The sequence below is a fragment of the Sinorhizobium sojae CCBAU 05684 genome (assembly GCF_002288525.1).
GTDB classification, from domain to species: domain Bacteria; phylum Pseudomonadota; class Alphaproteobacteria; order Rhizobiales; family Rhizobiaceae; genus Sinorhizobium; species Sinorhizobium sojae.
In genome coordinates this window covers 1-57,671 of sequence record NZ_CP023069.1, presented here as the reverse complement: position 1 = coordinate 57,671, position 57,671 = coordinate 1, and the positions used below count along the sequence as shown (strand labels likewise).

The 57,671-nt window shown below is 59.3% G+C and carries 43 protein-coding genes and 12 pseudogenes (1 of these 55 running past the window's edge); 32 read left to right on the top strand and 23 right to left on the bottom strand.

The genetic code is table 11. The annotated features are described in order from the left end of the window. Positions 1-3,872, top strand: a pseudogene (locus SJ05684_RS27415) (helicase-like domain-containing protein) (its annotated part extends 194 nt beyond the left edge of the window); the annotation flags it as partial. 34 nt (positions 3,873-3,906) lie between these two features. Beyond that, a pseudogene (locus SJ05684_RS27410) lies at positions 3,907-4,622 on the top strand (IS6 family transposase). 16 nt (positions 4,623-4,638) lie between these two features. Here the strand turns inward: SJ05684_RS27410 and SJ05684_RS27405 are convergent. Together SJ05684_RS27405 and SJ05684_RS30745 are read right to left on the bottom strand one after the other, a co-directional pair. Next, the gene (locus SJ05684_RS27405) at positions 4,639-5,163 is read right to left on the bottom strand and encodes a hypothetical protein (RefSeq protein WP_014330952.1); all 525 of its coding nucleotides are present in this window, start codon (positions 5,161-5,163) and stop codon (positions 4,639-4,641) included. 166 nt (positions 5,164-5,329) lie between these two features. Beyond that, positions 5,330-5,584 (bottom strand): annotated as a pseudogene (locus SJ05684_RS30745) (IS110 family transposase); the annotation flags it as partial. Positions 5,585-5,971: 387 nt separating this feature from the next. Here SJ05684_RS30745 and SJ05684_RS27395 point away from each other — a divergent pair. Both SJ05684_RS27395 and SJ05684_RS31120 read left to right on the top strand, forming a co-directional pair. Continuing rightward, positions 5,972-6,322 (top strand): transposase, encoded by a 351-nt coding sequence (locus tag SJ05684_RS27395; protein ID WP_014857518.1) that lies wholly within the window; start codon positions 5,972-5,974, stop codon positions 6,320-6,322. Then, positions 6,322-6,444: pseudogene (locus SJ05684_RS31120) on the top strand (IS3 family transposase); the annotation flags it as partial. The gene SJ05684_RS27395 and the pseudogene SJ05684_RS31120, both read left to right, overlap by 1 nt. Positions 6,445-6,817: 373 nt before the next feature. On the opposite strand, the gene ltrA (SJ05684_RS27385) reads toward SJ05684_RS31120, so the two are convergent. Beyond that, on the bottom strand, positions 6,818-8,143 hold the full coding sequence (gene ltrA / locus SJ05684_RS27385; protein ID WP_034859668.1) for a group II intron reverse transcriptase/maturase: 1,326 nt from the start codon (positions 8,141-8,143) through the stop codon (positions 6,818-6,820). Positions 8,144-8,714: 571 nt separating this feature from the next. After that, positions 8,715-10,191: pseudogene (ltrA, locus tag SJ05684_RS27375) on the bottom strand (group II intron reverse transcriptase/maturase). 381 nt (positions 10,192-10,572) lie between these two features. Between ltrA (SJ05684_RS27375) and SJ05684_RS27370 the strand changes: the two are divergent. Then, a pseudogene (locus SJ05684_RS27370) lies at positions 10,573-11,121 on the top strand (Tn3 family transposase); the annotation flags it as partial. Between the two features lie 247 nt (positions 11,122-11,368). Here the strand turns inward: SJ05684_RS27370 and SJ05684_RS27365 are convergent. Beyond that, positions 11,369-12,226 carry a hypothetical protein gene (locus SJ05684_RS27365; protein WP_034859666.1) on the bottom strand — a complete coding sequence of 286 codons (858 nt, stop codon included), beginning with the start codon at positions 12,224-12,226 and terminating at the stop codon, positions 11,369-11,371. A gap of 452 nt (positions 12,227-12,678) precedes the next feature. On the opposite strand from SJ05684_RS27365, the pseudogene SJ05684_RS27355 reads away from it, so the two are divergent. The 3 genes and pseudogenes from SJ05684_RS27355 to SJ05684_RS27345 all read left to right on the top strand — a co-directional run bounded on the left by SJ05684_RS27355 (position 12,679) and on the right by SJ05684_RS27345 (position 14,376). After that, positions 12,679-13,394, top strand: a pseudogene (locus tag SJ05684_RS27355) (IS6 family transposase). A 113-nt stretch (positions 13,395-13,507) separates the two neighbouring features. Further along, entirely contained in the window at positions 13,508-13,939 is a 432-nt protein-coding gene (locus SJ05684_RS27350) for a YeeE/YedE family protein (protein WP_014329692.1), read from the top strand. Beyond that, complete coding sequence (locus tag SJ05684_RS27345; protein ID WP_034859614.1) at positions 13,936-14,376, top strand: DUF6691 family protein; 441 nt, start codon at positions 13,936-13,938, stop codon at positions 14,374-14,376. The genes SJ05684_RS27350 and SJ05684_RS27345 overlap by 4 nt, the downstream gene beginning before the upstream one ends. Positions 14,377-14,708: 332 nt before the next feature. Here the strand turns inward: SJ05684_RS27345 and SJ05684_RS27340 are convergent, their stop codons facing one another. Genes SJ05684_RS27340 through SJ05684_RS27330 form a run of 3 tightly spaced genes read right to left on the bottom strand, consistent with a single transcriptional unit; the run spans position 14,709 to position 17,833 of the window. Further along, positions 14,709-14,921 carry a hypothetical protein gene (locus SJ05684_RS27340; RefSeq protein WP_034859612.1) on the bottom strand — a complete coding sequence of 71 codons (213 nt, stop codon included), beginning with the start codon at positions 14,919-14,921 and terminating at the stop codon, positions 14,709-14,711. A gap of 5 nt (positions 14,922-14,926) precedes the next feature. Then, the gene (locus tag SJ05684_RS27335; protein ID WP_034859609.1) at positions 14,927-17,428 is read right to left on the bottom strand and encodes a coiled-coil domain-containing protein; all 2,502 of its coding nucleotides are present in this window, start codon (positions 17,426-17,428) and stop codon (positions 14,927-14,929) included. 3 nt (positions 17,429-17,431) lie between these two features. Beyond that, a complete protein-coding gene (locus SJ05684_RS27330) occupies positions 17,432-17,833 on the bottom strand; it encodes a DUF6290 family protein (RefSeq protein WP_034859608.1) in 402 nt (133 codons plus the stop codon). 644 nt (positions 17,834-18,477) lie between these two features. Between SJ05684_RS27330 and SJ05684_RS27325 the strand changes: the two genes are divergently transcribed. Both SJ05684_RS27325 and SJ05684_RS30740 read left to right on the top strand, forming a co-directional pair. Then, positions 18,478-19,191 (top strand): ParA family protein, encoded by a 714-nt coding sequence (locus tag SJ05684_RS27325; RefSeq protein WP_034859607.1) that lies wholly within the window; start codon positions 18,478-18,480, stop codon positions 19,189-19,191. Continuing rightward, entirely contained in the window at positions 19,184-19,624 is a 441-nt protein-coding gene (locus SJ05684_RS30740; RefSeq protein WP_015633371.1) for a hypothetical protein, read from the top strand. Before SJ05684_RS27325 ends, SJ05684_RS30740 begins: the two co-directional genes overlap by 8 nt. A 237-nt stretch (positions 19,625-19,861) precedes the next feature. On the opposite strand, the gene SJ05684_RS29845 is transcribed toward SJ05684_RS30740, so the two are convergent. Continuing rightward, positions 19,862-20,122, bottom strand: coding sequence for a hypothetical protein (locus SJ05684_RS29845; protein WP_153458762.1), 261 nt, complete (start codon positions 20,120-20,122; stop codon positions 19,862-19,864). A 138-nt stretch (positions 20,123-20,260) separates the two neighbouring features. On the opposite strand from SJ05684_RS29845, the gene SJ05684_RS27310 reads away from it, so the two are divergent. After that, on the top strand, positions 20,261-20,734 hold the full coding sequence (locus SJ05684_RS27310) for a helix-turn-helix transcriptional regulator (protein WP_034859617.1): 474 nt from the start codon (positions 20,261-20,263) through the stop codon (positions 20,732-20,734). A 301-nt stretch (positions 20,735-21,035) separates the two neighbouring features. Then, entirely contained in the window at positions 21,036-21,287 is a 252-nt protein-coding gene (locus SJ05684_RS27305; RefSeq protein ID WP_015633368.1) for a WGR domain-containing protein, read from the top strand. Between the two features lie 248 nt (positions 21,288-21,535). Here the strand turns inward: SJ05684_RS27305 and SJ05684_RS27295 are convergent, their stop codons facing one another. Genes SJ05684_RS27295 through SJ05684_RS27285 form a run of 3 tightly spaced genes read right to left on the bottom strand, consistent with a single transcriptional unit; the run spans position 21,536 to position 23,057 of the window. Further along, a complete protein-coding gene (locus tag SJ05684_RS27295; RefSeq protein ID WP_014858088.1) occupies positions 21,536-22,210 on the bottom strand; it encodes a response regulator in 675 nt (224 codons plus the stop codon). A 14-nt stretch (positions 22,211-22,224) separates the two neighbouring features. Further along, complete coding sequence (locus SJ05684_RS27290; RefSeq protein WP_014858087.1) at positions 22,225-22,785, bottom strand: cytochrome b/b6 domain-containing protein; 561 nt, start codon at positions 22,783-22,785, stop codon at positions 22,225-22,227. After that, the gene (locus SJ05684_RS27285; RefSeq protein ID WP_015633367.1) at positions 22,785-23,057 is read right to left on the bottom strand and encodes a PepSY domain-containing protein; all 273 of its coding nucleotides are present in this window, start codon (positions 23,055-23,057) and stop codon (positions 22,785-22,787) included. The genes SJ05684_RS27290 and SJ05684_RS27285 overlap by 1 nt, the downstream gene beginning before the upstream one ends. Before the next feature lie 286 nt (positions 23,058-23,343). Between SJ05684_RS27285 and SJ05684_RS27280 the strand changes: the two genes are divergently transcribed. The 4 genes and pseudogenes from SJ05684_RS27280 to SJ05684_RS27265 all read left to right on the top strand — a co-directional run. Further along, positions 23,344-25,041, top strand: a complete 1,698-nt coding sequence (locus SJ05684_RS27280) for a phosphoethanolamine transferase (protein WP_034859615.1) — start codon at positions 23,344-23,346, stop codon at positions 25,039-25,041. A gap of 527 nt (positions 25,042-25,568) precedes the next feature. Beyond that, positions 25,569-26,417, top strand: a pseudogene (locus SJ05684_RS27275) (IS630 family transposase); the annotation flags it as partial. 71 nt (positions 26,418-26,488) lie between these two features. After that, a protein-coding gene (locus SJ05684_RS27270) for an IS630 family transposase (RefSeq protein ID WP_085939171.1) occupies positions 26,489-27,549 on the top strand; the annotation gives its coding sequence in 2 pieces (ribosomal slippage) (positions 26,489-26,981 and positions 26,981-27,549; 1,062 coding nt in all). 18 nt (positions 27,550-27,567) lie between these two features. Continuing rightward, positions 27,568-27,810, top strand: a pseudogene (locus SJ05684_RS27265) (IS630 family transposase); the annotation flags it as partial. A gap of 112 nt (positions 27,811-27,922) precedes the next feature. Here SJ05684_RS27265 and SJ05684_RS27260 read toward each other — a convergent pair. Together SJ05684_RS27260 and SJ05684_RS27255 are read right to left on the bottom strand one after the other, a co-directional pair. Then, a complete protein-coding gene (locus tag SJ05684_RS27260) occupies positions 27,923-28,495 on the bottom strand; it encodes a hypothetical protein (protein WP_034859931.1) in 573 nt (190 codons plus the stop codon). Between the two features lie 315 nt (positions 28,496-28,810). After that, complete coding sequence (locus tag SJ05684_RS27255) at positions 28,811-29,890, bottom strand: IS630 family transposase (protein WP_037446536.1); 1,080 nt, start codon at positions 29,888-29,890, stop codon at positions 28,811-28,813. Between the two features lie 172 nt (positions 29,891-30,062). On the opposite strand from SJ05684_RS27255, the gene SJ05684_RS27250 reads away from it, so the two are divergent. Next, positions 30,063-33,515, top strand: a complete 3,453-nt coding sequence (locus SJ05684_RS27250) for an NACHT domain-containing protein (protein WP_144051999.1) — start codon at positions 30,063-30,065, stop codon at positions 33,513-33,515. A gap of 133 nt (positions 33,516-33,648) precedes the next feature. Here SJ05684_RS27250 and SJ05684_RS27245 read toward each other — a convergent pair whose 3' ends face one another. Further along, on the bottom strand, positions 33,649-34,176 hold the full coding sequence (locus tag SJ05684_RS27245) for a hypothetical protein (protein WP_015633601.1): 528 nt from the start codon (positions 34,174-34,176) through the stop codon (positions 33,649-33,651). Positions 34,177-34,430: 254 nt separating this feature from the next. Between SJ05684_RS27245 and SJ05684_RS30125 the strand changes: the two genes are divergently transcribed. The 10 genes from SJ05684_RS30125 to SJ05684_RS27200 all read left to right on the top strand — a co-directional run bounded on the left by SJ05684_RS30125 (position 34,431) and on the right by SJ05684_RS27200 (position 43,513). Then, positions 34,431-34,583 (top strand): hypothetical protein, encoded by a 153-nt coding sequence (locus SJ05684_RS30125; protein ID WP_014857766.1) that lies wholly within the window; start codon positions 34,431-34,433, stop codon positions 34,581-34,583. Positions 34,584-34,723: 140 nt separating this feature from the next. Next, entirely contained in the window at positions 34,724-35,917 is a 1,194-nt protein-coding gene (locus SJ05684_RS27240) for a radical SAM/SPASM domain-containing protein (protein WP_015633602.1), read from the top strand. Then, the gene (locus SJ05684_RS27235; RefSeq protein ID WP_255876788.1) at positions 35,918-36,865 is read left to right on the top strand and encodes an agmatinase family protein; all 948 of its coding nucleotides are present in this window, start codon (positions 35,918-35,920) and stop codon (positions 36,863-36,865) included. Between the two features lie 30 nt (positions 36,866-36,895). Then, complete coding sequence (locus SJ05684_RS27230) at positions 36,896-38,500, top strand: hypothetical protein (RefSeq protein ID WP_014857769.1); 1,605 nt, start codon at positions 36,896-36,898, stop codon at positions 38,498-38,500. A gap of 18 nt (positions 38,501-38,518) precedes the next feature. Beyond that, positions 38,519-39,757 carry an ATP-grasp domain-containing protein gene (locus SJ05684_RS27225; protein WP_014857770.1) on the top strand — a complete coding sequence of 413 codons (1,239 nt, stop codon included), beginning with the start codon at positions 38,519-38,521 and terminating at the stop codon, positions 39,755-39,757. 408 nt (positions 39,758-40,165) lie between these two features. Next, complete coding sequence (gene tnpA, locus SJ05684_RS27220) at positions 40,166-40,558, top strand: IS66-like element accessory protein TnpA (RefSeq protein ID WP_014330939.1); 393 nt, start codon at positions 40,166-40,168, stop codon at positions 40,556-40,558. Then, positions 40,555-40,902, top strand: coding sequence for an IS66 family insertion sequence element accessory protein TnpB (tnpB, locus tag SJ05684_RS27215; RefSeq protein WP_014330938.1), 348 nt, complete (start codon positions 40,555-40,557; stop codon positions 40,900-40,902). Before tnpA ends, tnpB begins: the two co-directional genes overlap by 4 nt. A 45-nt stretch (positions 40,903-40,947) precedes the next feature. Further along, positions 40,948-42,585 (top strand): IS66 family transposase, encoded by a 1,638-nt coding sequence (gene tnpC, locus SJ05684_RS27210; RefSeq protein ID WP_014330937.1) that lies wholly within the window; start codon positions 40,948-40,950, stop codon positions 42,583-42,585. Further along, positions 42,582-43,193, top strand: a complete 612-nt coding sequence (locus SJ05684_RS27205) for a plasmid pRiA4b ORF-3 family protein (RefSeq protein ID WP_014857805.1) — start codon at positions 42,582-42,584, stop codon at positions 43,191-43,193. Before tnpC ends, SJ05684_RS27205 begins: the two co-directional genes overlap by 4 nt. 29 nt (positions 43,194-43,222) lie before the next feature. Further along, complete coding sequence (locus SJ05684_RS27200; protein ID WP_014330935.1) at positions 43,223-43,513, top strand: hypothetical protein; 291 nt, start codon at positions 43,223-43,225, stop codon at positions 43,511-43,513. An 8-nt stretch (positions 43,514-43,521) separates the two neighbouring features. Here the strand turns inward: SJ05684_RS27200 and SJ05684_RS27195 are convergent. Continuing rightward, positions 43,522-44,516: pseudogene (locus SJ05684_RS27195) on the bottom strand (IS110 family RNA-guided transposase). A gap of 470 nt (positions 44,517-44,986) precedes the next feature. Here SJ05684_RS27195 and SJ05684_RS27190 point away from each other — a divergent pair. The 4 genes from SJ05684_RS27190 to SJ05684_RS27175 all read left to right on the top strand — a co-directional run bounded on the left by SJ05684_RS27190 (position 44,987) and on the right by SJ05684_RS27175 (position 49,037). Next, the gene (locus SJ05684_RS27190) at positions 44,987-45,583 is read left to right on the top strand and encodes a recombinase family protein (protein WP_014330217.1); all 597 of its coding nucleotides are present in this window, start codon (positions 44,987-44,989) and stop codon (positions 45,581-45,583) included. Then, positions 45,576-47,228, top strand: coding sequence for an IS481 family transposase (locus tag SJ05684_RS27185; RefSeq protein WP_014330218.1), 1,653 nt, complete (start codon positions 45,576-45,578; stop codon positions 47,226-47,228). Before SJ05684_RS27190 ends, SJ05684_RS27185 begins: the two co-directional genes overlap by 8 nt. Next, positions 47,225-48,145 carry an ExeA family protein gene (locus SJ05684_RS27180; protein WP_014858020.1) on the top strand — a complete coding sequence of 307 codons (921 nt, stop codon included), beginning with the start codon at positions 47,225-47,227 and terminating at the stop codon, positions 48,143-48,145. The genes SJ05684_RS27185 and SJ05684_RS27180 overlap by 4 nt, the downstream gene beginning before the upstream one ends. 307 nt (positions 48,146-48,452) lie before the next feature. Continuing rightward, entirely contained in the window at positions 48,453-49,037 is a 585-nt protein-coding gene (locus SJ05684_RS27175) for a hypothetical protein (RefSeq protein ID WP_244426738.1), read from the top strand. Positions 49,038-49,087: 50 nt separating this feature from the next. On the opposite strand, the pseudogene SJ05684_RS31115 reads toward SJ05684_RS27175, so the two are convergent. Continuing rightward, positions 49,088-49,450 (bottom strand): annotated as a pseudogene (locus SJ05684_RS31115) (DUF1612 domain-containing protein); the annotation flags it as partial. 597 nt (positions 49,451-50,047) lie between these two features. On the opposite strand from SJ05684_RS31115, the gene SJ05684_RS27170 reads away from it, so the two are divergent. Then, entirely contained in the window at positions 50,048-50,965 is a 918-nt protein-coding gene (locus SJ05684_RS27170; protein ID WP_015633599.1) for a recombinase family protein, read from the top strand. Positions 50,966-51,112: 147 nt separating this feature from the next. Here the strand turns inward: SJ05684_RS27170 and SJ05684_RS27165 are convergent, their stop codons facing one another. The 6 genes and pseudogenes from SJ05684_RS27165 to repA form a co-directional block, all read right to left on the bottom strand. Continuing rightward, positions 51,113-51,319, bottom strand: a complete 207-nt coding sequence (locus SJ05684_RS27165; RefSeq protein ID WP_034859522.1) for a cold-shock protein — start codon at positions 51,317-51,319, stop codon at positions 51,113-51,115. Beyond that, the gene (locus tag SJ05684_RS31110; RefSeq protein WP_034859523.1) at positions 51,319-51,645 is read right to left on the bottom strand and encodes an OST-HTH/LOTUS domain-containing protein; all 327 of its coding nucleotides are present in this window, start codon (positions 51,643-51,645) and stop codon (positions 51,319-51,321) included. The genes SJ05684_RS27165 and SJ05684_RS31110 overlap by 1 nt, the downstream gene beginning before the upstream one ends. Positions 51,646-52,278: 633 nt before the next feature. Continuing rightward, positions 52,279-52,661, bottom strand: a pseudogene (locus SJ05684_RS30735) (hypothetical protein); the annotation flags it as partial. 1,379 nt (positions 52,662-54,040) lie between these two features. Next, positions 54,041-55,255 (bottom strand): plasmid replication protein RepC, encoded by a 1,215-nt coding sequence (repC, locus tag SJ05684_RS27150; protein ID WP_014858027.1) that lies wholly within the window; start codon positions 55,253-55,255, stop codon positions 54,041-54,043. Between the two features lie 154 nt (positions 55,256-55,409). Next, positions 55,410-56,390 carry a plasmid partitioning protein RepB gene (gene repB / locus SJ05684_RS27145; RefSeq protein WP_014858028.1) on the bottom strand — a complete coding sequence of 327 codons (981 nt, stop codon included), beginning with the start codon at positions 56,388-56,390 and terminating at the stop codon, positions 55,410-55,412. A gap of 57 nt (positions 56,391-56,447) precedes the next feature. Continuing rightward, positions 56,448-57,671, bottom strand: a complete 1,224-nt coding sequence (gene repA / locus SJ05684_RS27140; RefSeq protein WP_014858029.1) for a plasmid partitioning protein RepA — start codon at positions 57,669-57,671, stop codon at positions 56,448-56,450.

The window sequence follows — 57,671 nt, the reverse complement described above, 5'->3', positions numbered from 1 at the left end:
CAACCGGCGCAACTTCTACCTCGACGACGCGGATCGAGGCTTGGCCGTATCCTGGAAGGATCGCGCCCGCGCCAATGTTGCGGCGATCCTGATCGCGAACAACATCGAGAAGCAGGATAGGCCAGCGACCCTGAAGGAGCAGGCACAACTCGTCCGCTTCACCGGCTTCGGGGCCTCGGAGTTGGCGAACACGATGTTCCGCCGCCCCGGTGAGATCGATTTCCGGACCGGGTGGGGCGAGCTCGGCAGCTCGCTCGAAAGTGCCGTCTCAGATGGGGATTACGCGTCGCTCGCCCGCTGCACGCAATATGCCCATTTCACGCCGGAGTTCATCATCCGGGCAATCTGGTCGGGCTTGCAGCGCATGGGCTGGCGTGGCGGCCGCGTGCTCGAGCCCGGTATCGGTACGGGCCTGTTTCCAGCCCTGATGCCGACGGCGTTCCGCGACAGGACCTTCGTCACCGGCGTCGAACTCGATCCCGTCACCGCCCGGATCGTCAAGCTGCTGCAGCCGAAGGCTCGCATCATCAAAGGCGACTTTGCGCGAACCGATCTGGCGCCGATCTACGATCTCGCCATCGGCAATCCGCCCTTCTCCGACCGGACTGTCCGGTCTGACCGGACCTATCGCTCGCTCGGCCTCCGGCTCCATGACTACTTTATCGCCCGGTCGATCGACCTCCTGAAACCCGGCGCGCTCGCCGCCTTCGTCACCAGTTCCGGCACGATGGACAAGGCGGATGCGACAGCGCGCGAACATATCGCCAAGACCGCCGACCTGATCGCTGCGATCCGACTGCCGGAGGGCAGTTTCCGCCGGGACGCCGGCACGGATGTCGTCGTCGACCTTCTCTTCTTCCGCAAGCGTAAGGCCGGCGAAGTCGAGAATGATCTGTCATGGCTCGATCTTCAGGAAGTGCGGCCCGAAAGCCAAGATGACGGCGCAATTCTAGTGAACCGCTGGTTTGAAGAGCATCCCCGTTTCGTCCTCGGCGATCATGCCCTCACCTCCGGGCCCTTTGGCGAAACCTACACCTGCCGGCCGCGCGCCGACGAGGATCTGCAGGCGGCTCTGGAGGAGGCAATCGGGCGCCTTCCCGAAGGCGGCTATGACGGCGAGCCGACCGCGATCGACATCGACCTTGAGGACGAGCTCGGCGAGATCGTCGATCTTCGGCCCGAGAACCGACAGGTCAGGGAAGGAAGTTTTTTCATCGACATCAGCCGCGGTCTCATGCAGATGGTCGACGGATCTCCGCAAGCGGTGAATGTACGAAAAGGGCGATCAGGCGAAGGCCTGTCCGAAAAGCACGTCGGCATCATCAAGAAGCTGATTCCGATCCGCGACGCCGTGCGCGAGGTGCTGAAGGCCCAGGAGCAGGATCGGCCATGGCGCGATCTGCAAGTTCGGCTGCGCATCGCCTGGTCGAGCTTCGTGCGCGACTTCGGTCCGATCAACCACACCACGGTCTCGATCAGCGAGGATGAGGAATCCGGCGAAGTGCGCGAAACGCACCGCCGTCCGAACCTGCAGCCCTTCCTCGGCGATCCCGATTGCTGGCTGGTTGCCTCGATCGAGGATTACGACCTCGACACCGATACGGCGAAACCAGGTCCGATCTTTTCCGAACGGGTCATCGCGCCGCCTGCCCCGCCCGAAATCACCAGTGCTGCGGACGCGCTGGCCGTGGTGCTCAACGAACGCGGCCGCGTCGACATCGAACATATCGCCGAGCTGCTGCACAGACGCGTTGATGCGGTAGTCGACGAACTCGGCGATGCGATCTTCCGGGATCCTGCCGATGGCTCCTGGCAGACGGCGGATGCCTATATCGCCGGTCCGGTCCGCACCAAGCTTGCCGTCGCCGAAGCTGCGGCGGCACTCGATCCAGCCTACGAACGCAACGTCCCCGCGCTTCAGGCGGTTCAGCCGACCGACCTTCGCCCCTCCGACATCACCGCGCGCCTCGGGGCGCCGTGGATCCGGCGAGCGACGTCGTGACCTTCGTGAAGGAGATGATGGGCTCCGACATCAGGATCCACCATATGCCGGAGCTTGGGAGTTGGACCGTGGAGGCCCGGCAGCTTGGGCTTAGTGCTGCAGGAACATCCGAATGGGGCACAAGCCGCCGCGATGCCGGTGAGCTGCTCGCCGATGCGCTGAACAGCCGTGTTCCGCAGATCTTCGACGTCTTCAAGGATGTCAGTGGCGAGCGCCGCGTGCTGAATGTCGTCGATACCGAGGCCGCGCGCGACAAGCTGCAGAAGATCAAACAGGCCTTCCAGACTGGGTTTGGACCGATCCCGATCGCACCGATCGGCTGGCGCGGGTCTATAACGACCGGTTCAACAACCTTGCGCCCAGACGGTTCGACGGCGCTCACCTCAAACTTCCCGGCGCCTCTGGCGCCTTCGTTCTTTATGGGCACCAGAAACGCGGCATCTGGCGGATCATCTCCTCCGGCTCGACCTATCTTGCGCATGCGGTCGGCGCCGGCAAGACGATGACGATGGCGGCGGCGATCATGGAGCAACGGCGGCTGGGCCTGATCGCCAAGGCCATGCTCGTGGTCCCCGGTCATTGCCTGGCACAGGCTGCCCGCGAGTTTCTCGCTCTCTACCCCAATGCCCGCATTCTCGTCGCCGACGAGACGAATTTCACCAAGGACAAGCGCGCCCGCTTCCTGTCGCGCGCGGCGACCGCCACCTGGGATGCGATCATCATAACGCACTCGGCGTTCAAGTTCATCGCCGTGCCGTCGGCCTTCGAACAACAGATGATCCACGATGAGCTGGAACTCTACGAGGATCTGCTGACCAAGGTGGACAGCGAGGACCGCGTCTCGCGCAAGCGCCTCGAGCGGCTGAAGGAAGGCCTGCAGGAACGTCTGGAAGGGCTTGGGACCCGAAAGGACGATCTGCTGACGATCTCCGAGATCGGTGTCGACCAGATCATCGTCGATGAAGCGCAGGAGTTCCGGAAGCTTTCCTTCGCGACCAACATGAGCACGTTGAAGGGCATCGACCCGAACGGCTCGCAGCGCGCCTGGGACCTCTATGTGAAGTCCCGGTTCGTCGAAACGAAGAATCCGGGCCGCGCCCTGGTGCTTGCTTCCGGCACGCCGATCACCAACACACTCGGTGAGATGTTCTCGATCCAGCGCCTGCTCGGCCGCGAGGCTCTCGCCGAGCGCGGCCTGCACGAATTCGATGCCTGGGCGTCCTGCTTCGGCGATACCACGACCGAGCTGGAGATCCAGCCGTCCGGCAAATACAAGCCGGTCAGCCGCTTTGCGAGCTTCGTCAATGTCCCGGAACTGATCGCCATGTTCCGAGCCTTTGCTGATGTCGTCATGCCGGCGGATCTCCGCGAATACGTCAAGGTGCCGGATATCTCCACCGGCCGGCGGCAGATCCTGACCGCCAAGCCCACGCCTGCGTTCAAGTCCTATCAGCAGATCCTTGACACCCGCATCAAGGCGATCGAGATGCGTGAGGGATCGGCGCAGCCCGGCGACGATATCCTGCTCTCGGTCATCACCGACGGCCGGCATGCGGCGATCGATCTTCGCCTCGTCATGCCGGCTAACGACAATGAGGAGGATAACAAGCTCAACCTCCTCGTTCGCAATGCCTTTCATATTTGGAAAGAGACGAGCGGGGCCACGTATCTTCGCCCAGACGGCAGGTCCTATGACCTGCCCGGCGCCGCGCAGATGATCTTCTCCGATCTCGGCACGATCAACGTCGAGAAAACCCGCGGCTTTTCGGCATACCGCTGGATTCGCGATGAGCTCGTCCGGCTCGGCGTTCCCCCGTCCGAAATCGCCTTCATGCAGGACTACAACAAGACCGATGGCACCGTAAAGTTAACCGACGGCTGAGGAAGATGTGCGTACATGGGCCATGTCAGAAGTTGCTCGTGATCCGCTTTATCGTCGCCACCGCTATCCCGCTGAGATCATTGCGCACGCGGTATGGCTCTACTTTCGCTTTCCGCTCAGCCTGCGCATGGTTGAGGACATGCTGGCGTCCCGCGGCATCATCGTCACGCATCAGACCATTCGAAGCTGGGCGGAGAAATTCGGACGGCATTTCGCCCGGGAGATCAAGCGACGGTCAGCCGGCTGCCTGGGCGACAAATGGCATCTCGACGAATGTGTGGTGGCCATCAATGGCAAGAAGCAGTGGCTCTGGCGTGCCGTCGATCAGGACGGCTTCGTCCTCGAAGTGCTGGTGCAAAGCCGCCGAAATGCCAAGGCGGCAAAGCGCCTGATGCGCAAGTTGCTGTGGCTCAAGGGCGGACACCACGGGTCATGATCACCGACAAGCTCCGGTCCTATGATGCCGCCAGGCGCGACCTCATGCCCGGTGTCGAACACCGGTCGCACAAAGGCCTAAATAATCGAGCGGAAAATTCGCACCAGCCGACCCGACGACGCGAAAGGACCATGAAACGCTTCAAGTCGGCACGCCAGCTTCAGCGGTTCGTTTCCATCCATGATCCGATTGCCAACCTGTTCCACTTTCCCCGCAATACGCTGTCATCGGCTCAACATCAAGACCTGCGTAACGCCGCCATGCAAATCTGGAGCAAAATCGCGTGTGTCGCCGCAGCCTGACAGCCGTCCCCGCCAGCTATCGCTGCATCAATCCGCTGATAACTTTACAGTGCCCGCCGACGCTCACCTCCATGAGGTCTTCGGCTCCGCTTCGTTCGAGTTGCCAGGCCAGGAAATGTCTGGCCCCCCACAAGAACGCGTCGATGCTCGCCCAAGCAAGGCCACGCTCCTCGCGAAGCCAGGTTTCGTATTCGTTGCAGATCGCAAGCCGCAGTCGGTCGGCGGCGCAGGTTGCTTTTGGAGCAGGTGGCCACTGATGCTGCACAAGCCGCAGCAGAGCGTGAATACCCGACTGCGGAATTTCGTGCCAGCGCTTGCCGGGATTTCGACCGCGGCGCTTCCGGAATAGCGCGACTGCATCGCACAGATATCGCGCGACCTCGGCTTCGGTCACATCTGCGACCATAATTCCTCGATGCCCTAAGTAATCGAGAAACTCCTGTGCATAGGCGCAGTAATTTCCGATCACCACCGGACTGTAGCGGCGACTGCTCAGTACGGCTTTGAGTTCAGGGATCAGTTCTCGTCCAGATTTCGACATCCACAACTCCTCTGCTGGTCGAATGACCGCAGAGGTTCGCTGGAAAATAATGCAGAGCAACGACGGCGCCGAACAGCGGAAGTGTATGGATTTTCTGCGCCAGTCCCGCGTTCCTTCGCATTATGGCCATCTGACGATTAGTCAAGGAATGAGGAGGTGAGCATTATTTGACGAAAGGTTTGACGTAGGCCGGAGGAATGAGGCGCACATCATGGCCGAGGTTCGCGATCTCACGCGCCCAATTGTGAGCGCCACCGCATGCCTCCATGCCAACCAGACATCGAGGCAGCTTTTCGAAGAAGCGCAGCACCTCGCCTCGACGCAGTTTCCGATTGAACAGGGGCGAGCCTTCGATATCGGCGCCGTGAACCTGGAAAACGAGTTTGGCTAAATCGAGCCCGATGGTGCTAACATGCTTCATGGAACGGTCCCCCCTTTGTGGCGTTCGAACAACGACCACGTTTTAGCACTAGATGCTGTCGGAGCGGGCCGTTCCACCTCATCACATACGGTCGCCGCTTGGAGCGGCTGCACCAATATCCCGCTTGCGGCGGCATGGGCCCAAAAGGCGAGACCCGTCTTTGAATGGCATTCAGCCAGCTGGGATCTCGGTTCGCCTCCTGGATCCGCCAAACTTCACCCCGGCGCCGAAACCAAGAGGCCGGCCACCGAAAAATGGCCATCTCTCCTCGTCATCCGGAGCGGCACAATTGGGGAATTTTACTTCGGCACTTGGAGTGCGCCCCTTGGGGTGGACAGATTGGGATGAGGAATTGACCGGCCTACCGGGTTTTCGGAAAGAAGACCCATGGCAAAGCACCGCAGTCACAGCGTCGAATTCAAACGTCAGGTCGCGCAGGAATTTCTCGCCGGCGAAACGCTGCATGGTCTGGCAAAACGCCACGACGTGTCGCGCAATCTTATCCGCATCTGGGTTCAGAAGTACGAGGAAGGTGCATTTGACGAGGATGCGCAGGCCGTTGACCTCCTCCAGGAATACGAGGCGCGGATCGCGGCGCTGGAGCGGCTAGTCGGCAAGCAGGCTCTGGAACTGGAGTTTCTAAAGGGGCCTCTGAAAAACGCACCGCCGCCGAAAAGCGGGACTACGTCCGTCATCACCGGCCCCGCGGCATCTCCGTCGCGGAAGGATGCCGGCTGATGGGAATCGCGCGCTCCACTTATTATGACCACCCAGAAAGGCCGGCCGACGACACTGCGATCGTCGAAGCGATGTTCGCGATCTGCGACGAGTTCGAGTTCTACGGCTATCGCCGCGTCGGTGCGGCCCTGCGGCAGCAGGGTATTGTCGTGAACCACAAGAAGATTCGCCGCCTCGGGCGGCAAGGCGCAGCGACATCAACCTCCATTATGGCAGCGAGCCCGGTACCAAATTCTACAGCGGGCTTTCCGATCAATATGGCTATTTATAGCGCGGCGATCCTGATTGACGCTGAGTCCCCGTGAGGCATTCGAGAACATCCGAGTGAGGCAACGGCATTATTTTCTGGGAACACTCTTGGATGAGGCAATACGCGTTTCGCGGTAGGGACGCCCATTACTGGACGCCACCGGGTCACCGGAGGCGGTCACCCACCTCCGGTTCCCACAGAACGTGGCGTGCAGATTTCCCGCACCACGCTCTTCGGCAGTTGTTTCACAGCACCGCAAGTGCTCGCAGCGCCCGGTATGGGAGCCGCAGCTTTGGTTGCTGCAGCGGGGTCCGTTCCTTGATCTGCTGGAAGGCGTCCCAGGTGAGGTGGCCACCATCACGGCTGCGGCTGCGCAGCACCTTCAACCAGTACCGCTCCCCAGCCCTATAGACCTTGGTGAGCGACCGGTAATTTCCGGCGACACCGTAATAGGCATAGTGGCCGCGTAGGACAGCGTTAATCGCGCCGACCTGTTTCCTGATCGTATGATGCCGCATTTCCCGCATCAGCGCCTGCAGCGACGAGACGCTCCGTCGAAGTCTCGACTTCTCCGTGCGCATGCCAACCTTGAAGTTACCCTTCAGGTTCCGCGTGCAGTACAGCGTCATGCCCAGAAAATAGAATGTCTCCGGGCGGTTTCTGCCGTGCTTGCCCGCGTGCCGCTGTGCGAACCGGCCAAACTCGACCAGTTTGGTCTTGGTCGGCTCAAGCGTGAGGCCAAATTTCCCCAGCCTGTGGCGCAGGGCCTCCTCGACGCGAAGTGCGTCCGAGCGATATTGGAAGCAGATCACAAAGTCGTCGATGTAGCGCACCAGCCGAGCCTCGCCCCGTAACCGGGTCTTCACGACGCGCTCGAACCAAAGGTCCAGGACATAGTGCAGGTAAACGTTGCTCAGCAGGACGCTGATCGAACCGCCTTGTGTAGTTCCTTCGTCACTCGGGTGGACAGCTCCGTCCTCAAGGACGCCCGCTTTCAACCAGCGTCTGATCAAGCTGATCAGGCGCGGATCCCCGACTCGATGTTCGATAAACCGGAGCATCCACTCATGGGACAAACTCCCGAAGAAATTCTTCAGGTCCGCCTCCAGCACCCAGCCCGTCATACCACCGGAGATCACCTCGTTGAGGGTCGACAGAGCATGGTGGGCGCTGCGCTCTGGCCTGCCCCCGAACGAGCAAGGCAGAAAGTCCTGCTCGTAGATCGCGGACAGCACCTCAGCGGTGCTACGCTGAAGCGCCCGGTCCGATACGGTTGGCACCCCGAGCGGGCGTTTCTCCGTCTTTCCGGGCTTGGGGATATAAACCCGCCGGACTGCCGGCGCGCGATACCCCTGACGGTGAATGGATTGAAGCATCGGCTCGATCCATTCTCCAAAGCTTTCCTTCGCCGCCTCCACCGTCTGCCTATCCACCCCGACCGCCGAACGGTTCGGAACCCTTGTAAGATTCCTCTGCACTCGGTCACGCGTGATGTGATGGGCAAGCGACGTAAAGCGGAGCTTCGGCTCACACCGAGCTTTCGCTTCTATGCGGTCAAGTTCTGTTTCCATGGTCAGCTTTATCTTTCCATTACATGAAAGGCCTCGTCTCCCGTTGGATGGAGCCCATGTTGCCCAAGAACACTTCAACTACCGCTGACCGCTTCCCCATGTGGCCGGCTCTCCCGACCTCGGAGTACTATCAGTCAGTCTGACTTCCACCCGACCATCAGTCCCTTCTCACCTCATCGGCTTGTCAGGTCCTACAAGTTTACGCTTGAGCCGGATGGATCTCCCTTGTTCACGTCAATGCCTTCGGTTGTATGCTGGCGGTACGAACCCCGGGAGTACCTCAGGCCACTCGCGAAGACGCGGCCTTCGATTCCGCCTTCCCCCAACGGGGATGGGGTCGGCTACTCCGATCACGATCGATTTCGGGGCTATCTTCCCGTTCACTGCTGTTCCGGCCTACAACCTCCCTGTCTACGCTTCGCAACGGCCGTTACCGGACGCCACGCAAGACTTGGTACGCGGCTGCTCGCTAGGCTTTGCCGCGGCCGTCATCTCAGACGGCTGACTTCAACGCGCTTGCAAGGCGCAACCCCGCACAGATCCACGCGGGCGGCTTTCCCGCACGTGGCTCCTACCTTGGGTGACTGACGGCGAAGCGGACGCTCGGCCATGGATGAAGGTTGCAAGGCTTGGGAAGGTAGTCGTCGGCTAGCTCTGCGACCCGTTCCCACGTTGCATCGTCCTTCTGGCTACGCCGCCGTAGCGATCGTCGCCAGAGGTCGATCACGCGGTACCTGAACGCCGTGAGCGCCCGGATATTCGTTGGAACCGCAAAGTAGCCGAAGTGTCCTTTTACGAGTTGCTCCAGCCATTTCCCCTGTTTGGGATTGGCCAATGCATGCGCCGCCGTAGCTCCACCTTGATGTCCTTGAGCTTCACCCGCATGCGGTCGCCTCGGGTCTTCCGTCTAAGCTGGAAGCGCCCTTTGCGCGATTTCCCGCAGATAAAGGTAAAGCCCAGGAATGCAAAGGTTTCCGGTTTGCCGAGCCCGCGTCGCTTGCGGTCGACCGCCGCAAAGCGGCCGAACTCAATCAGGCGGGTCTTGTCCGGATGAAGCGACAGCGCAAACTCCTCAAGCCTCGCGCGCATCGCATCGAGGAAGCGACGGACGTCGTCCTCGTGCTCGAAACCAATGATCACATCATCGGCATAACGCACGATGATCATATCGCCGGTGGCCCCACGCTGTCGCCAGCGCTCCGCCCACAGGTCGAAGACGTAGTGCAGGTAGATATTGGCCAGAAGCGGCGAAATCACCGACCCTTGACCCGTTCCCCTGTCATCCACCGTCACAATCCCGTCTTCGAGGATGCCCGCCTTCAGCCATTTCCGGATCAGGCGGATGATGCGCTTGTCGCCGATCCTGTGTTCCAGGAAGCGTGCGAGCCAATCCTGGCTGACGCTCCCGAAAAAGTTCTGGATGTCGGCGTCCAAAATCCAGTTCACCTTCCGCTTATCGATCGCCACGCACAGGGCATCCAACGCATCATGCGGTCCTCGTCCGGGCCGAAACCCGTAGGAGAAACCGCAGAAGTCACCTTCATAGATGGCGTTGAGCACCATGACCGTTGCACCCTGGACGACTTGTCTTCCAGGGCGGCAATCGCCAGCGGCCGCTGCTTTCCATCCGCCTTCGGTATGTACGTCCGGCGAGACGGTTGCGGTCGGTACGCCCCACTGTGGACCCGTTTGTGCAAGTCCCTGAGCCGAGGCTCAAGGTCTGCCTCGTAGTCCTGCCACGTCATGCCATCCACCCCGGGAGCGGCCTTGCGCTTGAGCGCGTAGAACGCCGTCCGAAGCGTGTCGACATTGATATGGTGGAAGAGCGCAGTGAACCGTTCCTTCTTCCTTTGCCTTGCGGCTTTCCGTACGCGGTCCAGCGCCTGGGTCACGCGAGCCCGGTCCTGTGTCCGGTGCGTGCTTTGCTGGCCCACGTTCCCCTTGGTCGCCGGCCTTGGCTCCACCGGCTCCGCCACCGGTTGCCCGGTTTTGTTCGTCGGCTTCACAGCTACTATGCCGGAGTCAGACTTCTCCTGTCCGTTCATCATCGGCTACGGCTCCTCGCCTTCCCGATGCGGACCGGCATGGCGAACGCCACCCGGCCAGACAAGAGATCTCCCAGGTTCCGACGCGTTCCTTTCATGCGTGATGCGGCCCTAGACCCCGGCAGGGCGACGGTGCCTCGCTTATCGGCTCCGCAGATGTTGCCTTCGACGGATGAGAACGTCTCGGCCCCTGCAATCTTATCACTATCGTGGCTCACTCCCACACCCCGCATGATTGCTGCGTACGCTTCGCCGTGGTCGTCACCTCCCACGCCGCAACACTTGCTACCGGGCGGTCGCTACCCCTTACCCGGACCGGACTCGCACCGGCTGGAACGCGCCAGCTTGGCCTGGCGCACCTCACCGTGATTGTCGCCGCGCAGCTATTACAGCATCCTGCCGATCAGCCCTACTGAGAGCGAGGCTGTCTATGTGCTCGATGGCCTGTTTGATCACGATACGATTCTGGAGATCGAGGAGCTGTTCACGGATACCGGGCGCGCGAGCGATCATGTTTTTGCGCTGTTCTGCCTGGTCGGCAAGCGCTTCGCGCCGCGCCTTCGCAACATCAAGGAGCGAAAAATCCGTTCCTTCGAAAAGGCTGATGCCTATCCGACACTGGCAAATCATATCGGCGCACCGATCAACACCGCGCTCATTATGGACCATTGGGACGAACTCCTGCGCCTTGCAGCGTAAATCACGACGCTTACCGTCGCGCCTTCGGCGATCCTCAAGCGGTTGTCCGCCTCATCGAAATACAGCGAACTGGCCAGAGCACTGCGCGGACTCGGCCGCATCGAGCGAACGCTGTTCATGATCGAATGGTATTCCAGTCCGGCGCTGCGCCGGCGTTGTCAGGCCGGTCTCAACAAGGGCGAAGCTGCACATAAGCTCAAGCGCGCCGTGTTCTTCCACGAACGCGGTGAAATCGAAGCCATACGGCTCTCGGCGCCAGACGACCGCCCCTATAGGTCACCGCCAGCCGGGCGCGACGCCCCGGACGGATTTATGCACCAACGTTCACTTATCTCGAACATCGAAACAGTCATCGAAGCGATTGCTTTCGCAATATGCGGAAAGGCGCACCGAGGAGCGCGCTCCCGTTTCGCTATCTCTTCCCTCCCGGCACGCGGGACACGAGACATGATAGTCTTCATGCCGCTCCCTATTGAACCTCTTAGTCGGCCGGTCCTCCGCGGAAATTCAACGCCCGCTCCAAATACCAAGAAGGGTCATCGCTGGACGAATCTGTCTCGACATACCCTTCGTTTTCGTCGCTCCTTCCTTCAACGGGATCCTCGCTCTCGGCTTGGAGATACTGTCGAGGCTTGTCTGCCCGCTGCCATTCACGGTCGCCGTTCAGCGTCCACTTATCGCCATGCCGTTTAGGATCAAGCACGAACTCGTTTCCACCCACGTCAACAAAGCCCATCTGCTCCAGACGGGGCCTCGGGTCATCGTTAGCAGGACGCGACATGATTAAGGGCTTCTTGCCGTCGAGCCGAAGTTGATGTTCGAGCAGAACATCGCCCGCGTTCTCAACGAGCGGATGGGTCACTCGCATAGCCACAACCGATGAGATGTTTTTTCGCTCCGGAAAGTGCTCTTTCTGCCAGTCTTTCCCTTTGATGCGGAATCCTGGATCCACTCTTAGCAGCCCGACGCTCTTGTCGCCCAACTGGTAACTGAAGTACTGCGCACCAGGCTTGTCAGCTACGCTCGCACCAACTCTAGCGACCATTGCGGTGCGCTCGGCTTTCTTGGACACGAAATCCGAGTATTCTAATGGATTATCGGCAATGTGCTTGACATCATCACTATAGAAATTCTTCAGTTCTTTTTCGAACGTCTTTCTGTCCAACTCGTAGATAGGAGGTTCGGAGGTGAGGGAATACAGCCGCGACGCCGACGACGAACCAGACGCCGCCTCTGCGAGCGTTTCCGTAAACGTCTGGTCATCTGCTGCCTGCCCCGATTCATCGGCTTGGCTCGCGCTTGTAGATTGGCTGGCTGATCCAGTGATACTGCTATACATGCGGTTCGCTCCCCAATTGAAATGGTTGCACCGTTGTAATATCGTTCTACTCAAGACCTGTTAGCAGCCTAAGCCAGGGAGCTGACGACGAGCTGACGTACGGAAGAGTGCATGGCAGCAACCCCTACCTCGATCTGATCCCGGCTGGCCACATGGTGAATAGCGCACAACGCCGAGCCGATCGACTACACGCGCGACGCGGTCGAGGCGCTGTTGAAACTTTCATCTGAGAGCCGGCTCCGCAAATCTGAACAGTGCGATAGGTGGAGTCTTTGCCGGACGGCTGGCAAGATTGGGCCGCGAGATCAGCGAGACGAAGAGTAGACGCGCGCGCCGGAACAACACACCGGTTTTTTGAACGTGGCGCTGGCCGCCGTCAAGGGCGATCAACGCTGGCTCAACTGGCACCGTAAAGTTAACCGACGGCTGAGGAAGATGTGCGTACATGGGCCATGTCAGAAGTTGCTCGTGATCCGCTTTATCGTCGCCACCGCTATCCCGCTGAGATCATTGCGCACGCGGTATGGCTCTACTTTCGCTTTCCGCTCAGCCTGCGCATGGTTGAGGACATGCTGGCGTCCCGCGGCATCATCGTCACGCATCAGACCATTCGAAGCTGGGCGGAGAAATTCGGACGGCATTTCGCCCGGGAGATCAAGCGACGGTCAGCCGGCTGCCTGGGCGACAAATGGCATCTCGACGAATGTGTGGTGGCCATCAATAGCAAGAAGCAGTGGCTCTGGCGTGCCGTCGATCAGGACGGCTTCGTCCTCGAAGTGCTGGTGCAAAGCCGCCGAAATGCCAAGGCGGCAAAGCGCCTGATGCGCAAGTTGCTGAAGGCTCAAGGGCGGACACCACGGGTCATGATCACCGACAAGCTCCGGTCCTATGATGCCGCCAGGCGCGACCTCATGCCCGGTGTCGAACACCGGTCGCACAAAGGCCTAAATAATCGAGCGGAAAATTCGCACCAGCCGACCCGACGACGCGAAAGGACCATGAAACGCTTCAAGTCGGCACGCCAGCTTCAGCGGTTCGTTTCCATCCATGATCCGATGCCAACCTGTTCCACTTTCCCCGCAATACGCTGTCATCGGCTCAACATCAAGACCTGCGTAACGCCGCCATGCAAATCTGGAGCAAAATCGCGTGTGTCGCCGCAGCCTGACAGCCGTCCCCGCCAGCTATCGCTGCATCAATCCGCTGATAACTTTACAGTGCCGTTGATTCTACTCCGGCCGAGGAGAACGACGTCCGACCAGAGAACGTAGTGTGAGCGCAATGACTGAAATAGACTATCTCTGGCCCCTGGCAGGCGGCCTCCTGATCGGCCTGTCGGCAGGCCTCTACCTTCTGCTGAACGGAAGGATAGCCGGGATTTCCGGCCTCGCGGCCGCCGCAGCCGGCTTGACCCATGACGGCGACAGCAAGTTGGGACTGGGTTTCCTCGCCGGCATCATCGCAGGCGCTTGGCTGGCGGCAGCCCTCGTCCGCCACCCCGACATCACGCTCACGTCTTCGCCAGCACTGCTGATTGCCGCCGGACTCATCGTTGGCTATGGCACCCGGCTCGGATCGGGCTGCACGAGCGGCCACGGCGTTTGCGGGCTTGCGCGGCTTTCGCCGCGTTCGCTTGCCGCCACAGCAATCTTCATGGCCGTTGCGGGCGCGACGGTCTTCGTCACCCGCCATCTCCTTGGATTCCAGCCATGAGGGCCCAGATGTTAGCAGCGATCGTGTGCGGGCTCATCTTCGGGGCGGGTCTGGTAATCTCCGACATGATCAATCCCGGACGTGTGCTGGCGTTCCTCGATGTCGCGGGTAACTGGGACCCGACGCTGGCCTTTGTCATGGGTGGCGCGCTGATCCCTTCTGCCGTGGCCAACATCATCCGCAGCCGCGGCTCGGCTCCCTTGCTTGACAGCCGCTTCTATGTGCCGACGAATAGATCGATCGATTGGAAACTGGTGACTGGCGCGGCCTTGTTCGGACTCGGCTGGGGACTGGTGGGGTTCTGCCCCGGCCCCGCTATCGCTGCATTGTCGACGGGGCGATGGGAGGCCGTTCTCTTCGTTGCGGCAATGCTGATCGGCATGTTGGTTTACCGCTTATCACACCGCCAGCGTCTTCCGAACTACTCGGCAAATTGAAAGTGTATTCCCTCCGCTTGGGTGAAGCGTGATGTGGAGGCACTTTGTGGATGGGTAAAGCCGGCCGCCGGAGCGAAAAGCAGCAGGTGAGCTGCTCCTGCCCCGCAGTCATTCAACGCAGGGCTCGCTCAGAAACTCTGATGGAGGGCAGCAAACCGACCAGCCATTCATGCAGCTTCCAGGAAGAGGCAGCCAGAACCAAAGTCCGTTTCCCTTGCGCGAACCAGACCTCAGCCGGGGGACGTCCGAGCTTCCGGTCCCCACCCGAAGCAGTCAGGTCCGGCGAAAAGATCGGCGCGATTGACGCCGATCTCGAAAAAAGAACGGGAGCTTCAGAAGGGCCAGAAGTCTGCCACATAGGTCGCGGCGGCGTTCAGCCATATCGTCGTGTCGCGGTACCAGGCCATGACAGATTCATGGACATATCGTGCGACGGCAAGGAACAACACGAACAAAACGACGGCGCCGAAGAATTTGCCGAACCATTCGTCGCCTTTGGAATCATTGCTCTGGATGACGTACTGTTGCCTATTATCGTTCAGCATGTCCTTTAACGGTCCCGGTCGTCGCGGTCGCGTTTCCTCTGTTGCATTTGTTCCCGCTCCAGCTCGTCTAAACGAGGAATATGCTGTTGGGCGGGATCTGTCCGCGTCGTTTCTCCGCTGCGCTGAGCGGCTTCCTTATCCTTATCTAGCCGATCTTGTAGGCGATTTGTAGCATCGACCGTGGACGCTAACTCGTGAGCTTCGCGCGTGTCGTTGTCGATCGGCTGCTGATCAGGCTCCTCGCGAGCTTCGAGCCGCTGGTCGGCAGCAGCAGCATCCACATTCGCCGGCGCCTTGTCCTTTCCTTCGATCGGCCGATCGTCGTCGCGGTTCTTGACGTCTGCACGCTCGTCATCCTGTAGGTCCTGCGCTTCGGCTTGTCTTTCCGCGCGTTCAATGGCCTGTTGCAAATCTTGGTCCTGATCGGCAACCTCTCTGAGGTAGCTGTTTCCTTGGACAGCCAACTGCGCGGCCCTTTCGAGCGCCTGCTGAAGGCCGGGTTGCATCCCGTCTTTGCGGTCGGCCGAAAACTCGCCGGTCTCGATCCGATCAAGTCCCTCTCGGTAGTGCTCGATTTCGATCATGGCCTCGTTGCCGGCCTCAACAAGAGCCTCGCCGTGCTTGGCGACCGCAGCGTCCCACTCGTCATTGGCCGGATCACGCGGCTCGCTGCGAGGCGCTTCGCCACCTTGCTCCGCCAACGCCTCTTTGCGCTGCGCGTAGAGGTCCACCAGCTCACGCTTCTGATTGACGAAATCTCGGGCCAGGCCGGCTATCTCGTCAAAGTCCGCCCGATCGTCTGCCGAGACCGATCGCTCCAACTTGAACAAGGCCGTCTCGACCTTCTTCTCATATGTCTCAAACTCTGCTCGTGACATTTCGCGCAATTCCTGACCCTCCAAAACCATCTCCTGCAATGTAGCCAAATTGATGCGGAAGTCCGATCCAAAATCCGCGCGAATAACACTGCCGCCCATTTCCGCTTGTGCCATCGAAAGCCCGGATTCCAAGTAATCTCGATGCTGTGCGGCATAGGCCACGACTTGACGGTCACCACCCGCCAGGGCGACCTTCTGCCACGATTCCTGCGCCGTTATGATGTACTGCCGGCTCCTGTCACTTTTGGCGACCGTGCGTCGGCCGGCGCGCTTGGCGTCATATCTCGCCTGCGCCGCCTCGCTGGTTCCGACATGCTCCGTGCGACCTTCGCGGCTCACCGGCCGGACCTGGGTGCGCGTGAATGCCGGCGGGCTGGCAAACTCGCGCCGATCAGTCATTTCCATCTCAATGCCGTGCTCCCGTGCCTTCTCTGCCATAACGGATCGCCATTCCCGAAACACGGCAGGCGTCGTCTCGATGCGGTCACAGGAATCCGATTTCATTGCCACGATGGCATGTGCATGCACGTGCGGACGTTTCCCCCCCTCCCCTGCCTCTTTCGGATCGCTGGCCGGATCGTGCATGGCGAAGACATACCGATGCCGGGCAAACTGCTGCGCCAGGAAGTCGCGCACCGCGCCTTCGAATGCGGCCACGTCGGTTCCGGCCCGAGCTGACATGATGACGTGCATAACGTCGCGGCTCTTGCGGCTGTGGAGCTCGCCGCGCCATTCCTTCTGCACCAGGTCGCCGGCGGCCTTCTCGTTCGCTATCGACTGACCGCGATCGTCCCAAACGTCTTCATGCCGCTCGACCAGCCCACGCAAGCGGCTGGCGCCGAACTCGACGCCGTTTCCGTAGCCTTGAAAGGAGAACTTCGCCGCAGCCTCGCCGGCGGCCGCGCTGGCGTCGTATCGGCCCTGGATGATGCCAGCCGCCTTCGCGTCGCTCGTCAGCCGCTCCCCCTGCCCGCTTCGTAATACGACGAGCCCCTGAACGGTCACGGAGCCGCGCTCATTCTTCTCGATCGCATAGGCATAGCGCCGATCGCCAAAGCCGCTCGTCAGGGTGCTCCTCACCTGGTCGTGCAATGCCTCGTCCGATGCAAAGTCGGCCGCCGCGATCTCGACGGAAAAACTCCCGATGTCGCGGCTTTCTGCGCGGTTCTGAAAAAGGTGATCCCAATCGCCACGGATGCGTGCGAGTTCTTCCCGCCCCTCGAGGATCCTGCCGTTCTGGTTCTCCACCTTCAGTTCGCCGCCACGGGACACATAATTCAGCATCGCACCGACCCGAGCACCGCCGCCATATGACGCCATCTTGACGACTGCCGGCTGGCTTCCCTTTGCTATCGCCCCTAGCCGCGCCTCGATCGATCGGGCGACCGTTGTCGCCGACGTCACCTGCGCTTGAGGAGCCCCCCTGCCCTTCGATGCGAATCCACGTCCACCGGAAGCCCCGCCTGCGCCTCCGCCGCCACCTGCAGCGCCGAGTTGAGCCAACTGCTTCAGACGCTTTCGCATCTCTTCCTCGGCCGAAGCGCCGCGCCCGTCGGACGACATTTCGTGTAGCAGCGCTACGCGCCGCTGCTCCCATTCGCTCGTGAATGCGCCGAAGAAGATTTCCAAAGGCTATTTCTCCCCTCGGCGCTGATAACCAGCTCGCCGCGTCAGAGCACGTAGCTCGCTCATCACTGCCGCTTGCACCCGCTGCACGTTCTCAAGGTTGATGTCCAATTCGCTTGGGTGGACCCCGCGGCCGCTGTTGAGCGCCCTGGCAACCTGGTTCAGGTTGATCCCGATCATCCGCATGTCTTCGAGCAGAGCCGCCATGACCAGGCGGTCATCGCCGGTCAACATCGGCTTGACCCCTGCCCCCTCCAAAAGCAGCGACCGGAAAAAGCTGGACACCGTCATGCCGGCACTCTCGGCGGCCTTCTCGATCGCCGCATGTTCGTCGGCCGTGACGCGGACATGCACAGTGCGATCTTTCTTCGTCGGCTCGAGAAGAGCGTTGAATTTCCCGTCATCCATTTGGCCGTTGGCCCCCTACTGGCGCTTGCGTCAGATGATCGAGGGCTCGTCCCACGATTGCAGGAAAATGGCGTAGCACATTTTTCCGTATCCTGCCCCTCTAAATTGTAAGGGGAATTCAACTAAACAATTTAGAGCTGTCGCCCCACTGCTCGACCGTTTGCCTTTACGGGCCGGCCTCCGGCCCGTCCGCTTATCGAGGGAACGCTCCCCCAGGGTTCACCTCCGGAAGCCGCCTTTGAGGCCTTTGTCCGCAGCAAGGGACGCTTCGCTCTTCGCCCCTTGCTGCTTCCGGCTGAGCGTGAAAGCCGGCCCCACGCGGTTCCGGGGTTCACTGAACTAGCGGCACGTTTGGATGACGCCGCACCCGATCCGCAAAGGAGGCTAGGCATCGCACGCGTCAATCACATTCCGGTGTCGTGTTGAAACTTCACACGAGTTTGTAGCACGTAGTTTTACCACCATGTGGTCATGGGGCGCTGGTTTCATATCGTGGGGAAGATTGCTCACACGATGTGGATGTATGTTAGTTTTGGTCCGATTGACCACACCGTAAGGTAGTGGCATGTTTCGCACGCACAATGTGAAGATGCCGCGAAACCTCACGGCCTGCTCTCGCAGACTTGCGAAGGGAGTTGCGACATATGCCACTTTGTATATCTGCCGTGAGCGGCAAGGGTGGGGCAGGAAAGACAACCGCGGTCATTTTAATCGCCGGCGAATATGCCCTTCAGGGAAAGCGGGTCCTCCTCATTGACGCAGACGGCCGCCAAAACCTTCAGGAATGGTGGAAGCGCTGTGAGGCGAAAGACAACCTGCCTGATAACATTGAGCTTATCACCGCGGCACGGCAGACGACCGTTCAACAGCTCCTCGAAAACGACGCGAACAAGTTCGACGTCGTCTTGATGGACTCGCCCGGCCAGGACACTGTTCTGAGGGACACGATCATTGCGGGGTCGCATATCGTGCTGACCCCGATTCAGCCAAACCAGGACGAAATCAAGGCGGCAGGACAGGCGGCCGCAGACACGGCCGACATCTCCGACAAAGTGGGGAGGGTTATCCCCCATGCAAACTTCGTCACCAGGATCACGATGCCAGCGAAATATTTGGAAGCCTATCGCCTGGTCAGACCGTTCGTGCAGAACCTGCAAGAGGGCGGTTACGACTCTTATTTGCTCGCTACGGAGCTCATGGAACGCAACTGCTATCGCGAAATTCGAAATGGCTATGGCACGCTGCAAATGCTCGATCTCACAGACTCGGTGAAAAAGGGGCGAGCGGAAGTGATGAATCTGGTGGGCGACATCGAGGCACTTTTGGCGGATGAAGAAACGGGGGTAGCAAATGGCTAAAGGGCAAACGACGGTTTCGGACTTTGCAGTCGCGCCGCGTCGCAGCCGTCCCGCGGATCAGGCGGCGACACAGGAAGGTTCAGCAACAAAGGCGCCTGAGGTCCAGAAAGAGAAGCCCCTGGCTGAACATCAGCCAAAACGGCCTGAACCACCCAGTGCTGAGGCTGAAAAGCCCGTAAGCCGCCTGATCGCACCGACGGACGAAGCGCGACGCGAAAGGGCTGTGACGAAAGCGCTGCAGCGTGAGGATTCGAGAGTTCGCTTGCGTGATCTGAAGAGGGCCCGCGATCGGGAATCCAAGCACTACGTCAACTGCCCGCTGGATTACGACACGAAGATGCGGCTTCAAAAGGCCGCCCTCGACAACGATGTGAAGATGACGGTCATCATGAAGGCTTCGATCGATCAGTTCCTTAAAGATAACGGCTACTGATCGATGCTAGGCCGCGGATTCTTGCTTGGCGCAGCCGGCGGCTGCGTTCTCGGCGTTTGTCTTGCTCCTCATCTTGGAAGTCAGCAGGTCGAGGTGAGCAAGCTTTCCGAAACCATTGCGCCTCAAGCGAATATGGCGCGGGCCGTACCCTAAGAGCGTACGTGGCCGACGGACGATCAAGCCAAGATCCAGCTCTTCGAGTTAGCCGAATGGGATCTAAGCAAGCATGGCAATGGATCAGAGGTGAGGGTCGAGCGCTGCATTCGAATCGCTGACACCGAGCTGGCTTGCGAATTGACTGCGAAGCTCAGTTGGGTCGAAGGTAAGACGCAAATCGAGGCTGTTTTTCAAGCGAAGTCTGATGGTTGGAAGATTATAGCGGTCAAGAATCGCTAATTGCTTTTTCCCGCTCCACGATTTTTGAGGCTTCAACTTGCGGGTACACGCTTTGCCACTTGCCGAAGCATTTCGCTTCAGTGCATTACGAGAGTTTGCCATCGGAATTCCCCCCAATTAGGGAGGGAAAACCGCTGTACTTCACCAGAGAGGCACGTGCCAAGCTGCTTCAATGGTGCATAATATCCGCTGAGGGGCGGTTCATAAAAGGTAAGGTCGGTGATTGATTTTAACAGCTTAATGAGCTCGCGGGGCTTGGTTGAAACTACCGATCCGGAACTTGAGAGGCCGGTTTATCGCCAACCCGGCTTCGACGGCATTCTTACCGCAAAGGAGATGGACGAAAAAATCTCGGCTTGGCTCAAGAAGGCCCGCGAGAAAAAAGGCATCAGCCGCGCCGACGCAGCGCAATTATTGGGGTTATCCGTATCCGTCTACGGGCGGTACGAACGGTCAGAATCTCGAATGACCGTCCCCCGCCTGATTCACCTCTGTGAGATCACGGGCTTCACGCCTCTCGACATGATCTTTGAGGTAGGTCCCCACCTGTGGGGCAAGACGCCGGAAGAAGCAGAGGACCGCAGGACGCTGACGAAGCTCGTTGAATCTCTGCCGCATGACACCATTCGCGATTTAATCCGGCTGATGAAACGCATGACGCCGGGCGAGCCATCGGCCGGCTCTGTCGTCACTAGCAACGGCGAAAGCCGCTAAACTGGCGCGCTCCGCCTTTGCACGTCATGGCTATCTCGCAGTGAAAAACGGCAGCCGCCCCGCTCCCGTTTACCACAGGCTCCGGCCTTCTCTTCGGCGCAATGGCGTAGCGCGTTCAGGCCTCCGCCTGCTTCGCTCCGCCAAAGGCGGAGTGGAAAACGGGAACGGACCGGGACTTTTGTTTTTGGGATCCTTGTCGCTGACACTCCAAAGGTCGACATCAACATCTTGAATCGGTCAGGGATGATCGATTCAAAAATGTCGTTGGACGTCTGCGCATAGTCCGGCCAATCTTGGATCCATGACGCAACATTGGTTCCACCTTTATGTTCAGCGCACCGACGCCAGCAGCAATATGGCGCGCTTTTACCAATTGTCTGTCGAGCCGGATCTCTTCGGCGGCGCTGCACTCATTCGGCGCTGGGGACGCATCGGCACGCGCGGCCAGGAACGCATCCATCTGTTTGACAATGACCGCCAAGCGATTAGCCGCTTCCTTGTCCTGGCGCGCCAGAAGCGAGCGCGCGGATATCGGCCACAATCGTGCTATTAAAAGGGATAGCGTCGGAATGTCGGAAACCGACTTTCCTTGCTGATCAAACCGCAGCTAGCGTTCCTGCGAGCTCTCCGCTCCGGGCCGCGTCCACCGAAGGCAACTGCCGGCCCCGTCGTCGTGCTGTCAATCGGCGTGCAAAATTCACCCCTTATCGGCGTCCAAAATTTGCATGCCGAAACACACAAGCAGCGAGAAGGCGATGATCCGCCACGCCACGATGCCGATCAGCGACGGATTGCGTTTTCTCATGCGGCGGCCCGCAGCAGATAGCCGATGCCGCGTACGGTTTCGATCTGTACGCCTGTGTCCAGCGGCTGCAATCGCTTCCGAACTCTGGAAACGGCAAGCTCCAGCGCATTGGAACTGAGCTCCTGCCCATATTCCGAGAGGGCGATCTCCAGCCGGCGTTTCGGAACGACGCGCCCGACCTCGCGCATCAATATCTCGATCAGCGAGCGTTCGCGCGGTGGAAGCGCGACGATGACCCCATCACAGGTCAGCTCTGCGGTGGCTGGATCGAAGCGCAACGCCCCGGCCTCGAGCACTGGCTGTATGGCGTGCGGATTGCGCCTCAGCATGGCCCGGCATCGGGAAAGCAATTCGCGATGGTGGAAAGGCTTCACCAGATAATCGTCAGCCCCGGCATCGAGCCCCTGGACGCGTTCGTCGACGGAGCCGCGGGCGGTGATAACCAGGACAGGTAACCCGGCGTGCTGCTGCCTTATCCATTTCAGAAGATCGAGGCCGTCGCCATCCGGCAGGCCCAGGTCGAGAAGGACGAGATCGTGCTCCCGCCCGCCGATCGCCGCCTCGGCTTCGTTGACACTCGAGACCGCGTCGAGCCGCCAGCCCGCATCACGCATGGTCTCGCCAACAAGCTCGATGAGGCGGGGACTGTCTTCGACGAGCAGCAGGCGCATGCGTTTTCCTGAACTCAACCCTTCTTACGGCCGGTGACCATCGACCATATGAGGTTTTCCTTGAGGTGCCAACTTTCAACGACCGCCGCCGATGCGTGCAACCCAGCTACGATCATCAGCGAATTTGCCAGCAACTCGTGAGTTTCCCCGAGCGCCTTGTTGCCCCAGAAGGCATCGAGCGTCGTCAGCCAGCCGGAGGTGCCGACGGCCGCCAGCAAAACCATCAGCAGGATCATCACCCAGCCTGCGGCGGGGTTGTGTCCCACATGGCGCTCCGCTCTGCCTGCGGCAAAGGCGAACAGGTAGCTCGCAACGGCCGAGGGGCCGCGAACGAAATCGGCAAAGCGCGCATGTCTCGTGCCGACGAATCCCCAGACGAAGCGCAATGCGATCAGCGCCATTGCAGCATAGCCGACATAGCGGTGCACGCTCTTGCCCGGTGGCAGCAGAAAGAGGTTGATGACGCAGCAGGCGACCAGGCCCCAGTGGAAAAGCCGGACGACCGGGTCCCAAACCCGAACATCTCCGTTGCGGGAAGCCAACGCCTCCCGCCTTCCAGCCGCTGACTTGGGCATCAGTCTTCCAGCTCCGCTTTGACGATTTCGCCCGTCACGGGGTTCATGTAGACCTCAGCGCGCTCATGCTTGGCCGTGAACGCGTAAATTTCGTAGCACGTGCCGGCCACCTTGACGTTGCGTATGTCCGTATAGCCCGCCTCCTCTAGCTTCGAACCGGCGGCGTCAGGTTTCATCCAGGCTGACTGCGGCTCTTTCGTGCACGACGCGTTGTCATCGTCCGCAAATGCGAAGGTGGGAAGGACGACGGTCGCCAACACACAGATAAGCATCGATTTCACGAGCGGCTCCTTTGGAAACGGGCCGCCACGGCGGCGGCGGGCTCACCTTGGCCCTGCCCTGCTGTCGAGAACCTGTCCGCCTCTCGATGTCACCGACCCCAGTGCACCTGGCCGTCCTCAACCCTTCTCCCGACAGCACTTCGACAGTTTGGCCGCGGTACTGGCGGAAGCGTCGAGACGCGTCGGACTTCCGCCACGTCTCGAAAGAAGCCGATGTCGGCGAGCCCCAACGGACCCGATGAGAGCGATGAGCTCGCATTTTTTTGGAGAGAAGCTTTTGACTGTCTTCAGAATTCGCCGGCCGGAGATCGGCAGCGTCGCATTGAGCGCGATCGCCACCCTTTACCTGCTGATGCTCGCCAACAATTCCTTCTGGAGCCATGCGGTGGTCTATTTCGATCACGCGTGGATCGCCATGCTATCGCTCGGTACGGCACTCGCTCTGACCACCTTTTCGACCCTGACGTCGCTGTCGATGAAATATGTCACGAAGCCGGTGCTGATCCTGCTGATCGCCATCTCGGCGGCCGTCTCTTATTTCACCGATACGTTCGGCGTTGTCATCGACAAGGAGATGATCGGCAATGCCGCCGTCACCACTCAAGCCGAGGCCGGTCATCTGCTGACAGGCGGCCTTGCGCTTCATCTTGCGATCTACGCGCTCATTCCCTCGCTTCTGATCGCCTGGGTGAAAGTCATGCATCGTCGTTTTTTCGCGAAGGCCGCCGTCAATTTCCTCTTCATTGCTCCAGCGCTTGTCTTGAGCGGCGTGCTCATCTACGTCAACTTTGCCGGCATCGCCTATGCGCTGCGGGAGCATCGGGACCTGATGGTCCGGTTCAATCCGGCCGGGCCGATCTCGTCGGCGGTACGCTACGGTCTCTCCACCTATCGCGAACGCAATCTGGTCGTGCAGCCGCTCGGGACCGACGCCAAGGAGGGTTCGCGCATCGCCGCAGCCGGCAAGCCGGTCGTCGTCGTAGTGGTAGCGGGCGAGACGGCGCGGGCGATGAACTTCTCCCTCAATGGTTATGACCGGGAGACAAATCCGGAATTGAAGGCGCTTGGCGTGGTCAACTACCGCGACACGACGAGCTGCGGCACGGCGACAGCCGTCTCGTTGCCCTGCATGTTTTCCGTCTATCCCCGCGCAGAGTACAGCGACTGGAAGGCTCGCTCGACCGAAAACCTGGTCAACGTACTGACGCATGCGGGCGTTTTGGTTACCTGGTGGGACAACAACACGGGCAGCAAGGGAATCGCCGACCTCATCAATTTCGCCAGCATGACGCGTAGGAAGAACGGCCCGCTGTGCAACAATGGCGAATGTCTCGACGAAATCTTCCTCGCCGACCTGGATAAAAAGCTCGGCGCAACGACCAACGATAGCGTCATCGTGCTGCATCAACTCGGCAGCCACGGGCCATCCTATTACCTGCGCTATCCCGAGGCGTTCCGCCGCTTCACGCCGGACTGCCGCACGCCGGAACTGATGAGCTGCACGACGGAGGAAATCGTCAACGCCTATGACAACACGATCCTCTACACGGACCATATCCTGGCGAGCGTCGCGAGACTGCTCGAAAAGCATCAGGACCGCATTGCAGGCGCGATGATCTACATGTCGGATCATGGGGAATCGCTCGGCGAAAACGGCATTTACCTGCACGGCGCGCCCTATGCGATCGCACCCAAGGAACAGACGCAGGTCCCCTTCATCGCCTGGTTTTCGAAACCATATCAGACCGCGATGGGGGTTGACGCCGCCTGTCTCTCCACGGACGCAGACACCCCGAAGTCGCACGACAACCTCTTCCATACGGTGCTCGGCATGATGGACGTGCAAACGGGCGTCTATAAGCGCTCCCTCGACGCTTTCGCGGCCTGCACGCGCCCGGCGGAGCGGGAGAAGCAGGCGCCGGGTTTCCATGCGGCCGAGCGCAGGCTGCGAGCCGGACCGGGCGGAGTTCTTTAGCGGTTTGCCGCCCATATTCCATGAGCGGCGGCGGGTCGCTTCCCTCGGAACTCCTGCCAATCCGCGGCGGCGGCTGGTCCGGTGATCTCTGAAAATGAGCCGATGACTCATTCGCGCGGTTGTGGGCGCATTGGCGAAGGCAACCCATCACCCTCAGTAAGCGCGCTGCGGGATCAATCACACAAGCACGCATCGCCAAGCGTGATGAGCGCCGTGTTATGGGTTGCGGTCGAATTTCGCTGAACTTTTTGCGCGAAACGGATAGCGCGGCGCAATCTGGCTAGAGCGGGATGACTTTAGGCTGAAATCCGCATTGGGATTGGGCCGTCGGTAATCGATCGGTCTCCTGGTCAGGGGTTGGTTCTCAACACCCCAACATCCCATCAGGAGACCGCGCCTCCAAACCCGTCCTCTCCCGCGTCAGCAGGTTAGTTCAATCCCAAGAATTCACACTTCCTAGTGGTATCCGCCTAACATAAGAGTCCGTATGGGATTCCCTTTGGCGAGTGCGTATGCGAGTGTGGCGCATGCGCACAGGAAGAGCCTTCACCGTTTCGCCGACCGATCGCCAACGCCTGAGAGCCCTCATCAGTGATCGCAATGCGCCGCAGAAGCACGTCTGGCGCGCCGAGATCATCCTGCTGAGTGCCGATGGCGTCGGCACCGTCGAGATCATGCGACAGACCGGCAAGTCGAAGACCTGCGTGTGGCGCTGGCAGGAGCGCTTCGCCACGGAAGGCTTCGAGGGTCTCTTGCGCGACAAGACGCGCCCCTCGCGCATTGCGCCGCTCGGGCCGGAGATCGGCGAGCAGGTGGTGGCGCTTTCGCTTGCCGACCCGCCGGGCGAGACGACGCACTGGACTGCCGACATGATGGCGGCCGAGGTGGGCGTCAGCGCCAGCGCGGTGCGCCGCATCTGGAAGGCGCACGGTCTCCAGCCCCACCGCTGGCGGGCCTTCAAGCTCTCCAACGACCCGCAGTTCGTCGCCAAGCTCAAAGACGTTGTCGGCCTCTACGTCGACCCGCCGGCCCATGCCATCGTGCTGTCGGTCGACGAGAAGAGCCAGATCCAGGCGCTCGACCGCACCCAGCCCGGCCTGCCCCTGAAGAAGGGCCGGCTCGGCACCATGACCCACGACTACAAGCGGCATGGCACGACCACGTTGTTTGCCGCCCTCAACGTGCTCGACGGCACCGTCATCGGCAGGAACATGCAGCGTCACAGGCATCAGGAGTTCATCCGTTTTCTCAACGCCATCAACGCCCAAGTGCCGGCCGACAAGGCGATCCACGTCATCCTCGACAACTATGCCGCCCACAAGCATCCCAAGGTGCGCGCCTGGCTCGACCGCCATCAGCGCTTTATACCAACGAGCGCCGTTTCCGACTCTCAGGGATTCCCACGGGGCTTCGAATCTGAATCCATGCAGCAAACGGGAGGTTTGCGATGGGTTCAGCAATTTTGTTGCGTGATGATTTCGATGGGCGTGCTCTTCGACAGCTCGCACGGCAAACGAAGGATGCCAACCAGGCGCGGCGGTTGCTGGCGCTCGCCGAGATTTATGACGGCGGCTCGCGCTCGGATGCGGCACGGATCGGCAGCGTGACGCTGCAGATCGTCCGTGACTGGGTGCTGCGGTTCAATGCGCGCGGCCCCGACGGGCTGGTGAACGGCAAAGCACCCGGCGGCCGAGCGAAGCTGAACGTCGCTCAGCGCCATGCGCTGGCGAAGATCGTCGAAAGCGGCCCGATCCCTGCGATCCACGGTGTCGTCCGCTGGCGGCGCAAGGACCTGGTGCAGTGGATATTCCAGGAATTCCGCATCGCGATGGACGAGACGACTGTCGGCCGTGAGTTGAAGGCGCTCGGCTTCGCCAAGCTGTCGGCCCGCCCGCGCCACTACGCCCAGAACGAGCTGGAGGCAGAAGCTTTTAAAAAGACTTCCCCGCCGCTCTGGCGGAAATCCGAGGCCGGCTCCCGCGCGGCACCGACCTCGAGCTCTGGTGGGCCGACGAAGCGCGCATAGGCCAGAAGAACAAGATCACGCGGCGGTGGGCGCGTCGCGGAACCAGACCCTCCGCACCCTTGGATCAGCGCACCATGTGGGCCTACATCTTCGGGGCCGTCTGCCCGCGGAAGGGAAAGGGTGCGGGCCTTGTCCTGCCCTATTGTGATACCGAAGCCATGCAGCAGCATCTCGCCGAGATCAGCCAGGCCGTCGATGAGGGAGCGCATGCCGTGCTCATCCTCGATCAGGCCGGATGGCACGTCACGCCGAAGCTCAAAGTGCCGGACAACATCACCCTGATGTTCCTGCCGCCTCGTTCGCCGGAACTGAACCCCGTGGAAAACGTCTGGCAGTTCCTGCGCGACAACTGGCTCTCGAACCGCATCTTCAAAGACTACGACGACATCGTCGCCCATTGCTGCGCCGCGTGGAACAAGCTCGTCGACCAGCCGTGGAAGATCATGTCCATCGGACTCCGCGAATGGGCGCATCGGTCATGATCACCGCTCGTTGGTATTACCTTCCACTTCACGCCGACGTCCTGCTCGTGGCTCAACGCCGTCGAGGGCTTCTTCGCCAAACTGTCGAAGCGTCGCCTCAAGCGCGGCGTCTTTCATTCGGTCGTTGACCTCCAGGCCGCCATCAACCGCTTCCTTACAGAGCACAACCAACAACCCAAGCCCTTCACCTGGACCGCCGATCCCGACAAAATCATCGCTGCCGTCAAACGGGGGCACCAAGTGTTAGATTCCATCCACTAGTTGCCACGGTGCGCGCAATTCTCGACCGACTGGCGAAGGCCGCATAACAGGGTATGGATGGTTCTGGCCAAAGAACCGCCACCGAGCTTTCGACATGGCTCCGTCGCTAGACCTAACTCAAGAATTGGTCCGGGAGCGTCTCCACTGTTGCCCATACCTGAAAGGGCATCCACCTTGCCAAGGCAAGCGGCTCGGGAGCCGCGTACCTTGACATGATGTCAGCCATGCGCGCCGGTACGCGCAGGGCAAACCGATCATCTTCTTCGACCATCGGATACAAACCAAGGAATTCCCGCCCACGATATTGGTCGTCTTCGCTACGAACGATTGGAAGGACGCAAACTCGACGTTTCGCGCCGTGGAACCACCCAATCTCCCAGCTCATCCAGCTCGACGTTTCGGCATGTTCTGAATCGATGAACATTAGCCCTCTTGATGCGAGCATCTTGCCCTTGATGTACTCCGCGTCGGCGGGCGTCGTGTTGGCGCGATGTGAAAGCGGGCTCTCCACCCAGTCACAGAATACAGTTAGACCGATATCTTCGGTCAGAATGGAATAAATTCCGAGAATAAGCTCTTCGTCTCGTATGGCCTGCGAGAGAAAGATATCGTACCGTCGATGGCTCTCTCGGGCCTGACGCGCCAACAACTGGCGTGAGGACAAGCCGGCAGCTTTTGTGCTCATTCGAGCACGCTCTCGGACGCGATCTTCAGTAAGCAAACTCACTCGTCCTCCATGTTTCGAGGCGCCACCGTTCGAGCGTGAGACTAACGGTGACGCGAGGTAGTAAATTCCAACTGACCCTCTCATGCACGAAGCTCTGAATAACTCAAAGATGGGTCACAAAGGGCATTCTCAACCCGCCGCCACCAAATTACTTTCCTGATAATCTCGAAGGATCAGGAGTATGTCGTGGTCGAGTATACATATGTGAAGCTTGACCGCCGTCTCGCGGAGATCACCTCGAGCGATCTTGATGAGCAAAACGACTCAATGATGCTAGTGGATGGAATCTAACACTTGGTGCCCCCGTTTGACGGCAGCGATGATTTTGTCGGGATCGGCGGTCCAGGTGAAGGGCTTGGGTTGTTGGTTGTGCTCTGTAAGGAAGCGGTTGATGGCGGCCTGGAGGTCAACGACCGAATGAAAGACGCCGCGCTTGAGGCGACGCTTCGACAGTTTGGCGAAGAAGCCCTCGACGGCGTTGAGCCACGAGCAGGACGTCGGCGTGAAGTGGAAGGTAAAGCGCTGATGGCGGTCGAGCCAGGCGCGCACCTTGGGATGCTTGTGGGCGGCATAGTTGTCGAGGATGACGTGGATCGCCTTGTCGGCCGGCACTTGGGCGTTGATGGCGTTGAGAAAACGGATGAACTCCTGATGCCTGTGACGCTGCATGTTCCTGCCGATGACGGTGCCGTCGAGCACGTTGAGGGCGGCAAACAACGTGGTCGTGCCATGCCGCTTGTAGTCGTGGGTCATGGTGCCGAGCCGGCCCTTCTTCAGGGGCAGGCCGGGCTGGGTGCGGTCGAGCGCCTGGATCTGGCTCTTCTCGTCGACCGACAGCACGATGGCATGGGCCGGCGGGTCGACGTAGAGGCCGACAACGTCTTTGAGCTTGGCGACGAACTGCGGGTCGTTGGAGAGCTTGAAGGCCCGCCAGCGGTGGGGCTGGAGACCGTGCGCCTTCCAGATGCGGCGCACCGCGCTGGCGCTGACGCCCACCTCGGCCGCCATCATGTCGGCAGTCCAGTGCGTCGTCTCGCCCGGCGGGTCGGCAAGCGAAAGCGCCACCACCTGCTCGCCGATCTCCGGCCCGAGCGGCGCAATGCGCGAGGGGCGCGTCTTGTCGCGCAAGAGACCCTCGAAGCCTTCCGTGGCGAAGCGCTCCTGCCAGCGCCACACGCAGGTCTTCGACTTGCCGGTCTGTCGCATGATCTCGACGGTGCCGACGCCATCGGCACTCAGCAGGATGATCTCGGCGCGCCAGACGTGCTTCTGCGGCGCATTGCGATCACTGATGAGGGCTCTCAGGCGTTGGCGATCGGTCGGCGAAACGGTGAAGGCTATTCCTGTGCGCATGCGCCACACTCGCATACGCACTCGCCAAAGGGAATCCCATACGGACTCTTATGTTAGGCGGATACCACTAGCAAACCCTTCACGTGGGAACGAGGGCCAGTCATGGCACGAAGTCGCGACGTTGGACTGCGCGATAGTCCTCGGTTCTGCTGGTGCCGGCAAGACGCGAGAGTTGCTGGAATTGGCAAAGGAGCTACGTTCCGCTGGCACCCCTGCCTTCGTCTTTAGGATTGAGGCACTTTGCCGCCTGTCCGCGGAGGATTCGTTCTCACCGCACGACGAAGCATCTCCGACGGCCTTCGCGAGGTGGAAGGTGAAACGCGGCCCGGCAGTCGCCCTTCTTGATGCACTTGACGAAGCGCGCTTGCCTGATGCTCGCAATACCAGCGCTTTGGCGGATGCTTTGGCGCGTCTCTCACGCGAGGTAGGTTCCGCAGGAAAGGAACTGAGGGTTATCATCAGCTCTAGGGCCAGCGAGTGGCAGGGTGATGGCGATCTGCGGGCGATCGAGACGGCAATCAAGGGCTTTCGCGTCTCGGATCCGAGTCAAGAGGCACAGATTAAAGTAAAGACGCTTCGCCTGCTACCTCTTCGCAAGCCTGATGTGAGGAAAATCGCCAAGCACCGTGGCGTAGATCCCGACCAGTTCGCGGCAGCAATCGACAGAGCTAAAGCCGCCAATCTCGTGTCGCAGCCACTGGACGTGCAGCTTCTCCTCGATCTGTGGTTAGAAGCAGTTGGGGAGGGCAAGGAGCCGCCCAGCATCTTTTCGTCAAGGCTGCAGGTATACGAAGATATCGTCAGATTCAGACTGAGGACCGAGAGCGGACAGGAGCGTCGATCGAACCTTGACCCCCTGCTGGGACGGCAGGCATGTGAAAAGCTTGCCGCGATCTCCGTCCTATCGGACGTTCAGGATTTTACGTCCGAGCCGGACAAACCGATGGCGATCCACGCGCTCTCGGCATTATCGAGCGACGCCGATCGCTGGACGGAGATGGATGTGCGCCAGCTTCTTTCGTATGGGTTGTTTCAGCCGTCCATTTCCGGACGAGTGAGGTTTGCCCATCGGGAGTTGCGTGACTACCTCGCTGCTTGCTTTTTCCGCCGGGCGATCGGCCAAAATGCCGGATCGCTCGACGTAGTTAAGCCTCTCCTTGCAGAAGGCTTGGGATGTACCGAAGTCCCTCAATCGACCGAGCACGTCTTGGGATGGTTGGCGACGATCGATCCGATCGCGAGGAGGATTGTGACCAGGATCCGACCGTCGCTTCTTATTGAGACCGGCGATCCGACACGGCTCACGGTTGACGAGAAGTCACGTGCCATTGCTGCACACGTCGCTGCATACCGGGAGCGGCTTTATCGAGGCGAATGGTTTTACCAGGAGGATGTGCGGGAGTTTGTTACTCCCGATCTGGCACCGGCAATCGGAGAGCAGCTAGCGATCGCAACTTCACCTGAGGTCCGTGAGTTACTCGTCGAGATGATCAGATTTGGCCAGATGACGTCAATGGCCGCGGACCTGCGGACAATCGCCTGCGATCAGACCGAAGGTCTTCGCGTCAGGGCGGAGGCTTGTCTTGCACTGGCGGATTTGAACGATTTTTCATTTGCCCATGATGTACTTGCGGCTGCGCTTCTGTCGACCGCTCCCAAGCACGAGGATACGCAAAGCGCGCCGTCGTGGAACTTGTTCGTGGCCAGTGCTGTGCGATACGTCGTGCCCGCCGGTGTTTCTCTCCTGGATGCAATCGCTCTCGTGGATCGCTTCCGCCGGGAAGCCAAAAATTATGCATCAGCCACCGCAATGTTGCTGGAGGGGCTGGTTGCCGAACTATCATTGGATCAATTGGGGAACTGGCTTCAGATTTTCCTTCGGTTCGCGCGCGCTCCGCGAAAGAGTGACCGGGATATGATGCCGACGATCCAGCCGAGGTTCAGGATGCTTGGCGCCCCCATTTGCCAGGCATTGGACAGGCTGCTGCAGCACGGTGGCGAAGTGTTGCCAAAGGCGGTACGGCTCGAAGCACTCGAATTTGTCTTCGGTCTTAACGGAAGGCAGAGCTATTCGCTGCGCGAGACCAGCTTCGACAAGCTCGCGACGACCATCCGTCCGTTGAACGACCTGAAGATCGACCTAATCTTGATGCGCCTCGCTTTGTTCGAAAATATGCAGAGTGAATGGTACGTGGCGCGCCAGGCAGTCGGCCCGCTCAAGATCGATCGAAGCGATAAGGCAGTCGAGGTATTCAATTCGAAAGATATCGAGCGCCTTGGCGCCCTCATGGCCGAGGAGCAGACTGAAAGGGATCGGGATCTGTATTTCACCTGCGCCCAATTCGTGTTTGACGAGATCCGGGACGCTGAAGAACGCAAACACGCAAACGCCATTCTTAGAAACCTTGCGCGGACCCATGGCAGCAGCGAGTTAAAGCGCGCCTATGGCCACCTAGCGCCGATAAGACGGCTGAAGCATCAGTTTCGTCATAAGGACTGGTACCAGATCAAACACAGGTTTCACGCTAGTGTCGATTCAGTGATCGATGCATGCTGGAAGCTCCGTAACGGAGCAACGTTTCTCAGGGATTTCCGTGGTTTGTCCCAGGGGCGCAGACCTGGTTATCTGGCTTGGGCGGTAAACAAGAGTCCAAATGACCTTGGTCCAGCAGTCATAGAACGCATGCGCGAGCGCCATGGCCAGCTGATTGCGGGATTGTTCGCCTCCGGCTTCAAAAGGTACTGGCGAGAAAACGGGATTACCTACCCCGCACAAAGCGACTATCAGGCCATGATCGGATTGACCGGCCTTGCCCTGCAATCGCTGAGCGAACTGGCGAACCTGTCCGATGACTTGATAGAACGGGCCTTCACCTACGGCTTTTCTAACATGAACGGCTTTCCGGACTGGATGCCGGCTCTTATCACGTTGAAGCCCGGAATTTTCGTGACCGTGGCGACGACCGTTCTCACGCAGGACATTACCTCGAGCAGTGAAGAGAAGTTTTCCTCGGACGGGTTCAGTCGCATAGCCTATTCCACCTCTGCAATCCGTGAGCTTACAGCGGCACCACTGTTCCAACTGCTTCAAACCGCAGGGATCCCCGAGAATCGTCGCGACTTGGAAATGGCTCTCACGATAATTGCCCGGAGTCATGCGGTCTCGGCCTCACAACTATCACCGATTCTCCGCCAGCAATTCGCAGCCCATGTGATAGAGTTTAGGTTCGCCGAAGCGTGGCTCTGGCTTGATGCCTTGTTCGCTATTGATTCGGCAGCTGCCTGGTCTACATGGATCGCGACCTTCGGAGCACTATGGAGCCCGTCCAGCGCAAGCCTGTTCAAGCGCTACATGGGGCGCGAAGAGTTGTCCAACTCACGTGCCGAAGAGCGCGCCGAGGAGCGGGACGCACTTGATGCCGATGCTCAAACACTGTGTCATCTCATCAAGGCCGCTTATCTTGTTTGGCCACCAAGCAATGACCCCGTCCATGAAGACGCCTACTCGCCCGGCATTGACGACAAGGCGACATCCAGACGCGGCTACTATCTAAACGGGCTGGCGGCGCTTGGTAACGAGGATGCGTTGCAAGCCCTCGATAGGTGTAGCCGCTTGCCAACATAACGGCTCGTGCTCGCCAACATCGGCATTTTCTGCTCAGATTATCTGACAATGGAGAACGTGCCCTGCTCACGCTCTTTGCCAACGTGCTCGCCAACATCCGAGGCTGCTCGCAAACGACGGCCACGTGCTCAGATTAATTGCCAGCGAGAGCGTGGGTCAAGCCGGCACGCCTGCCTGACGCAGTTGCTCGGTCAAGGCCGAGTTGATCGACGATGGCGCCACGGGCTGCGAGGCCATTTGGATAAGCGGTCTCTATTGCGGGTTCCGGAAACGGTGTCCGCCATACGCTCAGCCCAGCCGCAGTCGAGGGCAGCGAAGGCAATGGGCGATCCCCGCCGGTGACCGCGGCGCGGGGGAGCCCAAGCTGGTCTGCCAACCGCACCACCTTGTCGAGCCGCTCTTCGGTCCGGCTCTTCTGGTATTTGCGATAGCGAAAGAGGGGAACCGCCCCGCGCGAAGGCTGGAACGGCCCGAGGCGCTTGCCCTCATGCTCGACGAACAGTTCCAGATCGAACAGGCCCCAGAGCAAGGTCACCGTCTCGCCGGCAAGTTCGGGCTCGACCTCATAGGATGCGCCTTCGACCGAAACGGTTGCGTCTCCAGCGACCGTCCGTCGTTCCGGCTCGCGCGCAAAGGCGCAGAACCGCTCCCACGAGCACATGGCTCGCACCCCGTCAGGCGGAAGGTTTCCGCCTATAAGTTTGTAACCCCCAAAAAAAAAGGGATGCTACCCAAAATAGCGCAGTAACAGCGTATACCCGTCAAATTTGAGGATTGCAATTTTTCCTACATTTGGTGCTTATTTTTAGCGTGGTTGGCAGTTGGCTTCTTGCCGGCATATACGGTGGGTGATGCCGCGCAATTGGATGCCTATCACGATCTTTGATTGCAACACTCTAACCAGGAGGAATTTCCATGAGCGATCTAAAGTATGGCAAAGGCGACGAGGCCGAGGCCCTCAAGCTAGCAATTAGGGAACTTAGCGAGGCCCAGAAGATTGTCCATACCGCGCTGATTTCTGAGAAACTTGAGAAGGTCTCCAAGCTGCTCGCCACCGTACAGGTTTAGAGTTGGTTCAAGTATTGGGTCCTTGCAGATTGTGTCGAGGACCCATGCATTCACGGCATCTCCACACGAGTTGGCGCAGGCTCTCGCCGGGTAGTCGAGGCGATTTGTGACGCTATGTCTTTTCAAAACGGGGGGAAATGATGTCCATTGGTAAAGCGAGCACGGCTTACGCTGATCTACCTCATATTGTTGCTGCGCGAGAGCGCATCGAGAACCTTTGGGCTGCCGGCACTGACTATTCCAAGGACATCGTTGACGACGCACGTTCCAATAATCGTATGTTGCACCTCGACCTGGACTTGACCGGCGAGTGCAAGCTCAATTGCTTTTATTGCGACCGGACGCCCGATAGATACAATTCCGTACCCAACCGTGTTGAACTGACAACTGCGGAGCGCCTCGATTTGATCGAGCAGGCCCGCAACCTCGGTGCCACCACTGTCGAATTTCCCGGTGCTGGTGAACCTATGATCGATGTGGGATTTTGGGACATAATTGCTGGTGTTCATGGTCATGGGATGACGCCCGTCATATTCACGAGCGGCTACCATCTTGACCGTTCGGCAGCTGACCGGCTTTTTCAGCTCGGGGCCACTGTTTTTATCAAGCACAACTCAAGCGATACGCATATCCAAGATAAAATGGTTGGCTTGGCCGGCTATGCCGAGAAAGCCAACGCAGGCCTTCATTACCTTCTCGAAAAGGGCTTCAACCAATCGATACCAACGCGTGTAGCAGTTGATATGGTTGTAACGCCACAGTTTAACGAGTCGAAAGATTTCGAAGAGGTCGTCGAACTCCATCGGTGGTGCCGAATCAATAATGTGCACAACTATATTGTGACCCTTATACCGGAAGGCCGCGCCGATAGGGCTGCCATGATTTTAGAGCGCGAGCGCTCTAACAATATGCTCGAGGCTGTACGCAAGGTAGACGAGCAAGAGTTCGGCTTAACCTATAAACCCTCACGCCCAATGTCAGGCGGCTACCGCTGTAGACAAGTCAACGTCGGGCTATTCGTGAATTTATTTGGCGAGGTTTACGACTGCAACGGCCTTGGCCGTTTCTTGGGACACGTTCGCTGCGACAGCTTGGAAACAATCTGGAACTCAAAGTTTGCCAGACATGTTCGTACCCCGGTTCAAGATGGATTTTGCCTGCTGCGGGAACGTGTTTGGGACTCAGTACAGTCATCTGGGATGGAGCGTAAACTTCACCTTTATCGTCGATTCGAGGGCAGGCACGGAGCGGACGAAGTGGTGGAGCGTGGCCTGCATGCCATGCATCAGGGTGAGGAAACCCCGACCGTCGTTCCCAGCGCGGGGTCCGTCTAAGTGCAAGTTACATCTTCTGTACCAATCGTAAACGATCCGACTGTGCGGTGGATCCGGGATTGTTGGGTTACCGCGCAGAGCGCCCCACACGATTCTCCAGCTTTTGGATTCGTTAGCGTGCCGTTCGACTTTGCGGTCAGTCATCGCCCTGGTTGTCGTTTCGGTCCCGAGAAAATTCTTTCGGCACTCAATACGTTAAGCGCATATTGCGTCGACAAGCGGGTGTCGTTGGACAAGACGTCCTTCGTAGAGTGTGGATCGGTCGATGCGCTGCACTCTCTCGAGCAGTCATACTCAAACATTCGAGCTGCCATTGCCGCACTGCCGCGCAGATTATTGCCAATAGTCTTGGGTGGTGACCACTCTATTACCGACCCAGCGATACGGGGTGTTCGTGATAGGCTTTCTGGGGCGCCAATGGGGCTGATTGTTTTTGACGCCCATTTCGATTCGCGCGAACCAATACCAGGCAAGGAGCATTCCGGGCATTGGATGCGGACGCTGTCGGACGTGATTGACTATCGCAAGGTTGTCCAGATGGGAATCAACGCTGCGATTTATTCAGAGGCATACATGCGCGAGGCCGAAGCAGCCGGGGTCCTGGTGATGACACCTTACGACATACGTCGAGTAGGTTGGACTGTCGCTCTGAGAACCGCAATCGAGCATGGGACCGCTGATGGGGCCGGAGTATACATCTCCGTCGACATTGATGGCATCGACCAGGCCTATGCGCCGGGTACGAGCGTTCCCAATTGCGGTGGTCTTCTTGCCCATGAGGTTTTGGATGCGGTGTTCGAGATCGCGGTTAACGCACCAACGCTCGCTCTCGACATCACTGAAGTGAGTCCGCCTTTGGACCGAGATGATATGACCTCGCGACTTGCAGCGCAGATCATCATGAACTTCATGGCGGGTGTTGTCCGACAAACATCAAGTGGGACCTAGTTTCGCTTCAACAATCATTTGAGGTTTCAAATGGAAGAGGATATCGTGTTGGTGGCGCCAAATTGCGGCGCGTTCGCCAAGCGCCAATTTCCAAGCCGGAGATTAATCGCAATTCTAGATGAGGCGCAACTTGACGCTTTCTTGGCTTCATGTCGGGCATCGTCGCTCACCTTCTGTGGCACCTGGCGGCAACTCACCGTGCGCGTTTCTCGCGCCTTGGCGCAGTGGGCGATACAAGAGCCGGAACGAGGCTGCGGTTTCTCCCTCGCCACCAATGTATCACCCCAAATGCGCCCGCGCAGGCCATTAGATGGCAATCGAGTCTACGAGATTATCGACGGGTTTCCTGCGACCGAACATAATGCGGCGGGAAGGCAGGTCATTGATTCGAATTTCGTTATTGGACGTCTATTGGACCCAAACCTACCCGCACCATCAGGCGTTGTGATAACAGGCCACGGTAGCGAATATTGCATACGGCTCGATTCAAGGTGGTTCAGCACATTCAATACGGCTTTTCTTACTGACCCCATCATCCTTCCATCTTTCAAGTTGGGAGACGTGATTTTTCTGAATTGCTGCTCATCTCTAAAACTGGGCGATTCATGTGTTCCCGAATCGTATTCGCTGGCGGCACTTCTCTTCAGTCTCGGCTCTGCGGTGATAGGCAGCTTCCGCAACTTGCATACTTCGCCGCATTACGCGGCGGTTTTTGCACAAGCACTTCTACAAGGAAATAGTCTTGGTGAGATCGTAAACCGTCTCAATGCTGAGTCGAATCGCTTCGAAAGAGGAGTGGCATTTCAATTGCTTGGCGATCCCCTCCATCGCTTGAGCCCTGTCAATATACGGCCTTCGATCGGTCCTCTGCAATCGAGGCCGCCGCAACTGCCTTTGCCTTCTTCCTTAAGGCGTGCGCTCGAGGACAATCTTGGGCTCGAACTTTTAAGCGCTGCTCTGACGCGCTGGATACCGGAAAGTTCCGCCCTAGCTGAAATTCACGCGAACGTCAAAGACCTAACAGAATCTGCCGGAAGTACGGATCATGCTTGGCACATCACGGGGCTTGGTGAGGAAGAAGTAGCGCAGCTCGGTCAATTTTTCGAACATCAACGACACGCTCTGCAGCTTGCATTAATCACAGCTCTCGCTCAATCTATCCAGACGACTGGATGGATCCAGACGCGCTACGCAACCTTCTGTCGCAGATTATCCCCTACCACCCACACCTGCGCGCGATGCGGAGGTGTTTCTAACTGGACACGTTATGAGCCGTTCGCCTCATACTTGCCTACGGTCCATCGCGAAGAATGCGACCATTGTGGCACCACGCAGGAACGGATCGGCGATGGACCGCAGTTGACCATTTTGACTGTCCAACCCGAAGCTTCGTCCGTCGCGATTTCGATACCCACTCCCCCGCAGAGGTCGCAGGGGCTTCTGCTGTTTCATCGCATGCCAAGCTTCGCCCCGATACCTTGGCCGCAAAATGGCGGGAAAGTTCATATCCCCTATACGGCACTGAGTTTCCTCGGCCGGTTAACGCTCGTCGCTGCGGTCCTTTCTCCCAAATGTCTAGCGCTGCAGTACCACACCTTCTTTGTTTGCCCTGATTTACCACACGAAATGGTGTAATAGGCATCAGCAGTCACCATGAAGCGCGAGATCATATTCGTTGAAGCGAGCACCACGGGAGCTGGTAGTCGGGCACAGCAATTGGCCCATGCCGAAGGCCTCAATGTGACACTGCTCACGCGGGACAGAGGCCGTTACGGTGCGGACGTATTGTCCTCTGCAGATAATATTTTCTTCTGTGACACCAACAAGCATGCCGAAGTGGTCAGGATCGTGCGTCAAAGAGGTCTAAATTCCTCTATAGCAGCTGTTACGACCACGGCCGACATGTATGTTCCCCAGGCTGCACTTGCTGCGCAGGAAATGTCCCTCCCTGGTCTAGGCTATGAGGCTGCACTTCGCGCAAGAAACAAACACCTGATGCGACTGGCATTGGCAGAGCGTGCCCCCGAGCACAATGTTCCATTTTTTCTGGCACTTAACCCAGACGAGGCCGTGGCGGCGGCGCAGCAACTGAATTACCCTTTGGTTGTCAAACCCCAAGAAGAGAACGACGGGGTTGGGGTTAGGCTTATTCACAACGAGAGCCAACTCACAGACTATATGGCGACCGCGCGAAGCTTCACGCGCAACTCCGCGGGCCAAGGTTCACCTCCAGGGATCTTAATGGAAGCATATATTGCTGGAACAGAGTTTAGTGTCGAGACGATCCAGTTTTGTGCGGGACCCTGCCAAGTCATAGGAGTGACTACCAAAGAGATGACTGGGCTCAAACGCAACCATTTCATCGAGGCGGGCCATAGCTTTCCCTATGTTGGGCCCGAAGCTGCCGCTCTGGCCGCAGCTACGTGCCGCGTTCTCAACGCCCTCGATATCTGCCATGGAGCTGTGCATACCGAATGTCGCGTGGATGGCGAAGATATCAGGATTATGGAGATCAATCCGCGACTTGCGGGAGGAAAGATCGGCAGCCACCTCATCGAGATGGCAACTGGATTAAGTGCGGTGCAGGCAGTGCTGGATGCTGCACTTGGCAAAACTCTCGAATGGCGTTGTGCCGAGAGCAAGGGGGCGGCCATTCATTTCATCTGGACGGAACGCCCCGGGATTTTTCGTGGGATTAAAAACACTGCGCAATTGCTGGCCATGCCGGGAATTGTATCGGTCGCGCCAATCGCGAAGTTTGGCGCACATGTGCGACCTCCCACCAGTAATGGTGACCACGTTGCGGAAATTCTAGCTGTGGGACAAACAGCCACAACGGCTAACGCACGTGCGAAAGCCGCGCACGCAAGTGCGCGCCTGATTTTGGACTAAAGGCGTGAGCCGTAAATCTGTTGTTGTATGTCGGTTGCGTGATTCATATGTGGACGCCCCCTATGGCAAGGGCTTTTTGTCGGGTGGTTTGATCGGTTGCTTTCATATGTCCGGCCTGTTTGTGCGGTATGAAGTTTGACCGCTGGCCCTGATGGAAATCCGCCGATGAGGACCCTGATCAAGCTGGCGCGCGTTTGAAGCGCATTGAATCAGACGGGTTGGCCTCACCATTGGCTCGATCGTTACACATCATCGACTGCCGTTACCAATCCCGGTTCTCTGGGATTGAACTCAGGCGATCATTTCATGGGCCCGATAGGCTTCCTTGCGGTATCCCCACGGTGACGGCCGTCTTGTGATGTGATGCCGAACATTGGAAGTCCTGGTGGTAGCACTGGGAGTAGTCCTATGACGAAGCAGCATATTGAGGTGATCACGTCGGTCGAGCGTCGCCGGCATTGGTCTCGCGAAGAGAAAGAACGGCTGGTAGCGGCGGCGTTAGAGCCTGGAACCGTTGTTTCGGATGTGGCGCGCTCGGCCGGGATTCATGTCAGTCAGCTATTCCGGTGGCGCAAAGAGCTCTGCCAAATGTCAGCGCCGTCCGTGCCTCCATTCATTCCGATTGAGGTCGTCGCGGCGTTGCCAGCGCCTGATCCTTTGGAGACGACACCGGCACCACGGGCGCGCAAGAAGCCAAGTATCGTGACGATCGAGCTTGGCCGCGGCCGGCGCATTCGAGTGGAGAGTGATGTTGACACCGAAGCTCTGGGCCGCATCCTCGATGTCGTGGAACGGCGATGATCCCGGTTCCGAGCGGCGTAAAGGTCTGGCTGGCGACGGGCTATACGGACATGCGGAGGGGATTTCCTGGCCTGTCGCTGATGGTGCAGGAGACACTGAAGCGTGATCCGCATAGCGGCCATTTGTTCTGCTTCCGCGGCAGGAAGGGCGGCCTAATCAAGGTGATCTGGCACGACGGCCAGGGTGCCTGCCTGTTCACGAAGAAGCTTGAGCGCGGCCGCTTTATCTGGCCGTCAGCGGCCGACGGCACGGTGGTGATCACGCCGGCGCAGCTCGGCTATCTGCTCGAAGGAATCGACTGGCGAATGCCGCAAAAAACCTGGCGTCCGAGCTCTGCTGGATAGTGGAAATGGCTGGAAAGGTCGGAGCGAATATGATTCCATCTCGCCATGACCGATGCGGCCGATCAGCTTCCCGACGACCTTGCCAGCGCGCATGCGATGATCCTCGCCGAGCGCGCGGCACGCCGTGAAGCCGAGGCCGTTGCTGCCCGAGCCCAGGCAGTGAACTCGCATTCGGATGCGCTGATTGCCAGGTTGAGGCTGGAGATCGAGAAGCTCAAGCGCGACATTCATGGCAGCCGCTCGGAGCGCAAGGCGCGGCTTCTTGAGCAGATGGAATTGCAGCTCGAAGAGTTGGAGGCGGACGCCAGCCAGGACGAATTGGCCGCTGAACTGGCGGCACGATCCTCGACGGTTCGGGCCTTCGAGCGCAAGCGTCCATCGCGCAAGCCGTTTCCGGAGCACCTGCCGCGCGAACGCGTCGTCATTGCTCCGCCAACAAGCTGCCCATGCTGCGGCTCGGCCAAGCTGGCGAAACTGGGCGAGGACATTGCCGAGACGCTGGAAGTGATCCCGCGCCAGTGGAAGGTCATCCAGACGGTGCGCGAGAAGTTCTCCTGCCGCGAATGCGAGAAGATCGCCCAGCCACCGGCCCCTTTCCATGTGACGCCGCGCGGTTTTGCAGGGCCAAACCTGCTGGCGATGATCCTGTTTGAGAAGTTCGGCCAGCATCAACCGCTGAACCGGCAAAGTGAACGCTATGCCCGCGAGGGTGTCGACCTCAGCCTCTCGACGCTTGCCGACCAGGTGGGGGCTTGCGCCGCGGTCTTGAAGCCCTTGCACGGATTGATCGAGGCGCATGTGCTGACCGCCGAGCGTCTACATGGCGATGACACGACCGTGCCGATCCTGGCGAAGGGCAAGACCGATACCGGGCGGATTTGGACCTATGTCAGGGACGATCGGCCGTTCAGCGGAACGTCGCCGCCAGCCGCCCTCTACTATGCCTCCCGCGATCGGCGGCAGGAACATCCCGAGCGCCATCTAAAGACCTTCACCGGCATTCTGCAGGCCGACGCCTATGGCGGCTACAACCCGCTCTTCAAAATGGACCGCGATTCTGGTCCGCTGACCCAGGCATTGTGCTGGTCGCATTCGCGTCGCAAGTTCTTCGTGCTTGCCGACATCGCCACCAACGCCAAACGGGGAAAGAACGCCACGCCGATCTCGCCGGTGGCGCTCGAGGCCGTGAAACGGATCGATGCCCTGTTCGATATCGAGCGTGACATCAATCGTCTCGCTGCAAGTGAAAGACTGGCGCGACGCCAGCGGGACAGCCGTCGTCTTGTCGAAGAGCTTGAGGCCTGGATGCGGGCCGAGCGGACAAAGCTGTCGCGCAGCTCTCCGGTCGCCGAGCCGATCGACTACATGCTAAAGCGCTGGGAGGGCTTTACGTCCTTCCTGGGCGACGGTCGGATTTGCCTGACCAACAATGCCGCCGAACGCGCTCTGCGCGGCTTCGCTCTCGGCAGGAAGTCGTGGCTGTTTGCGGGTTCTGATCGTGGTGCTGATCGCGCCGCCTTCATGGCGACGATGATCATGACGGCCAAGCTCAACGACGTCGATCCGCAGGCTTGGCTTGCCGACGTTCTCGCGCGTATCGCTGACACGCCGACAACAAAGCTTGCAGAGCTGCTGCCGTGGAATTGGACAGGTCCGCGGCCTATGATGGCTTTGGCATCATGACCGTCGATCGCATCGCCAGGCTACATATCCAACTCGACGATATCGAGCCTTTGATCTGGCGCAGGGTCGAGGTTCCACTCACGATGAGCTTGAAGGGGCTCCACGATGTCATTCAGGCCGTGATGCTGTTCGAGGATTATCATCTGTTCGAGTTCGAGGCTGGTGGGCGATGTTACGATGTGCCGGATCCAGAAGACCTCTACGAACGCAAAACCTTTGCTGCTCGCAACGTCCGCATAGCGGCACTCATCGAGCGTGGGATCGCGACCTTTAGCTACACCTATGACTTTGGTGATAACTGGCGGCACACTATCACGGTCGAGGCAGTGGAGGATGGAAACCCCAGCATCGAATATCCGCGCTTCATCGATGGTGAGCGCAGAGCGCCGCCGGAAGATGTTGGCAGCACCTCGGGGTTCGAGGAATTCCTGAACGTCATGGCGAAGCCACGGCATGCGCAGCATCGAGAGTTCGTGCGTTGGTATGGTGGCCGCTTCGACCCAGAAGATTTAAGCGTTGATATCATTCAAGACCGTGTCGCTAAAATTGCCCGCCGTCGGACACTTGGAAAAGCTGGATTTGCGAAGAGCCAAAACCAGCAGCACTGACCAAATCTGAAAACACAGAACGAGGCATCATGGGCTACCGCAACTCTGCCCTCTACACCCTGAAATATGTCGCCGCGATGCTTGATGAGGACGAAGACTTCTTGCGAGAATGTTCGATTGAGATGTTCTCTGAAGATGGCTGCTTGTGGGCATATGATGACTATCCGGCCTCGGAGCTCAGCGAGCACATCATCTTGTTCACCCAAGTGGGGATCGAAAACCTTCAACAGATTATCCGCAATCTTCGCGGAATTGGCGACCCGCCATCGAAACCAGTGGCAGAAAGAAATCGCAAAAAGCCTCGGCTACTGCGGTCCTGACCGGATGGTTACTCCTTGCGGGTCAGCACGACCCATGCGATCCGCGCGAGTTTATTGGCGAGGGCAACGGAGACCAGCCTGAACGGCTTTTTCTCCAGGAGCTTTCTGATCCAGTTCGCCAGGGGCGTTGCCTTGTCCTTCGTATGACGGATAACGGCGGTGGCGCCGACGACGAGCAACCTCCGCAAGTATCGGTCTCCCTGCTTGGAGATGCCGCCGAGCTGGGTTTTTCCTCCGGTCGAACACTGCTGCGGCGTCAGGCCGAGCCAGGCGGCAAATTGCCTGCCGGAGCGGAATTGCTCGGGATCGGTGACGGTGGCGGCGACCGCCGTGGCTGTGACTATGCCGAGGCCGGGGATAGCGGAGAGCCGGCGACTGGCCTCGCTGTCGGCATGCCAAGCGAGAAGTTGCTGATCCAGCGCAGCGATCTCATCGGCAAACACCAGGATCTGCCGGATCAGAATGTCCAGCGTGGTCCGGGCATAGGAGGGCAAGCTGCTCTCGCCAGACAGCGCTTGCTGCGCCAACTTTGCCAGATTGGCAATGCCTGGATTGGCGACTAAGCCGAGTTCAGCCAGATGCGCCCGCAACGCATTTGCGACCATGGTGCGTTGGCGAACGAGCAGCGACCTGGCGCGATGCGTCATGAGAATGCTCTGCTGCGCCACCGTCTTCACAGGCACGAACCGCATCGTCGGGCGCTGCACGGCTTCGCAGATTGCCTCGGCATCCAGCGCGTCGCTCTTGCCGCGTTTGACATAGGGCTTCACGTAGGATGGGGAATGAGCCGGACCTCGTGCCCCATGGCGGCGAGCGTCCGAGCCCAATGGTGCGCTGTGCCACACGCTTCCATTCCGATTAGGCAGGGTGGCAGCTTCGAGAAGAACGGCAGCATCTGCTTGCGATGCAGCCGTTTCACCAGCACGGTTGCGCCTGTCTCATCGACACCATGCGCCTGAAACACGCTCTTGGCCAAATCCAATCCAACGGTCGTGATCTGCATTGTCAACGCTCCTCTTTTGCTGCGGGTAACTGGCCGGCATCATAGCGGCAACCGCCGGCGCGGGGGCGTCCACATCATCAAGGGTTGCGAAGAAGGGAGCCTCGAACCGCCGCCACGAACTCGATCGGACATTTCACGCCGCAAGCCTGACAATCTATCCCAACCGCAGGTAGGTTGGTAGGTTTCCGAAACGAAGATGACCTGCCACGGAACTTTCATCCAGCGGCGACTAGAGCCCCGGCGGTTTCCAGTGCTCCTGTTCCCCCCGCCCATAGGCGGAACTATTCGACCGTCAGGCTCACAACCGGGGTTCCTCGGGTGCCTTGTCATAAACGACCGTTTTTGAGTAATCCACAGCGAAAGCCTCCTTCAACCTCAAATGATGTCACAGAGTCTTCTCAAAACTGTTCTGGATACCTCTGTCGCAAAATGCTACGTTCTCGACGACTTTCGAGAACTTTAGGGTGGCTATGCGGGTCGGGTACGCCAGGGTCAGCACGATCGATCAAAATCCGGAGCTTCAACTTGAGGCCCTGAGACGCGCCGGTTGCGAGAAGGTGTTTACCGAGCGTGGATCCGGCGCTGCGGATGACCGCCCGGAACTGGGCAGAATTCTCTCCGACGTGCTTCGCACGGGTGACACGCTCGTTGTCTGGAAACTCGATCGGTTGGCGCGATCGTTGAAGAAGCTCATTGCGACCGCGGAAGAGCTGGAGCGCGCGAAGATCGGGCTCGTGTCGTTGACCGAGAGCATCGATACGACGACGCCGGGCGGCATGCTGACATTCCATGTCTTCGGTGCGATCGCCCAATTTGAACGCGCTCTGATCCGTGAACGCACGACGGCTGGACTGGTCGAGGCGCGGCAACGTGGCCGTAAGGGTGGCCGCCCGCCCGCGATGCGCCCGAGTGATATTGCCGCCGCGCGCGCCCTGATGAAGGAAGGAAGCATACCTGTCCGCAATATTGCTCAGCGCATGGGAGTTTCGGTGGCAACCCTCTATCGCCATATCGGCAAGAAGGGTGGCGTCACCAAAATAGTGGAATCCGAGGAAGCCCATGGCTGAGCGGAGGAAGCGGCCGCCCGGCGAGGCTCTTGTCGATATTCGACGCCGGTTGTCGCTGCTTTCCCCCAGAGATCCAGGCCGCACCGAGATTGTCGCACGCGCTGCCGATGCCTACGGCTTTTCGATCTGGACCATCTATCGGGCGCTGCGCGAATTGAACCGCCCGAAATCCGTACGACGCGCCGATCATGGAACCTCCCGGATCGCCCCGCAGCCGGAGATGGAAACCTATGCCGAGATCATCGCCGCCCTAAAGATCAGGACGGCGAACCGGAAGGGGCGGCACATCTCCACGGCGCGCGCCATAAAGCTGCTTGAGGACGACGGGGTGGAGACGCCCGATGGCCTGGTGCGTGCGCCGCCCGGGCTGCTGAAACGCGCAACGGTCGATCGGCTGCTGCACGTTTGCGGCCTCGACTATAGGCGCGTCACCCGCCCGGTGGCCGCCGTCCGCTTCCAGGCGCGGCGCTCCAACGAACTGTGGCACTTCGACATGAGCCCGTCCGATCTGAAGCAGGTGGAAGCACCGCTTTGGGTCGAGGAAGGGCGCGGCCGGCCAATCCTGATGCTGTTCTCGGTTGTCGATGATCGCTCTGGCGCGAGCTATCAGGAATACCGCTGCGTCTACGGCGAAGACGCGGAGTCTGCCTTGCGGTTCCTCTACAATGCCTTCGCCACCAAGCCCGAACCGGAACTGCCGCTTCAGGGGATCCCAACGACGATCCATATGGATAACGGGCCGGTGAGCCGCTCGCGCGTCTTCCAATCCGTCATGGGCAGTCTCGGTGTCAGGGTTCTCACGCATATGCCCCCGTCGGACAGCGAGCGACGTACGCCAGCGCGTGCCAAAGGCAAGGTCGAACGGCCGTTTCGTACGATCAAGGAAGTGCACGAGACCCTTTATCACTTCCACAAACCGAAGGACGAAGAGGAAGCCAACCTTTGGTTCAGGCGCGCGTTAATCACCTACAACAACGGCGAACACCGCACCGAATCGCATGCACGCATTGAGGATTGGCTGCGGCATCTTTCCCCTGATGGCGTGCGGGCGATGTGCTCCTGGGAACGGTTCTGCGCCTTTGCGCGCGAACCGGAGCGACGGACCGTTGCTGGAGACGCGACCGTATCGGTCGAGGGCGCATCCTATGAGGTCGAGCCCGAACTTGCCGGCGAAACAGTGACTTTGCTCTGGGGCCTGTTCGATCAGGAATTGTTCGTCGAGTATGAGGGCAAACGCTTCGGCCCATTCCAGCCTTCGCGCGGGGCGGTTCCCCTGTTTCGCTATCGCAAATACCAGAAGAGCAAGATCGAAGAGCGGCTCGACAAGGTTGTCCGGCTCGCCGACAAACTGGGGCTCCCCCGCGCCGCGGTCACCGGCGGGGATCGCCCATTGCCCTCGCTGCCCCCGACCGCCGCTGGGCTGAGCGTACGGCGCACACCGTTTCCGGAACCCGCAATAGAGACCGCCTATGGAAGTGGCCTTGCAGCTCGTGGGGCGATTGCCGACCAGCTCGGCCGGCCGATTGGCGCGATGAATCCCAGCGATCGCGCCTTCATCGATGAACTGCTCGGAGAAACACTCGACAAAAAGGCGATCGCAGCCCGTATCCGCGAACGCTTCCAGGCGCGACGAAAGGAAGAATGATGCTCGCTGACGTTCAATCCAGTTACGGCCTCGACCGACCTTTCCAGGGGGCCGGCAACTTCGAGACCGAGCATCAGCGTACCATCATTCGCGAGGTTTGCGCAGCCGTCCAGACCGGCAGGCTTGTCGTAGTCTCCGGCCTGGTCGGTTCGGGAAAAACGCACCTTCTGCGGCGTATCGAGGCCGAACTCACCAAAGCCGGCAAGGTCGCGCTCGCCAAGTCGTTGGCGGTCGACAAGCGACGCACTTCGCTGCCATCGCTCATTGAAGCCTTGTTCTACGATTTGTCGCCCGGCGATCGCGCGCAGGTGAAGATCCCCAAGCAGGCCGAGCGGCGGGAGCGCGACCTGCGCGACATCATGAAAAAGGGCAAACGGCCAGTCGTCCTCGTGGTCGATGAGGCCCATGACTTGCACCACAAGACCCTAACCGGCCTGAAGCGCCTGATGGAGGTGGTTGCCGACGCCGGCGTGCTCCTCTCCGTGCTGCTTGTCGGCCATCCTCGACTTCGCAATGATCTGCGTCGTCCGCAAATGGAGGAGATCGGCTATCGAACCACCATTTTCGACTACGAGGGGATCGGTTCCGCGCGCCGCGACTATGTCGCATGGCTGCTCGGCGCCTGTGCAGCCGAAGGCGTGAAGGTTGGCGAACTCCTCGAGGAAGACGCCATCGACCTCATCGCCGAACGGCTACGCACGCCGCTTCAGATCGAGATGCATCTAACCCTTGCCTTCGAACAGGGCTTTCGCCTCGGCGCCAAGCCGGTCACCGCCGAGATCGTCGAGCAGATCCTGTCTCGCGCCATCGACGATCTCGAACCGACGTTGACCCGAAATGGCTACGATGCGGCGGCATTGGTCACCCACCTGAACGCTCGGCCGTCAGATATCCGCGCCTTCCTCGCTGGCAATTAATCTGAGCACGTGGCCGTCATTTGCGAGCAGCCTCGGATGTTGGCGAGCACGTTGGCAAAGAGCGTGAGCAGGACGCGCTCTCCATTGTCAGATAATCTGAGCAGAAAATGCCGATGTTGGCGAGCACGAGCCGTTATGTTGGCAAGCGGCTACAGATAGGCTTGCTTCCGACCCGTCCTTAAGACAACACCCCGACACGTTCCTGTACCAACGCGACAAGATGGTTCGCGCTTCAGTCCGCCGACCAACCCTGACAATCGCGGACGCGCTCTCTTTTGTTAATCTGTTCACAAAGGCGCCGGCCTCCGTGCCCGAATTTCGTGCATTGGTGAAACGACAGATTGTCGCCCTGCTTGAGAAGCTCCACCATTCTGACGACGACGAGAGTTTCGTGTTTCGAGATGACCGGGCCACGGAAGACGACTTGCGCAACTGGCTATCCGCGCGCATGCGCGAGATCGGCAGTTCGCATTACGAAGTCATCAGAGAGCAGGAGGTCGCGGTGGAAAACCGGCCGGACCTTAGAGTTCACTCAAGAAATCCTGAATTCGGCCTGATCTCCGTGGAAATCAAACTGGCCGACGCGGACCACTGGAACGGGAACACTCTGGTCAACAAGATCGAGACGCAACTCGCTAACCAGTACATGCATGAGAATGGCTCTCATACCGGCTTCTACCTGCTGGCAAATGCTGCAAAGCCGTTGAAGAAGGAAATCGACTCGAAAACCGGCAAAGTGAAGCGCAGGGCCTTCGCAAAAAAGGTTGCTGGAAAGAACGTCAATTTTGCTGGACTGCTTACCCTGTGCGACGCGCGCGCGGCGGCCGTGACCGCTGGGTTAGGCGGTAATAAGCTAATCGATGTTATAGCGGTTGATCTCTCTGAACGTTGACGCATATTCTGGCCCAGGTTTTGAACGAACCAACCCGACCGGGTTAATAGCTGAGCCTTCTGCGGCGTCACCTCGAGGGTTGTTGCGACCATGCCGGCGCCGGCGAACGGTTTGGCGATGACGAGTTCGATCATCGCCCCAGTCGTGAGGAGGCGCGCCGGCCGGCGAGCTTGCGCTCCATCATCTACCGCGACCGCGCCTGCGGTCGTGTTCCTTCGCCAAGCTCGGCGGCCGCGACCAGCCCCTGCGCGATGGCGAGCAACCGGCTGTCGCGGTCGTAATGCAAGCGGCTTAGAAGGGGTGCGTCGGCCGACGAGACGCCGCTTCAGCATCGCCGAGATTTGATCGGGGAGATGTGCCGCGGTTGTTACGCCGGGCTGGCGCAGGATAGAGGCGGCCAGTAGACGGCCAACTCTCCACGCGGTTCCGACCTAGGACAAGTGCCAGCGCAAGGTCGAGTTCACGAAGAGTTAACCATGTGAATTAACTCCAGAAATCACTCAAACGGAAGCTAACAGTAATCATCTTTCCGTCATTCAGACGCCGATTTCCGCGCGCAATCACTATCGATAGGGATCAAGTATCGATAGCGATGGATTTGGCGGTCTGGTTGACCATTGTCAGTCGTCCTGGATCAGTGGATTTGCCTAGGAAACCGGGCTTTTCAGCCGCTTTTCAACCCAGTTCGGCAGACTCATTTGCCGGATCGAATGGAAGGGCCCTCGTCCGAGCGGTAGGCGGCAGAGCTTTCCTCAGTCATTTTTCCATCTCAAAGGCCGCCTGAAACACCAGCGCGATACGTGCTGCCTTCAAAACAACCGAACTCGCGGCATTTCCGCCACAGAAGCCCACTGGCGCGCGTTAGCCTATGTTCATGACCCGACACTCGTCCACTGCGGTATTTTGAATCTGACGGGCTTCCATTCAGACCATAAAACACGCTTGCAAAGGAACGTTTTCTCACACATGTTTCATTTGTACAAACCGCCCCGAAACGGCCGAAAAATCCGATGGCAACGGCTGCAAACCTCAATTCTCCTTCCCTGCAGCAAAGGCTGATCGGATACGCCCGTGTTTCGACCGAGGATCAGCTCAACGACGCTCAGGTCGACGAATTGCGGGCGGCCGGTTGCCACCGCATCCACCAAGAGCACGGATCCGGCGCATCACGCGCGCGGCCGGTGCTTGCGAAGCTTCTTAAAGACCTTGCCACGGGCGATGTCCTCGTCGTCGTTCGCCTCGACCGTCTGGCCCGATCGGTCAGCCACCTGCTCGACGTCATCGAAGACCTCGAGAAGCGCGGCGTGCATTTCCGCTCGCTGCGTGATCCGATCGATACCTCGACGCCGCAGGGAATGTTTTCCTTGCAGGTGCTCGGCGCCGTCGCCCAGCTCGAGCGTGCGCTGATCGCGGAGCGGACCAAGTCCGGTATGCAGGCCGCCAAGGCGCGCGGCCGGCTTGCCGGCAATCCCGGGCTTCGAGAACGCCGGCCGGAAGCCATCCGCGCGGTCTCAGCGGCGCGCGAGCGGGCCTACCTCGATGAACTGATTGTGTCAGCGCAGACCTGGCTGCCGACAGTCCGGCGGCTGCGCCCGCGACACAGTTGGGACAATGTCGTGCGGATCCTCAATCGCGGGGGGCACGACTGGACCGTCGAACGGTTGCGGCGGGCGGTCCACCGGCTGGTGCGCGAAAAGCTCGCGGAACCGGAACTGCTTGCCCGATCGCCGCGCCGGCCGCCCGAGGATCATCTGATGCGGCTGGTTGCCGGGATCGCCATCGCCGATCCCGATCTGTCGCTGCGCGACATTGCCGCCCAGTTGGACCAGATGCAGGAGCGACCGCCACGTGGCGGCCGCAAATGGCAACCGTCTTCCGTCCGAGCACTACTGGACGAGGCGAGCCGCATCGGGCTGGTTCGCTCTTGAGAGGCTGGTTCATGAATTCAAGAGTGTTCACGCGGCGTCGAAAGCTGGGTGCAGCACTGTTTCCGGTCGCCGCATGCTTCCAAATGGAAAAAGACCGAGCAACCCCCGGGCTATTCCAGAAAGCTCGCGTTGTGAGGAAGGGGCGGCCTAGGCCTGCAAATTGTCAGCCGACATCTTGCCGGACTTACGATCCTTTACCAGCTCGTAACTGATCTTCTGCCCATCCTTCAGCTCCCGCAGGCCAGCCCGCTCCACCGCTGAAATGTGGACGAAGACATCGGCGCTCCCGTCGTCCGGCTGAATAAAACCAAAGCCCTTCGTCGCGTTGAACCATTTTACCGTTCCGGTCGCCATCATGCCTTCCTTCGATCATTTGCCGTACCGCCACAGGGCGGGCGAGGCTCGCTTCGTATACGCGCGCACAGATAGACGCTTCTCCGCTCCGGGTAAAGCAGCCCGAACGTTGACGCAACTGCCCAGCCCAAGCAAGCGATCTTCGTCGCCATAGACGCTACTTTTTGCCTCTTTGTTTCAGCCGTGATGCTGACGGGAGCATCCTCGGCTTGCCACACGTCGAACTGATTTGTCGTGCAGATAAGATCACTGAGTTTTCGGAACCCAAGCGTGCACGGGTCGAAGTCCGGCGCCAGGTGAGACCTCCATTTGCCGCAGAGGCTCATCCGAGGCGCGCTTTCCGCAGAGCCCCGCAAGGTTGGCTCTGGCGGCTGAACTCGTCGTCGCGAGTCGTGGGCTAGGTGCCTGAGTCGCCCTCGATGCCGACGCGCGACACGGCGATGCTCGCGCTGACTGCCTTTCTCTAGGCAACGGTGATCGCCGCGCTCACCGGCGCGGTTACGCCGGGCGCGGCCGACCTCGATGCGCTCGTCCTGAACGTATTCGATTGGATGAGGAACCCGTTCGAGGATCATGCTCCCGCGCCACCTGATCTGCCCACGTACAGATCAGTCTGCCCGGCCCGCTGCCCCTTCGAGTACCGCTAGACGCTCGCGGTAAGATGGTTTCTACTGCCGAAGCAGGAAGTCGGCGCGCTCCATCAGCCAGTACAGCGCTTCCTCCGAGACTTCAAAATGGCAAGGGAGCATTTCGACAGGCAACACAGCCGAGCCCAACGGTTGCTTGAGCTTAGCCGTGTGGCAATCTCCCGCGACTGGGACAAACACGCGGCGTTCCTGCCCCCGTGCCGTTGAGGGCGCTTATCCCACTCTGCTACTAACCCTGACGAACCACGGCCCTCCTCTCGCATAGCCTGACGTTCCTGCGCGACTTGGCCGAACACCGGGACAGCGGCTCGTCAAAGCTTGGCCGCGCGAACAGCACCGCCATACCGCGAGCGGGCGCTCTTCGAGTTCGTAGAGCACAATTCCCTCGCGCAGGATATCGACGAAGACGAATTTTCCCTTGGCGAGTTAGTTGTTGATCTTTCTCGCACCGCGCGCGATCAGCCGCGACCGGCGTCGATATGACCGTGTCCCACTTCAACCGGTCGGAGGCCTTGTTCGAGTATTGCGGCTCAGCGAGCTTGCGGTCGCTGACGAGGACGAGAATTCCGAAGTCCGAAAACCGCCCAACGTCGTGTGGGGATCGACTACAGCGTCGCAGGCATAGGAGCCGAACATAATGGTCTTCAGGATCCGCCGCGCTTCTTGAAAGCAGTGGAGCTGCCTTCGAGCGCATCTAATCGTGTGAGCGCGGGAACGTACGGAAAAGCCCGTCGCCGAGGCTGCTCGGGGCACGCTGGCAAGGGGCACGACCCTATTTGTCGTCGAGTTTCGTTGCTTCGCCTGCCTTCGTGGCAGCGTCGTAGCCTGCGTTCCAGTCGCTGTTGTGGGTAGGGATTTTCCTCCTTGCACATCCCGATCTCCGCCGTGGTAAGGCCTTCATGGAATGCCGACAGTACCGTTGCCATCGCTGCCCCCGAACTTCGTTACGGGCCCTCGTCAACCCGCCGGACTGTACCAAATTGGCGAAGCGTAAGCGCGCTGCGTCAATCGAACTCAGGACCCCTTCCCGCCTCTGAACATTTAATTGAGCAGGAACATACGGTAGAACATCGAATAGCGAACGAAGGTCCCAGGGACCACCGCGGCCGGTCAATCAGAGCGTCACACGTTGATGTCTCACCGACCAGGAACAGGTCCGTGCCAACCGACGAAGCCTCCCCTGCCCCACCCTGCGTTTCAATCCGCCTCGACCGCACCAAAACGACGACGAGCGATGATGACGAACATGTGCTCTTGATCTGCCGGCCGGCGATCGCCTTGAAACGCTGGCTCATGGAAGGCCGGAACCAACAGCGCGGTGGTGTTCCGCATCTACCAAATGAAGCAAATATCGACCGGCGAGCGCTACCAGCCGCATGAAATACGCTTGGCCAAGCGATAACTAATGCTCTGTTGGAAGTGTGACAGTCATTCTGGCAGAATGACGAAACGCGCCCTCCTATCTCCTGTCGGCGGTCACCTACGGACTGGCTACAACGACTTTACGACTCGCGTCCTACAAACAGGCGATCAACGCCTCGAAAGTTCGACGGAACCCCTCCCTTCAACAGCAAACGAAGACTGTTTAGAACTAACGCTTTGATTAATTTGCGCAAATTTCCGTTTTTGTCAGCTGACAACTTTTTACAGTCTGTTTTGAGGAAGCAATAGTCATCCCCTTGCTTCGCAACCAACCAAAAATCAAGATCTGGTGTAGCATTTGGCCTTTCACAGCATCGTCCTGGCGCTCAAGCAACATCTCTGGTCTGATGCTCGAATGCCTCCGCCAACTTCTCGGACACCATGCCGAGGGAGCTGCGGACTGGTCGGGCTTGTCCCTGACTTTGGTGTCGTCCATATTGCCATCGAATGTCCCTACCTGCACTGTGAAGTCCTCGTACCGACGCGGACCATTGGAGTTGCTCCCCCTACTGAGACCACCATAAACGACAGCGTCATAACTTCTCCTAGTCGGTTGACTCGACGTCGCAATCTGCCGATTTTGTCAGCCGACAACAAGCGGTCGCCCAAGAGCTGAGGGGATTGGTTCCCGCCGATTAAGCGGGTTCTTCGGTCAGGAGGCCAATCGATCACTTCCGCCGCGCGCCCTCAGCAGTGCCATCAACACTGGCCCCGGCGAAAACTCGCCCCGCTTTGCCCGAGACGTTAGGTCGCGGAGATATCCGCCGGGCGATTTGATGTGCCCTGACCGCTCCAGAATGCAGGCCATGACAGCGGATGCGTTCTCGGGCCCCATAACCTCACAGGCATCCTGGTAGGCCGACGGACTGACGCAGAGCATCGAGCGGACGACCACTGCGGCCTGCATCAGGTCACGCGGGCTCGCAACTACGCCTCCGGGGCCATAATCTGAGATGCTTGGGCAAGCCCGCAACACCATCCCCAACGGAAACACCTTCATCGGCTCCCGTTGCGGTTCGATGGCTGGGCTCGGCCTTTCGCCCTGCTCTTCTAGAGAGCGAGGTTCAAGTTCATTAGTGGATTCGGGATGTGAATTCTGTTTGTGCCGCTCAATTTGATCAGGATTGCCGCTCAAATTTTCGATTTTTAACCTGATTTCCAGAAGGTTGGAGATTTCCTCGCGCAACATCTCCATCTCTTCGAGGATGGGGGCCACGGTCGCGGCCGTTGCCACTCGAGGAATGGTCGCTACTAGGCTGCGGTAGTGCTGGTGAATTCCGTCCCAATTACCGTCCACTCCCTCCTCAATGGCGACTTCAATCAGCTTACCGATATCGCGCCGGCAGATCGTCAGGCGCTCGCGAAGTCTACGCAACTGCAGTCGCTCAATTTTGACATCGGCAGCTATTTGCTCGATCTCGCGTGCGCGTGACAGCAACGGAGCCAACGAAAACCCATAGGCCTCATCGATCGAACCGTCTCCGTCCTTGCGGGCGTAGCGCTTGCCATTTGGGCTATCCCGGCGTGCCAGAAGGCCGGCGTCGACGAGCGCTGCGATGTGGCGACGCAACGTCGCTTCAGCCATGCCATGCGCACGAAGCGACAACTGCATGTTAGAGGGAAACACGATGAGGCCGTTTTCCTCAGACAAGGTCGTCTCGGGATAAAAGCTCAAAAGTGCGTTCATAACAGAGAGCGCACGTTCGCTGATGCCGAGCTTCGGCTTAGCTTCGCAGAGCGCTCGAAACAGCTTCCACTTGTCAGCCGATGTTTCAGGTTCGAGTTCACGCGACATATATTGGCTTGCCAACATGCCAAGCGTCATCGACCGCCGCCCGAAGGGCGTCGTCACACTTCCATCTTGCATCTTCTTTCACCTATCCTCAGGCAAAAGACGTCCGCTCACCCGTTCCGGTGCCAAAGACTCTTGACTGCGATTCGTGGAAATGCGATTCTCAGGCTGCTAAACGATGAGAGAGGCTTCCACGATGGTTACCGTCTGGGGGCCTTTTTCTTTTGCGTCAGTCTTCCTTCCGGTTACCCTGCTCCAGGAACTCGGCATAGAGCCGGTCCAGGTTGTCTGCAATATACCGCCCAAAGGGGCCGGCATTCCTTGATTTCATAGACAAGGCAAACGCCTTGGCGGAGTTCGAATACTTAGCGGAGACGGTCTTGTCCGCCGGTTGCCAGTTCTCCAGGATCTTTGGAGTCGTCTTCCGGACAGGCTTCGCCGCGCTGTTCAGACCAGAAAACAGGGCATTGAAGCGATCGTCAGTGCTCAGTTCATTGAAGGAAGGATCAGAGACGATTGCCTTCACCTTCTCTTCGTTGGCGGTTTTACCCACAAGCAATGACAACTCGACCCAGCGTTCTCGGCCGACCGCCGGGCAGGGCCCGATCCTTGCGATTGTCTCTTCAGGAATACGATCTATTACGGCGATCATTTTCGAGATAGCGGCCGCATTGGCAGCAAGCGCCGATCCTATGATTGTCCGGTCATAGCCAAGCTTCTCGAGGTGCGAGGCGAAGTTCGCCCGTTCAATGAAGGAGAGGTTGGCGCGCGCCGAGTTTTCCTGTCCCTGGGCGATAACGTGCGTACGGTCATCCAGCGCCTTGACGACCGCCTTAACCTTGCGGCCGAGCTCGCGGGCAACGCGGGCTCGGCGGTGTCCAAAGACGATCTGGTAACGATCGGCTGCCGACGGGTGGGGGCGCACAAGGATGGGCGTATCCTGCCCGCGCTCGGCAATCGCCTGCTTCAATTCCTCGAACTGCTCGGAACTATCGCCCATGCGATCAGAGACGAACGAACCATCGAGTGTCTCAGGGTCGAGTTCGACGACCGTTTCTCCTTCGAGAAATTTCTCGGCCTGGCGCGACAACTCGTCGAGCGAGCGCACCATGCTCTTCGAAGCCCCGCGCATCGGGTAGGCGGGCGCAACGTCTGCGTGCGGGATTTCCGCTGTGTCTACTAGACCCGCCAGTAGGTTCTTTCTCGCCATCTGCCTGCTCCGTTTGCCTGCGATCTACCGGGCCGTCGCCGGGGAAGTTTACACTTCTCAACTGACAACCTTCCTCCCCCAAGAGGCATGGACGAGTTCGGCGATCTCGGCGTTGACTGCGTTCAAGGAGTCCATCGCGCGCTCATAGGTGGACCGCGTCATCTGACTCTTGTCGACTTCGTAAAGGGTCTGCTTGGTGATTCCGGCGTCTGAAACCGCTGTCGATTTCAGCATCTGGTTCTTCAGCACAAACTGGTGGAACAAGGTCTGCATGAAGCCCACCATCTGCGCCTGCGGCCCATCCGTTGGCTCGTACCGGGTGATCAGATAGCGATACCATTCGAGATTGACCGCAGCACCCACATCCCGGATCGGCTTCAGGATCCCGCCCAGCATCAAAAGGAACTGGCCCATCGACATGACGTCGAGCATCTGTGGATGGATCGTGATCAGGACGCTCGTAGCCGCAGTCAGCGCGGTGATCGTGAGATAGCCGAGCTGGGGAGGGCAGTCGATGACGACAACGTCATAGCGGTCGTTGACTTCCGACAGCGCGCGCGAAATCCGCGTGAAGAAGGTCTTGCCATCGTTCGAGCTCTTGTTCGACATCGCAAGCGGCGTGTCGTACTCGTACTCCTGAAGTTCGAGGTTCGCAGGCACGATATCGAGGCCCGGGAAATTGGTAGGCTGGATGATCTCACTGATCGATCGGCGTTGATCGTCATATCTGAGCGCCTCATAGAGCGACGGCGACAGGTCGAGTTCGGGCTGAAAACCGTGAAGCGACGAAAGTGACGCCTGCGGGTCGAGGTCCACCGCCAAGACACGGTGCCCGGTCAACGCCATGTACTGCGCGAGATGGGCGGCCGTCGTCGTCTTTCCCGAACCGCCCTTGAAATTGACAACGGCAATGACCTGGAGCTTTTCGCCCGACCGACGGTGCGGCACGTAGTTCCTGGCTTCCGATCGTCCATGCTGATCGAGATACTGACGCAGTTCCGCCATCTGCTCAGCACTATAAGAACGGCGACCCGACGACGATGTCTGGGGGAGGGGGCCTTTTCCCTCAAGATGAAGTTTCTTCAGCGTACTTTGAGAGACGCCGAGGAACTGCGCCACTTCCGAGAGCGAGAACTGGCGAAGCAGTTTCTTGGCATTCGGCGGGAACTGCTGCATGCTTAAAAGATGCAATTTCTTTGAAATCAGATCGCCCTGTTCGAGGATGAGATCCTCGAAATGCATCGGCTGTGCGGGAGCGATGGGCGGCGAATTAGCGTTCAT

Excerpts from the sequence above, each read along its gene's own strand:
- SJ05684_RS30740 (WP_015633371.1), top strand. The coding sequence starts at position 19,184 with ATGGCTAAAGGGCAAACGACGGTTTCGGACTTTGCAGTCGCGCCGCGT.
- SJ05684_RS27345 (WP_034859614.1), top strand. The coding sequence starts at position 13,936 with ATGAGGGCCCAGATGTTAGCAGCGATCGTGTGCGGGCTCATCTTCGGG.
- tnpB (WP_014330938.1), top strand. The coding sequence starts at position 40,555 with ATGATCCCGGTTCCGAGCGGCGTAAAGGTCTGGCTGGCGACGGGCTAT.
- SJ05684_RS27350 (WP_014329692.1), top strand. The coding sequence starts at position 13,508 with ATGACTGAAATAGACTATCTCTGGCCCCTGGCAGGCGGCCTCCTGATC.
- SJ05684_RS27255 (WP_037446536.1), bottom strand. The coding sequence starts at position 29,890 with ATGCGCACAGGAATAGCCTTCACCGTTTCGCCGACCGATCGCCAACGC.
- SJ05684_RS27190 (WP_014330217.1), top strand. The coding sequence starts at position 44,987 with ATGCGGGTCGGGTACGCCAGGGTCAGCACGATCGATCAAAATCCGGAG.
- SJ05684_RS29845 (WP_153458762.1), bottom strand. The coding sequence starts at position 20,122 with ATGGCAAACTCTCGTAATGCACTGAAGCGAAATGCTTCGGCAAGTGGC.
- SJ05684_RS27330 (WP_034859608.1), bottom strand. The coding sequence starts at position 17,833 with ATGGATGACGGGAAATTCAACGCTCTTCTCGAGCCGACGAAGAAAGAT.
- SJ05684_RS27260 (WP_034859931.1), bottom strand. The coding sequence starts at position 28,495 with ATGAGCACAAAAGCTGCCGGCTTGTCCTCACGCCAGTTGTTGGCGCGT.
- SJ05684_RS27365 (WP_034859666.1), bottom strand. The coding sequence starts at position 12,226 with ATGTATAGCAGTATCACTGGATCAGCCAGCCAATCTACAAGCGCGAGC.
- SJ05684_RS27305 (WP_015633368.1), top strand. The coding sequence starts at position 21,036 with ATGACGCAACATTGGTTCCACCTTTATGTTCAGCGCACCGACGCCAGC.
- SJ05684_RS27230 (WP_014857769.1), top strand. The coding sequence starts at position 36,896 with ATGGAAGAGGATATCGTGTTGGTGGCGCCAAATTGCGGCGCGTTCGCC.
- repB (WP_014858028.1), bottom strand. The coding sequence starts at position 56,390 with ATGGCGAGAAAGAACCTACTGGCGGGTCTAGTAGACACAGCGGAAATC.
- SJ05684_RS27340 (WP_034859612.1), bottom strand. The coding sequence starts at position 14,921 with ATGCTGAACGATAATAGGCAACAGTACGTCATCCAGAGCAATGATTCC.
- repA (WP_014858029.1), bottom strand. The coding sequence starts at position 57,671 with ATGAACGCTAATTCGCCGCCCATCGCTCCCGCACAGCCGATGCATTTC.
- SJ05684_RS31110 (WP_034859523.1), bottom strand. The coding sequence starts at position 51,645 with ATGAGCCTCTGCGGCAAATGGAGGTCTCACCTGGCGCCGGACTTCGAC.
- SJ05684_RS27395 (WP_014857518.1), top strand. The coding sequence starts at position 5,972 with ATGGCAAAGCACCGCAGTCACAGCGTCGAATTCAAACGTCAGGTCGCG.
- SJ05684_RS27205 (WP_014857805.1), top strand. The coding sequence starts at position 42,582 with ATGACCGTCGATCGCATCGCCAGGCTACATATCCAACTCGACGATATC.
- SJ05684_RS27200 (WP_014330935.1), top strand. The coding sequence starts at position 43,223 with ATGGGCTACCGCAACTCTGCCCTCTACACCCTGAAATATGTCGCCGCG.
- ltrA (WP_034859668.1), bottom strand. The coding sequence starts at position 8,143 with ATGGAAACAGAACTTGACCGCATAGAAGCGAAAGCTCGGTGTGAGCCG.
- SJ05684_RS27405 (WP_014330952.1), bottom strand. The coding sequence starts at position 5,163 with ATGTCGAAATCTGGACGAGAACTGATCCCTGAACTCAAAGCCGTACTG.
- SJ05684_RS27325 (WP_034859607.1), top strand. The coding sequence starts at position 18,478 with ATGCCACTTTGTATATCTGCCGTGAGCGGCAAGGGTGGGGCAGGAAAG.
- SJ05684_RS30125 (WP_014857766.1), top strand. The coding sequence starts at position 34,431 with ATGAGCGATCTAAAGTATGGCAAAGGCGACGAGGCCGAGGCCCTCAAG.
- SJ05684_RS27225 (WP_014857770.1), top strand. The coding sequence starts at position 38,519 with ATGAAGCGCGAGATCATATTCGTTGAAGCGAGCACCACGGGAGCTGGT.
- SJ05684_RS27290 (WP_014858087.1), bottom strand. The coding sequence starts at position 22,785 with ATGCCCAAGTCAGCGGCTGGAAGGCGGGAGGCGTTGGCTTCCCGCAAC.
- SJ05684_RS27295 (WP_014858088.1), bottom strand. The coding sequence starts at position 22,210 with ATGCGCCTGCTGCTCGTCGAAGACAGTCCCCGCCTCATCGAGCTTGTT.
- SJ05684_RS27240 (WP_015633602.1), top strand. The coding sequence starts at position 34,724 with ATGTCCATTGGTAAAGCGAGCACGGCTTACGCTGATCTACCTCATATT.
- repC (WP_014858027.1), bottom strand. The coding sequence starts at position 55,255 with ATGCAAGATGGAAGTGTGACGACGCCCTTCGGGCGGCGGTCGATGACG.
- SJ05684_RS27245 (WP_015633601.1), bottom strand. The coding sequence starts at position 34,176 with ATGTGCTCGTGGGAGCGGTTCTGCGCCTTTGCGCGCGAGCCGGAACGA.
- tnpA (WP_014330939.1), top strand. The coding sequence starts at position 40,166 with ATGACGAAGCAGCATATTGAGGTGATCACGTCGGTCGAGCGTCGCCGG.
- SJ05684_RS27285 (WP_015633367.1), bottom strand. The coding sequence starts at position 23,057 with ATGCTTATCTGTGTGTTGGCGACCGTCGTCCTTCCCACCTTCGCATTT.
- SJ05684_RS27170 (WP_015633599.1), top strand. The coding sequence starts at position 50,048 with ATGGCAACGGCTGCAAACCTCAATTCTCCTTCCCTGCAGCAAAGGCTG.
- tnpC (WP_014330937.1), top strand. The coding sequence starts at position 40,948 with ATGACCGATGCGGCCGATCAGCTTCCCGACGACCTTGCCAGCGCGCAT.
- SJ05684_RS27180 (WP_014858020.1), top strand. The coding sequence starts at position 47,225 with ATGATGCTCGCTGACGTTCAATCCAGTTACGGCCTCGACCGACCTTTC.
- SJ05684_RS27310 (WP_034859617.1), top strand. The coding sequence starts at position 20,261 with ATGAGCTCGCGGGGCTTGGTTGAAACTACCGATCCGGAACTTGAGAGG.
- SJ05684_RS27165 (WP_034859522.1), bottom strand. The coding sequence starts at position 51,319 with ATGGCGACCGGAACGGTAAAATGGTTCAACGCGACGAAGGGCTTTGGT.
- SJ05684_RS27185 (WP_014330218.1), top strand. The coding sequence starts at position 45,576 with ATGGCTGAGCGGAGGAAGCGGCCGCCCGGCGAGGCTCTTGTCGATATT.